Origin of the sequence: Georgenia daeguensis (genome assembly GCF_039537705.1) — a bacterium.
Taxonomy (GTDB): Bacteria; Actinomycetota; Actinomycetes; order Actinomycetales; family Actinomycetaceae; genus Georgenia; species Georgenia daeguensis.
Genome location: NZ_BAABBA010000019.1, coordinates 1 through 55,136, shown reverse-complemented (window position 1 = coordinate 55,136; position 55,136 = coordinate 1). Strand labels below are relative to the sequence as shown.

General features: G+C 72.6%; 58 protein-coding genes and 2 tRNA genes (1 of these 60 running past the window's edge). 17 read left to right on the top strand and 43 right to left on the bottom strand.

Annotation, left to right across the window (positions count from 1 at the left end):
• The 3 genes from ABD774_RS16570 to ABD774_RS16560 all read left to right on the top strand — a co-directional run.
• Positions 1 to 316 carry the 3' portion of a hypothetical protein gene (locus ABD774_RS16570; protein WP_345043533.1) on the top strand. The gene continues 167 nt to the left of window position 1, outside the view, so only the last 316 of its 483 coding nucleotides appear in the window; its start codon lies beyond the left edge, outside the window; the stop codon is at positions 314 to 316.
• Between the two features lie 66 nt (positions 317 to 382).
• Positions 383 to 1,180, top strand: coding sequence for a hypothetical protein (locus tag ABD774_RS16565; protein WP_345043531.1), 798 nt, complete (start codon positions 383 to 385; stop codon positions 1,178 to 1,180).
• A gap of 151 nt (positions 1,181 to 1,331) precedes the next feature.
• Positions 1,332 to 1,730 carry a hypothetical protein gene (locus ABD774_RS16560; protein WP_345043528.1) on the top strand — a complete coding sequence of 133 codons (399 nt, stop codon included), beginning with the start codon at positions 1,332 to 1,334 and terminating at the stop codon, positions 1,728 to 1,730.
• Between the two features lie 13 nt (positions 1,731 to 1,743).
• Here the strand turns inward: ABD774_RS16560 and ABD774_RS16555 are convergent, their stop codons facing one another.
• The 19 genes from ABD774_RS16555 to ABD774_RS16465 all read right to left on the bottom strand — a co-directional run bounded on the left by ABD774_RS16555 (position 1,744) and on the right by ABD774_RS16465 (position 19,024).
• On the bottom strand, positions 1,744 to 2,070 hold the full coding sequence (locus ABD774_RS16555; RefSeq protein ID WP_345043525.1) for a histone-like nucleoid-structuring protein Lsr2: 327 nt from the start codon (positions 2,068 to 2,070) through the stop codon (positions 1,744 to 1,746).
• A 96-nt stretch (positions 2,071 to 2,166) separates the two neighbouring features.
• Positions 2,167 to 2,430, bottom strand: a complete 264-nt coding sequence (locus ABD774_RS16550; RefSeq protein WP_345043522.1) for a hypothetical protein — start codon at positions 2,428 to 2,430, stop codon at positions 2,167 to 2,169.
• Positions 2,431 to 2,490: 60 nt separating this feature from the next.
• The gene (locus ABD774_RS16545) at positions 2,491 to 2,760 is read right to left on the bottom strand and encodes a hypothetical protein (RefSeq protein WP_345043520.1); all 270 of its coding nucleotides are present in this window, start codon (positions 2,758 to 2,760) and stop codon (positions 2,491 to 2,493) included.
• A 3-nt stretch (positions 2,761 to 2,763) separates the two neighbouring features.
• A complete protein-coding gene (locus ABD774_RS16540; protein WP_345043517.1) occupies positions 2,764 to 3,216 on the bottom strand; it encodes a hypothetical protein in 453 nt (150 codons plus the stop codon).
• A 53-nt stretch (positions 3,217 to 3,269) separates the two neighbouring features.
• Complete coding sequence (locus tag ABD774_RS16535) at positions 3,270 to 3,764, bottom strand: hypothetical protein (RefSeq protein ID WP_345043515.1); 495 nt, start codon at positions 3,762 to 3,764, stop codon at positions 3,270 to 3,272.
• A complete protein-coding gene (locus ABD774_RS16530; RefSeq protein ID WP_345043513.1) occupies positions 3,761 to 4,681 on the bottom strand; it encodes a ParA family protein in 921 nt (306 codons plus the stop codon). Before ABD774_RS16530 ends, ABD774_RS16535 begins: the two co-directional genes overlap by 4 nt.
• 254 nt (positions 4,682 to 4,935) lie before the next feature.
• Positions 4,936 to 6,351, bottom strand: a complete 1,416-nt coding sequence (locus ABD774_RS16525; protein WP_345043510.1) for a M23 family metallopeptidase — start codon at positions 6,349 to 6,351, stop codon at positions 4,936 to 4,938.
• A gap of 35 nt (positions 6,352 to 6,386) precedes the next feature.
• Entirely contained in the window at positions 6,387 to 6,920 is a 534-nt protein-coding gene (locus ABD774_RS16520; RefSeq protein WP_345043508.1) for a hypothetical protein, read from the bottom strand.
• On the bottom strand, positions 6,917 to 7,435 hold the full coding sequence (locus tag ABD774_RS16515; RefSeq protein ID WP_345043505.1) for a hypothetical protein: 519 nt from the start codon (positions 7,433 to 7,435) through the stop codon (positions 6,917 to 6,919). The genes ABD774_RS16520 and ABD774_RS16515 overlap by 4 nt, the downstream gene beginning before the upstream one ends.
• Complete coding sequence (locus tag ABD774_RS16510; RefSeq protein WP_345043503.1) at positions 7,432 to 9,114, bottom strand: type IV secretory system conjugative DNA transfer family protein; 1,683 nt, start codon at positions 9,112 to 9,114, stop codon at positions 7,432 to 7,434. Before ABD774_RS16510 ends, ABD774_RS16515 begins: the two co-directional genes overlap by 4 nt.
• Entirely contained in the window at positions 9,114 to 10,595 is a 1,482-nt protein-coding gene (locus ABD774_RS16505) for an ATP/GTP-binding protein (RefSeq protein ID WP_345043500.1), read from the bottom strand. The genes ABD774_RS16510 and ABD774_RS16505 overlap by 1 nt, the downstream gene beginning before the upstream one ends.
• Entirely contained in the window at positions 10,592 to 12,217 is a 1,626-nt protein-coding gene (locus tag ABD774_RS16500) for a hypothetical protein (protein WP_345043498.1), read from the bottom strand. The genes ABD774_RS16505 and ABD774_RS16500 overlap by 4 nt, the downstream gene beginning before the upstream one ends.
• Entirely contained in the window at positions 12,214 to 13,563 is a 1,350-nt protein-coding gene (locus ABD774_RS16495; protein ID WP_345043495.1) for a hypothetical protein, read from the bottom strand. The genes ABD774_RS16500 and ABD774_RS16495 overlap by 4 nt, the downstream gene beginning before the upstream one ends.
• A 152-nt stretch (positions 13,564 to 13,715) precedes the next feature.
• On the bottom strand, positions 13,716 to 14,402 hold the full coding sequence (locus ABD774_RS16490) for a hypothetical protein (protein WP_345043493.1): 687 nt from the start codon (positions 14,400 to 14,402) through the stop codon (positions 13,716 to 13,718).
• 15 nt (positions 14,403 to 14,417) lie between these two features.
• On the bottom strand, positions 14,418 to 14,732 hold the full coding sequence (locus ABD774_RS16485; RefSeq protein WP_248257284.1) for a pilin: 315 nt from the start codon (positions 14,730 to 14,732) through the stop codon (positions 14,418 to 14,420).
• A 9-nt stretch (positions 14,733 to 14,741) separates the two neighbouring features.
• On the bottom strand, positions 14,742 to 15,731 hold the full coding sequence (locus tag ABD774_RS16480) for a nucleotide-binding protein (RefSeq protein ID WP_345043575.1): 990 nt from the start codon (positions 15,729 to 15,731) through the stop codon (positions 14,742 to 14,744).
• A 150-nt stretch (positions 15,732 to 15,881) separates the two neighbouring features.
• Positions 15,882 to 17,816: a hypothetical protein gene (locus tag ABD774_RS16475; protein ID WP_345043490.1), complete on the bottom strand. Its 1,935-nt coding sequence runs from the start codon at positions 17,814 to 17,816 to the stop codon at positions 15,882 to 15,884.
• A 123-nt stretch (positions 17,817 to 17,939) separates the two neighbouring features.
• Positions 17,940 to 18,809, bottom strand: coding sequence for a hypothetical protein (locus ABD774_RS16470; RefSeq protein WP_345043488.1), 870 nt, complete (start codon positions 18,807 to 18,809; stop codon positions 17,940 to 17,942).
• Positions 18,806 to 19,024 (bottom strand): helix-turn-helix domain-containing protein, encoded by a 219-nt coding sequence (locus ABD774_RS16465; protein ID WP_345043572.1) that lies wholly within the window; start codon positions 19,022 to 19,024, stop codon positions 18,806 to 18,808. Before ABD774_RS16465 ends, ABD774_RS16470 begins: the two co-directional genes overlap by 4 nt.
• 80 nt (positions 19,025 to 19,104) lie before the next feature.
• Here ABD774_RS16465 and ABD774_RS21705 point away from each other — a divergent pair, with 80 nt between their 5' ends.
• Positions 19,105 to 19,443 carry a helix-turn-helix domain-containing protein gene (locus ABD774_RS21705; protein WP_425554582.1) on the top strand — a complete coding sequence of 113 codons (339 nt, stop codon included), beginning with the start codon at positions 19,105 to 19,107 and terminating at the stop codon, positions 19,441 to 19,443.
• On the opposite strand, the gene ABD774_RS16460 is transcribed toward ABD774_RS21705, so the two are convergent.
• Positions 19,405 to 19,477: transfer RNA gene (locus tag ABD774_RS16460), tRNA-Lys, on the bottom strand. The genes ABD774_RS21705 and ABD774_RS16460 overlap by 39 nt on opposite strands.
• A 153-nt stretch (positions 19,478 to 19,630) precedes the next feature.
• Between ABD774_RS16460 and ABD774_RS16455 the strand changes: the two genes are divergently transcribed.
• The 5 genes from ABD774_RS16455 to ABD774_RS16435 all read left to right on the top strand — a co-directional run bounded on the left by ABD774_RS16455 (position 19,631) and on the right by ABD774_RS16435 (position 22,299).
• Complete coding sequence (locus tag ABD774_RS16455; RefSeq protein WP_345043485.1) at positions 19,631 to 20,257, top strand: hypothetical protein; 627 nt, start codon at positions 19,631 to 19,633, stop codon at positions 20,255 to 20,257.
• 93 nt (positions 20,258 to 20,350) lie between these two features.
• Entirely contained in the window at positions 20,351 to 21,049 is a 699-nt protein-coding gene (locus tag ABD774_RS16450; RefSeq protein ID WP_345043483.1) for a GAF and ANTAR domain-containing protein, read from the top strand.
• Positions 21,050 to 21,190: 141 nt separating this feature from the next.
• Entirely contained in the window at positions 21,191 to 21,643 is a 453-nt protein-coding gene (locus ABD774_RS16445) for a DUF6098 family protein (RefSeq protein ID WP_345043481.1), read from the top strand.
• A 73-nt stretch (positions 21,644 to 21,716) separates the two neighbouring features.
• The gene (locus ABD774_RS16440) at positions 21,717 to 22,193 is read left to right on the top strand and encodes a peroxiredoxin (RefSeq protein ID WP_345043479.1); all 477 of its coding nucleotides are present in this window, start codon (positions 21,717 to 21,719) and stop codon (positions 22,191 to 22,193) included.
• 24 nt (positions 22,194 to 22,217) lie between these two features.
• Positions 22,218 to 22,299 (top strand) — tRNA-Leu (locus tag ABD774_RS16435).
• A gap of 57 nt (positions 22,300 to 22,356) precedes the next feature.
• Here the strand turns inward: ABD774_RS16435 and ABD774_RS16430 are convergent.
• Positions 22,357 to 23,253, bottom strand: a complete 897-nt coding sequence (locus ABD774_RS16430; RefSeq protein ID WP_345043476.1) for a universal stress protein — start codon at positions 23,251 to 23,253, stop codon at positions 22,357 to 22,359.
• 153 nt (positions 23,254 to 23,406) lie between these two features.
• Here ABD774_RS16430 and ABD774_RS16425 point away from each other — a divergent pair, with 153 nt between their 5' ends.
• Both ABD774_RS16425 and ABD774_RS16420 read left to right on the top strand, forming a co-directional pair.
• A complete protein-coding gene (locus ABD774_RS16425; RefSeq protein WP_345043474.1) occupies positions 23,407 to 23,943 on the top strand; it encodes an NUDIX hydrolase family protein in 537 nt (178 codons plus the stop codon).
• Positions 23,943 to 24,347: a DUF3054 domain-containing protein gene (locus ABD774_RS16420; RefSeq protein ID WP_345043471.1), complete on the top strand. Its 405-nt coding sequence runs from the start codon at positions 23,943 to 23,945 to the stop codon at positions 24,345 to 24,347. Before ABD774_RS16425 ends, ABD774_RS16420 begins: the two co-directional genes overlap by 1 nt.
• Positions 24,348 to 24,386: 39 nt before the next feature.
• Here the strand turns inward: ABD774_RS16420 and rdgB are convergent, their stop codons facing one another.
• The 7 genes from rdgB to clpS form a co-directional block, all read right to left on the bottom strand.
• Entirely contained in the window at positions 24,387 to 25,031 is a 645-nt protein-coding gene (gene rdgB / locus ABD774_RS16415) for an RdgB/HAM1 family non-canonical purine NTP pyrophosphatase (RefSeq protein ID WP_345043469.1), read from the bottom strand.
• A complete protein-coding gene (rph, locus tag ABD774_RS16410; RefSeq protein WP_345043466.1) occupies positions 25,028 to 25,801 on the bottom strand; it encodes a ribonuclease PH in 774 nt (257 codons plus the stop codon). Before rph ends, rdgB begins: the two co-directional genes overlap by 4 nt.
• Positions 25,802 to 25,883: 82 nt before the next feature.
• A complete protein-coding gene (locus ABD774_RS16405; protein WP_345043464.1) occupies positions 25,884 to 28,583 on the bottom strand; it encodes a phosphoenolpyruvate carboxylase in 2,700 nt (899 codons plus the stop codon).
• Between the two features lie 84 nt (positions 28,584 to 28,667).
• The gene (locus ABD774_RS16400; RefSeq protein WP_345043462.1) at positions 28,668 to 29,468 is read right to left on the bottom strand and encodes an MBL fold metallo-hydrolase; all 801 of its coding nucleotides are present in this window, start codon (positions 29,466 to 29,468) and stop codon (positions 28,668 to 28,670) included.
• Positions 29,465 to 30,289, bottom strand: coding sequence for a glutamate racemase (murI, locus tag ABD774_RS16395; RefSeq protein WP_345043459.1), 825 nt, complete (start codon positions 30,287 to 30,289; stop codon positions 29,465 to 29,467). Before murI ends, ABD774_RS16400 begins: the two co-directional genes overlap by 4 nt.
• A gap of 11 nt (positions 30,290 to 30,300) precedes the next feature.
• Entirely contained in the window at positions 30,301 to 30,942 is a 642-nt protein-coding gene (locus tag ABD774_RS16390; RefSeq protein ID WP_345043456.1) for a DUF2017 domain-containing protein, read from the bottom strand.
• Positions 30,943 to 31,251: an ATP-dependent Clp protease adapter ClpS gene (gene clpS / locus ABD774_RS16385; protein ID WP_425554579.1), complete on the bottom strand. Its 309-nt coding sequence runs from the start codon at positions 31,249 to 31,251 to the stop codon at positions 30,943 to 30,945. It abuts the gene before it with no gap.
• Positions 31,252 to 31,339: 88 nt separating this feature from the next.
• Between clpS and ABD774_RS16380 the strand changes: the two genes are divergently transcribed.
• Positions 31,340 to 32,716 carry a nicotinate phosphoribosyltransferase gene (locus ABD774_RS16380; RefSeq protein ID WP_345043454.1) on the top strand — a complete coding sequence of 459 codons (1,377 nt, stop codon included), beginning with the start codon at positions 31,340 to 31,342 and terminating at the stop codon, positions 32,714 to 32,716.
• Positions 32,717 to 32,863: 147 nt separating this feature from the next.
• On the opposite strand, the gene ABD774_RS16375 is transcribed toward ABD774_RS16380, so the two are convergent.
• The 5 genes from ABD774_RS16375 to ABD774_RS16355 form a co-directional block, all read right to left on the bottom strand.
• A complete protein-coding gene (locus tag ABD774_RS16375) occupies positions 32,864 to 33,019 on the bottom strand; it encodes a hypothetical protein (RefSeq protein ID WP_345043452.1) in 156 nt (51 codons plus the stop codon).
• Positions 33,020 to 33,128: 109 nt separating this feature from the next.
• On the bottom strand, positions 33,129 to 34,961 hold the full coding sequence (locus tag ABD774_RS16370; protein ID WP_345043450.1) for a DEAD/DEAH box helicase: 1,833 nt from the start codon (positions 34,959 to 34,961) through the stop codon (positions 33,129 to 33,131).
• A complete protein-coding gene (locus tag ABD774_RS16365; protein ID WP_248257217.1) occupies positions 34,958 to 35,323 on the bottom strand; it encodes a DUF3039 domain-containing protein in 366 nt (121 codons plus the stop codon). Before ABD774_RS16365 ends, ABD774_RS16370 begins: the two co-directional genes overlap by 4 nt.
• Positions 35,324 to 35,372: 49 nt before the next feature.
• Positions 35,373 to 36,158 (bottom strand): glucosamine-6-phosphate deaminase, encoded by a 786-nt coding sequence (gene nagB, locus ABD774_RS16360; protein ID WP_345043445.1) that lies wholly within the window; start codon positions 36,156 to 36,158, stop codon positions 35,373 to 35,375.
• 245 nt (positions 36,159 to 36,403) lie between these two features.
• Positions 36,404 to 36,685, bottom strand: a complete 282-nt coding sequence (locus ABD774_RS16355; protein ID WP_152194886.1) for an HU family DNA-binding protein — start codon at positions 36,683 to 36,685, stop codon at positions 36,404 to 36,406.
• Between the two features lie 243 nt (positions 36,686 to 36,928).
• Here ABD774_RS16355 and ABD774_RS16350 point away from each other — a divergent pair, with 243 nt between their 5' ends.
• A complete protein-coding gene (locus ABD774_RS16350) occupies positions 36,929 to 37,924 on the top strand; it encodes an aldo/keto reductase (RefSeq protein ID WP_345043441.1) in 996 nt (331 codons plus the stop codon).
• Positions 37,925 to 37,979: 55 nt separating this feature from the next.
• Here ABD774_RS16350 and ABD774_RS16345 read toward each other — a convergent pair whose 3' ends face one another.
• From ABD774_RS16345 to ABD774_RS16315, 7 genes are all read right to left on the bottom strand, one after another.
• Complete coding sequence (locus ABD774_RS16345) at positions 37,980 to 38,660, bottom strand: N-acetylmannosamine-6-phosphate 2-epimerase (protein WP_345043438.1); 681 nt, start codon at positions 38,658 to 38,660, stop codon at positions 37,980 to 37,982.
• A complete protein-coding gene (locus tag ABD774_RS16340) occupies positions 38,657 to 39,649 on the bottom strand; it encodes an ROK family protein (protein WP_345043436.1) in 993 nt (330 codons plus the stop codon). The genes ABD774_RS16345 and ABD774_RS16340 overlap by 4 nt, the downstream gene beginning before the upstream one ends.
• A 5-nt stretch (positions 39,650 to 39,654) precedes the next feature.
• A complete protein-coding gene (locus ABD774_RS16335) occupies positions 39,655 to 40,605 on the bottom strand; it encodes a dihydrodipicolinate synthase family protein (protein WP_345043433.1) in 951 nt (316 codons plus the stop codon).
• A gap of 56 nt (positions 40,606 to 40,661) precedes the next feature.
• Positions 40,662 to 41,501, bottom strand: a complete 840-nt coding sequence (locus tag ABD774_RS16330; RefSeq protein ID WP_345043431.1) for an ATP-binding cassette domain-containing protein — start codon at positions 41,499 to 41,501, stop codon at positions 40,662 to 40,664.
• Positions 41,498 to 43,492, bottom strand: coding sequence for a dipeptide/oligopeptide/nickel ABC transporter permease/ATP-binding protein (locus ABD774_RS16325; RefSeq protein ID WP_345043428.1), 1,995 nt, complete (start codon positions 43,490 to 43,492; stop codon positions 41,498 to 41,500). The genes ABD774_RS16330 and ABD774_RS16325 overlap by 4 nt, the downstream gene beginning before the upstream one ends.
• A gap of 1 nt (position 43,493) precedes the next feature.
• On the bottom strand, positions 43,494 to 44,450 hold the full coding sequence (locus ABD774_RS16320; protein WP_345043426.1) for an ABC transporter permease: 957 nt from the start codon (positions 44,448 to 44,450) through the stop codon (positions 43,494 to 43,496).
• A gap of 180 nt (positions 44,451 to 44,630) precedes the next feature.
• The gene (locus tag ABD774_RS16315; RefSeq protein ID WP_345043424.1) at positions 44,631 to 46,238 is read right to left on the bottom strand and encodes an ABC transporter substrate-binding protein; all 1,608 of its coding nucleotides are present in this window, start codon (positions 46,236 to 46,238) and stop codon (positions 44,631 to 44,633) included.
• 81 nt (positions 46,239 to 46,319) lie between these two features.
• On the opposite strand from ABD774_RS16315, the gene ABD774_RS16310 reads away from it, so the two are divergent.
• The 4 genes from ABD774_RS16310 to ABD774_RS16295 all read left to right on the top strand — a co-directional run bounded on the left by ABD774_RS16310 (position 46,320) and on the right by ABD774_RS16295 (position 51,238).
• On the top strand, positions 46,320 to 47,072 hold the full coding sequence (locus ABD774_RS16310; RefSeq protein WP_345043421.1) for a FadR/GntR family transcriptional regulator: 753 nt from the start codon (positions 46,320 to 46,322) through the stop codon (positions 47,070 to 47,072).
• Complete coding sequence (locus ABD774_RS16305; RefSeq protein ID WP_345043418.1) at positions 47,069 to 48,106, top strand: Gfo/Idh/MocA family protein; 1,038 nt, start codon at positions 47,069 to 47,071, stop codon at positions 48,104 to 48,106. The genes ABD774_RS16310 and ABD774_RS16305 overlap by 4 nt, the downstream gene beginning before the upstream one ends.
• Entirely contained in the window at positions 48,103 to 49,167 is a 1,065-nt protein-coding gene (locus tag ABD774_RS16300; RefSeq protein WP_345043416.1) for a Gfo/Idh/MocA family protein, read from the top strand. Before ABD774_RS16305 ends, ABD774_RS16300 begins: the two co-directional genes overlap by 4 nt.
• A gap of 130 nt (positions 49,168 to 49,297) precedes the next feature.
• On the top strand, positions 49,298 to 51,238 hold the full coding sequence (locus ABD774_RS16295; RefSeq protein WP_345043413.1) for a discoidin domain-containing protein: 1,941 nt from the start codon (positions 49,298 to 49,300) through the stop codon (positions 51,236 to 51,238).
• 123 nt (positions 51,239 to 51,361) lie between these two features.
• On the opposite strand, the gene ABD774_RS16290 is transcribed toward ABD774_RS16295, so the two are convergent.
• Genes ABD774_RS16290 through ABD774_RS16280 form a run of 3 tightly spaced genes read right to left on the bottom strand, consistent with a single transcriptional unit; the run spans position 51,362 to position 54,791 of the window.
• Positions 51,362 to 52,744, bottom strand: coding sequence for a CoA transferase (locus ABD774_RS16290; protein WP_345043411.1), 1,383 nt, complete (start codon positions 52,742 to 52,744; stop codon positions 51,362 to 51,364).
• Positions 52,745 to 52,779: 35 nt separating this feature from the next.
• The gene (locus ABD774_RS16285) at positions 52,780 to 53,769 is read right to left on the bottom strand and encodes an ABC transporter permease subunit (protein ID WP_345043408.1); all 990 of its coding nucleotides are present in this window, start codon (positions 53,767 to 53,769) and stop codon (positions 52,780 to 52,782) included.
• A complete protein-coding gene (locus ABD774_RS16280) occupies positions 53,766 to 54,791 on the bottom strand; it encodes an ABC transporter ATP-binding protein (protein WP_345043406.1) in 1,026 nt (341 codons plus the stop codon). Before ABD774_RS16280 ends, ABD774_RS16285 begins: the two co-directional genes overlap by 4 nt.
• Positions 54,792 to 55,136 lie beyond the last annotated feature (345 nt).

Here is a 55,136-nt window from a genome sequence, read left to right as displayed (position 1 = left end):
GTTGTCTGCCGCCTTTTTGATCATCCGGTTCAGTCCGCGCCGGATCGAGCTATGGCCGACCGAGCTTGCACTGTCGTCCCCGCTGCGGACTCGACGCATCCCCTACGCCAGCATCAAGTCCGTCCACGGAGACGCCGGGCGACTGGCATGGAGCACGGTGCTCCAGATGGACCTTCAGGACGGCAAGCGGATCAGGCTGCCGTTGGTGGAGACACCGATCGTTGAGACGTACGACCTCATCACGCGGAGTGCAGGCATGCAGGGTTCCTCTGAGGTCCGGCGGGGAGAGGACGACGTCGACGAGGAACGCCCGTAGCGGGGACCGGTGAAAGTTCATGACCGGGCTTCGCGGCCGCCACGAGCAACACCAAGGGGAGTGACCATGAGCGACGGGTCGGACAGGAACGACGCTGTGCTTGTTGGCCGGTTCCGGCGTGAGTTCAACGCGTTCTGGAACCGCGGGGATTGGCACGACGACGACCGGCCCAACGATGAGTGGGATCCGATCGCGGACGCCGGGATCTCCGCATTGCGGCGCGGCGACCTTGATGGCGCGGTACATGCGATCGTGCATTACGTCAGTGACGAGATGGAGCTCGAGGTCTCCTCACGAACGGAGTCTGAACTGCGCCGATTCCTCTCGGACTTCGCCCGTTCTGCCGGGTGGACGTCAACCCACACACCGGCCAACAGCCGTTCGCCCCTCTCAGAGCCCACCCCCGCGGACGTCGAGGGCGAGCGGCCCGGCCCGGCGGCGCTCTGGAACATGATCGACGACTTCTGTGAATCCGTGCGACCCAGCGCACGCGTCAACGAAACACAGCTGGCTCCGCGCCTGCGCGCAGTCCAGGTGGTGCCGAACAACCAGCACGCGATCCCGCTGTCGATCGTCGTCGGCCCGGACGAAGTGATCCTGGGACTCGGACACGACGGTTGCCGCTTCGAGCTCAGCGCTGACGATGCGCCCACCCGATCGAAAATCCGCGAGATCCTCGAAGCCGCGCGCAACGGCCGCGCGGAAGAGGAAACATGGCGCCGCAGCTCGGAGTGCCGGGTATGGCTTGCCGATGGCACAGAGGTGAGCACCCGCACGATCCACGGCCTGACCCTCAGGTCCAGGCGCGGCCCAAGCACCGTCCGGCGCTACGAGCCGTACGACCCCTCACCAATGACGTCGTGACGGGCAGGTCGTCAGTAAGCAACAAATCTGGACACCGTTGCGGCTACTCCAGCGGCCAGCGGACAGGACGTCGAGGAGAGAGTTCCAGAACTCCCCCTCGGCCAGCTGCAGGACAGTTCCACCAGACCCCGGCCAAACTGGACTCATGTCGATGAATAAACAGCAGCGGCTTCGAAACGTAGCGGAGGGGTTGCTCGCAGGATTGGTTGCGGTCGGGTTCGACGGTCCCTTCAGATGGGCACATCACCAGTGGGAGGGCGCCTTCTACAAGGCATGGCGGGATTGGCCGCCAGCATCTCGCAATCCTGAGTACTTCCCTCGTTTCAAGGTCGGCGGGTCCGCGGACGGACGGATCTCGCAGGCACGTGAGCTCCTGTGGGAGGTGAAGCGGACATCGCCGTTCCATGGTTACGACCAACAGCCGCTCAACCCGTCCCCGATGGGCCTGGACCCGCAGGAGTACCTCGCGATCCGGGCGGAGGGCGCCACACCACAGGAATGGATGGCACTAGCCAGGACGTTCCTCGCCGAAATGAACCCCGCCGACTAGTTCTACGACTAGCTCAGTTGGCGAGTTCGTAGGCCTCTCGAACGCTCGCCGGGATGCGTCCCCGGTCGGAGACGGTGTAACCGTTCTGGCGTGCCCATTCCCGGATCTTGCCGGTGTCGCCCGCCGATGCGGCGCGCTGTCGGCGCGCCGAGGGCTTCTTTCGCCCATTCACCTTGCGGGCGTGTCCGATCCACTCGGCGAAAGATTCGCGCAGTGCTTCGGCGTGCGCGTCGTTGAGATCGACCTCGTACTCGACGCCGTCGAGGCTGAAGAGCACGGTCTCCGCTGCCGGCGAGCCGTCTAGGTCGTCGATGAGTACGACGTGCTTCTTCTGTGCCACGACGGGCTCCTTTGGGGCGGAGGTGAACTATTGAGGGGTCCCCAGGTTAGGGGGTCCGGGGAGGAATTCAGAACGGGGGGCGCGCTATGTTCGGGGTTATTCGGTATCCCAGCGGCGGATGACGGCGTTCGCCCAGACCCAGACCGAATAGCCGTGCCCGTGAGGGCTTGCGTACTGAACTTGGACAGCCCGCGGCGTCCAAGCTGTCGCGACGGCGTCGACGAGGCGGTGCGGCCCGTCACCGTTCCGGACCCATGCCAGCGCGGGGACGGGAATGTCTGCCTTCTTGACGGGCCGGCCGTACTGATCAGGTGTCAGGGTGTGCGCGGCCTCGTTGTCAGGCAGCGGCTTGAGCGTCATAGGTTGACGCTATTGGCCGACGTCAGGCCATCGCAGGCGAATTGGAGGCATCCCTCCTGATTACTCCTCCTCGGCTCGTGCCGTGTACGTGCGGCCTGCGGCGCGCACGGCGTCGGCGGGACTGCCGGTCGACCAGTCGGGCGCCTGGCCGGTGGCCGGCAGCGGGGTTTCCTCGCGGGCGATCGAGTGCAGTTCGTCGACGAGTGCGTCCCACGGCTGGGTGCGGGGCTCGAAGTCGGGTGTGCGGATCGCCTCGACGTCGAGCTCGAGTCCGCGCTCGGTGAGCGCCTGACGCGCCGTTGCGGCGTACGCCTGGGCGTAGGCGGTCATGTCCTACTCGCGCAGGCGGTCGATGGCGTCGAGCAGGTTCTCGGCGCTCTCGAGCTCGGCGTCGGTGACGCTCTCGCCCTCCGTGCGCTTCGCGGCCGCGCGGAGTTCCTCCTCGGCCAGCTCGTACAGACCGAAGTCGTCGAAGGTGCCGGCGACGTCGAGGTACAGGCGTACCGGCTCGGTGCGCCAGCGCCACAGCTCGTCCTCGGGTGCGGTGCCGGCGACGAGCTGGCGCACGTGGTCGGCTTCCCAGGAGCCGGGGCGTCCGGCCAGCTGCGCCTCCACTCCGCCGACGTTGGCGGCGACGGCGGTCACCACCTGCGCGAGGAAGTCGGCGAAGTCGGTGGGGCTGTCATCTGCCCGGCCCGTTAGGGCTGCTTGGGTCAGCACTCGGATCGCTTCGCCTCGGAGTGCCTCGTACTGCTCGCGTGCTTCTCTCGCGGATCGGTCGTCCATCACGTCTCCTGTCGGCGCGCGCCTTGTTCAGGGCCCGGTCTTGTCCGGTCTCGTCAGGCCGGGTCTTGCCGGCGGGGCTCGAGGCCGAGGCTCGCGGCCAGCTCTTGTTCGGTCGTTCCCGTCAGCTCGTCGGCTCGGGAGAGCAGCAGGTCGATGGCGATGCGCAGCAGGGTGTTGTCGGTGATTCGCTCCCCCGACGTCGTGCCGTCGGGCCGGCGCCGCTCCTTGTTGAGGCGGCGGCTCAGCTCGGTCAGGGCGTTCGCCTGGTCGTCGTGGACGCGGGCCTCTCGTCGCCGGAGGCGTTGGTACTTCGGCAGCGACGGGGCACCCGGCCCACTCTCAGACTCTGTTAGTCCGGCAGTCTGCGAGGGAGCGGGTTCAACGGCTCGGGAGGCCCCGTGCTGCGGCGACAGAGCGCGGGACTCTTCCGGCTCGGCCGCGGCCGGCGCCGCCGCCAGCCGGTTGCTGCGGATGAGTCGGGCGTTCCCCGGTGCGCCCGTCCGGGGCGCGAGGCCGGTCAGGGTGCGGCGTGGCGCTTCGCTGGTCACCTGGACTCCTCCCCCGTCAGAACCTGGCTCGCTTCGCTCGCGGTGATCCGGCCGACGACTTCCTCGCCGAGGGCCTGGAAGTCCTCGGCCAGGCCCACGGCGCTGCGTGAGCGCGGGCCGTCGTGGTGGGTCTGGTCGCGTCGAAGCTCCCACCACTTGGGGGCCGACAGCACAGCCTCCTCGAGCTCGAACACGAGCAGACCACGTTCGCGGCTCTCCTGCGCTGCCGCTTCGGCGTGCCGGATGGAGGTGGTGAAGATGGGTGCGCCGGCGCCCAGGTCCTGCTCGATCGCCTCGCGCGCGGTCTCCGAGACCCGTTTCGCGGAGCGGTTCACCCCGAACAGCACGACACCGAGCAGGTCGAGGTCGGGGTTGAGGTCTACGACGGCGTCCAGGCGTCGGGCGACGTCGCGCAGGCCCTTGCGTGAGGAGGCGTCGGTCTTGACCGGGATCAGGGCCCAGCGGGCGGCCGCCAGGGCGGCCTGCTGCAGGGTCTCCTGACCAGGCAGGCAGTCGATGAAGATCAGGTCGTACTCGCCGGCCAGCGTTGTCAGCGCGCTGGCCAGGGCGAGCTTGGAGGCTGTCGGGTCCTTCTGGGCCTTCATGGTCAGGCCGGCGGCCGCCATGTCCAGGTGCGGTCCGCCGACGAGAACGTCGAGGTTCTCCCGGATCCCGGCGACCGGCTGCGGCGTGCTGGCGAAGGTGAGCGCCTGGGCCAGCGCGAGGCCGTCGTCGTTGATGTCGCTGTGGGTGTAGCCCAGCTCTTCGGCCAGGTTGCCCTGCGGGTCCATGTCGACCAGCAGGACTCGGTAGCCACTCGCGGCCAGCATCCCGCCGAGGTTGGCAGTGATGGTGGTCTTGCCGACGCCGCCCTTGCCGTTGACCACGGCGACGACACGTTCAAGTCCCGTACCCATAAGTTCTCCTTCTCTCGCGACCCTCCGCCGCTGCATCGATCACGGGCCTCATGCGGCGGGCGACGTCTGTTACTTCGTCACTCGTCGAAACGCCGGAAGTCTGTTAGTCCCTGAGTCCATGGCAGCCGGAGAGCCGGTGTCTGGCATGTCCGGAATAGCTTTTGTCCTTTCGGGTTCCACTTGGTTGGTTGCGCTACTCGGCATGAGCCCTTGCCTGAGGCCCTGCTATGGGGAGGCCGGTTGTTTTACCTCTCCTAACCGAGGTGGGCGGCTCGGGTGGACATGAAGGGCTCCGGGTCGGTGTGCTCGCCGTTGATGTAGACGGCGAAGTGCAGGTGGCAGTTGGTGGAGTTGCCGTCGTTGCCGACGACGGCGATGAGTTGGCCGGCGGTGACGTGCTGGCCGGGCCGGGCCAGCAGGCCGCTGGCGTACATGTGGTTGTAGCTGGTCTGGATGCCGTCGCCGTGGTGGAGGACGATGACGTGCCCGGTCAGTCCCAGGCGCGGGTGCGGGCCGCCGGCGTAGGTGACCCGGCCGTCGGCGGCGGCGTAGATCGGTGTTCCGCAGGCGGCGCCGAAGTCGGTGCCGGCGTGGAAGCTGGAGCCGAAGAGCAGACGTGGCCCGTACCGGGAGGTGACGGGTCCGTCGACCGGTGCCACCCACTGCCCGGTGGCGGGTCCGGCCGGTCCCGCTGTGGTGGCGGTGAGGCAGTCCAGCGGCCCGGATCCGGCGTTCGCCGACGGGGTCGGGGTGACGTTGACGTGCGGGTGGTCGAGGTGGTTGGCGGTGTCCGAGCCGCGGTCGGCCATGGGCTGCCAGCCCCTGTCCGCCTCGGCGGCGCGCCAGATCGCCTGGCGCCAGATGATGTAGTCCACGCTGAGCCGGTCGGCGTGCTCGATGAGATAGGAGACGATCGCGTCGCCGGTGGCGGTGTCGTCGTGGGTCATGAAGTCCACGGCGAGTCCGGCGGGGTGGCCGCCGGCGTCGACCGCGCTGTCCCGGTAGCCGCCGATCTCCGCGACGTCGAAGCGCGCACCGACCTCCTCGGCAAGGGCTTGCGCGTGGGGCTTGACCGGGCCGAGGTCATAGCGATGATCTGGGGCACGGTCGTCGGTCGTGTCTGTCTCGCTGAGAGCGGTGACGACCTGGACAGCGGCGTCCCAGTAGTCGGCGTAGTGCAGCGGGTCGGCGTTGCGCTGGACCCGGTTGGCGGCAAGCGTGGGTTGCAGGTCGCGCCACCCCTCGATCTTGTTCAGGGCGTCGAAGAACATGACGGCCGAGCGGGCGGGGTCCATCCGATCGGCGTAGGTGCCCCAGGCGCCGTTGTCGCGCTGCTGGAACAGGCCGCGGCTGTCCGGGCCGACGGCATCTCCCCGGTCGAGGACCCGCAGACCGGACTCGCCCATGGCCGTCATGACGCCGATGGTCTGACCCCAGGCATCCATGCCGCGCTCGGCGCCCACACGCATGATCGTGGCGGCGTTGGCGAGCTGCTCGCCGGAGTAGCCGGCGATCTCCCCGTCGGGGACGTCGCCGACGGCGAGGGCCATGCCCGGTGTGCACACGCCCGCGGGGGCGGACCGGCTCAGGCCCGAGCCGACGAAGAGCACGAGCACGAACCCACCGAGCACGGCGAGGACCGCGCAGACCACGACGGCAGCCTTGTTCACAGCGTTTCTCGTCCTCCCCCCCGGGACGGGCGTGCTCAGTCGATCGGGTCGGCGTACTCGACCAGCCAGGGATCGGTGGCCCCGGTGCGGGTGAGCGTGACCAGGTACGGGCCGGCGTCGGTTTCGACACGGACCTCGGCGAGCGACGCGGAGCTGGTGTCCAGGACCTCCCCGCCGTCGGTCACGGTGGTGGCCGGCACCGCCGCGGGGTCGACGTAGGCGAAGGTCTCCGCGCCGGTGGTGGTCATCAGCCCGGCGATCCCGGCATGCCACTGCTGAGCGGCCAGGTCGGGGCGGGCGAACGCGCGCATGAACGCCACCGCCCGGTCGGCGGCCTCCTCGGCGGCGGTCTCGTCCCACGTCGGCGGCCGCTCGGTGGGTACCTGTTCCTGCCCGGTCAGCTCCTCCATCGGCTCATCCGTCGGCCGGGAGCTTGAGGTGGCCGGTGCGGAGCTCGGCGCCGTCGGTGCGGCTGCCGGCTGCGGCTCGGCCGGGGTGCTCGCGCACCCCGCGGCGGTCAGGATCGCGGCCACCGCGGCTGTGAGGCCGGCGGTGCGGCGCGGCGTCATCGCTCCTCCTCGGGCTCGGCCGGGAGGGACTGTGCGACGAACTCGTAGAACGTCTCGTCGGCCTGCCAGGGTGGTGCGGTCCACTGGTGGTCCTGGTGGCCGTCGTCGCAGCCGGAGAAGACCTTGAGGTGCCGGAGCCGGTCGAGGGTCGGCCACAGGGATCGTTCGTGCCAGTCGACAAGGGCGGGCGAGGGCTCGGCCGCCGCCTCGTTGTAGGCGCCCTGGTGGGCGACCATCAGGGCTGTGAGCTGCTCGACGGCGACGGGGTGGCGGTACCAGCACGGCGGGAGGCGGTACTCCCGCACCTGCAGGTTGGACAGGTACCGGGCGGTGAGCCAGGCGACGAAGTCGGCGAGCTCCTCCCACAGGGCGACCTGGCGGTCCCTGCCCAGGCGGGTCCACAGCCACGGCCCACCCGCGGGCCGCTCCGAGACGGCATCGATCAGGTCCGCCAGGGCGCCCTCGACGGTCTCCAGTCGCGCCTGGAGGTCGCCGAGCTCTTCGGTGGTCGTCATGCGGTGATGCCCTCCCGGTCCAGCACCCAGGACGTCGAGGCCTTGAGCTCCTCGGCGTCGGATCGCTTCCACCACGGGGTAAGATCCACGATCCCGCCGGGCAGGTCGCGGTAGAGCAGCAGCGCACGCCCCTCGGGGATGGTGCGCAGGTCGGAGACGCTGAGCACGCGCTCCTTCTCCGTCGAGACGTTGAACGAGGGCGTCTCGCCGCGCTCGGAGTAGTGGCGGGCGGAACGGGTGACCCGGCGGTCCCCGAGGAGTCGGGACACCGACTCCAGGAAACCGTCGTTGCTCGAGCCACCCATGAGGAGCTTGACCGCCGCGGCCGCCCAGATGGTCTTGGCGCCCTCGTCGCCGTAGCGGCTGCGCAGCTGGGACTCGTCCTGGACGACCGGCCACACGCTCATCCCGCGGCCGCCGCCGTCGGCCATGAGCTGGGGCAGGTCCGGGATCGGAGCGATGTTGGCGACCTCGTCGAGCACGAAAGTGATCGGCAGGTCGAGGCGGCCGGCGGCGGTGCGCTGGGAGGCGAGTCGCCCGGCCCGGACCACGGCGGAGACCAGGGCGGTGACCAGTGGGGCGACGCCGCTGGACCCGCCCTCGGAGAGCAGGTAGAGGGTGTCGGAGGACCGGACGAACCGGTCCGGGTCGAACGCCTCGCCGTCGCCGGCCGCGGGGCAGACGAAGTCGACGACCCGGGGGTCGGCCAGCGGCTTGAGGACCAGGGAGAGGGACATGTCGGTGGAGGAGACGGTCTCCCGGGCCTCACCCCGGGCGAACTTCTCCAGATCCTTCGCCCAGCCCGGGGCCGCGCCCTCGTGCTCGCGCAGGATCGCGTAGGGAGTTTCGTTGTCGAAGTCCCGCGCCCAGGCGAGCACCTCCCGCATGGTGTGACCACCGAGGTCGGCGGCGTGCAGCAGGCAGCGCAGCACCGTGTCGGCGGCCTCGTGGAAGAAGCCGGCGTTGCGGGAGCCGTCCATCGGCCGGGCCGCGACCATCGCCTTCGCGCGGTCCATCGCGACCTTGACGTCCGCGCAGCCGGCGACGATGTTCCACCGCGCCGCCTCGGGCCACGCGGAGACGCCCTCGGGGTCGAAGACCCACACCCGGCCACGCTCGGCCCGCGGCTGGGCCGTGAGCCGGAACAGGTCGACCTTCGTCGAGGTCGCCACCACCGCACCAGGGGCGTCGACGACCTGCCCGACGGCGAGATAGGCCGTCTTTCCCTGCCGGGGCGGGGCGATCACGCAGCCGGTGTCCTCGGTACGGGGACGTACCGGCTGCCCGTGATAGCTCGCGATCGGCTCCAGCAGGGTCGCGGACGGCCCGCCGGTCACGCGGTCCTTGAGCGCCTTGCCGGTGACCATGCCCTTCTCGGCCCGGCCGCGGTGGCGCGCCGCCACGGCCCCGACCAGGGCGACGGCGGTGAGGATGACCAGGGCGAACCAGACCGCCAGGACCACCGGCAGGCTCGCGGTGGTCACGTCCTCGCCGAGGTCGAGCGGTGACAGGCGCACCAGCGCGAGGAAAGTGCGGTCGACGCCGGCCAGTCCCAGGCCGGTCGAGGTCACCCACAAGGTCAGGTGCCAGTAGGCGAGCAGCGCCGCGGCCAGCAGCGCGAGCTGGACGTTGGCCCGGGTGCTCGCCTTGATCGGCGGGCGGTTCTCTCTCGTCACCATCAGCGCCGTCCTCCCATCGCCGCGTCGGTCTCGGTCAGCCGTTCCTCGAGCTCGGAGCGCACGTGCCGGACCATCACCTCCGGGGCGGTGCCCCGCTTGAAGATGTGGAACCCGGTCTGCAACGACGGGATGACCTCGGCGGCGTCGGCGGTGAGGTTGAAGTCGCGCACGCACCGCTCGACGTCGGCGGCGCGGGACTGGCGGTAGACGTGGATCGTCTGCGCCTCCTGCAGGACCGCCATGGCCGGCGAGGTCACCGGAATGTCGGCGAGCTTGTGGATCGCCACCACCAGGGCCAGGCCGAGGGCGCGGGCGAGCTTCGTGTTCGAGCGCAGCAGACCGGCGTTCGGGCCCGCGACCAGGTGCCACCCCTCCTCGACGACGAGGTTGGTCATCTTGCCGCGGTTGCGGCGCAGCGACCCGAGCAGCCACAGGTTCGCGATCGCCATCACCGTCGGGACCGCGGGGCCGTCGTCGGGCAGCTGGGAGATGTCGAAACTGGTCAGCTTCTCCTCCAGCCGCACCCCCCTGGAGGTCGGCCCGTCGAAGATGCCGCCGTACTCCTCGAGCAGGCCCCCCATCAGGAACCGCACCCCCAGGGCGGCCTCGTGCAGCCGTTCCTTCGCGGCGGCCGAGGCGTCGCCGTAGCCGCCCTCGTGGTCCGCCTCGATGTGCCCCAAGTTGGCGAGCACGTCGGGCAGGACCGGCACCCGGCCGTCCACCTCCGCCTGGCGCATGGTCAGGCGGTACGCCGAGCGCAGCGCCTCGCGCTCCCACTCGTCCAGCGGCTCGCCGTCCTGCGCGAGCTCGGCGGCGACCTGGAGGAGACGGACCTGGTTCTTCGCCCCGGCGCCGGTGATGATCGGGTCGAGCAGGTTCAACACGACCCCGTCGCCGTCGGTGCTGAACGTCAACGGCTCGCCGCCGAAGAAGCGGACCAGCTCGGCGTACTCGCCCTCGCCGCCGCGGTCCTTCTTGTCGAAGATGACCGCACGGCGGTCCCGCAGGAGCAGCGGGCGCAGCGCGTAGGCGGACTTGCAGACCGAGGACTTGCCCGAACCGACGTCACCGACCACCACCACGTTCGGGGAGGAGACGATGCCCTTCTGGTAGGCCACGAACGGGTCGTGGTGGACCCGGGAGGAGCTGAGGCAGTCCAGGCCGACGATGAGCGCCTCGACGTCCGTGGGGGCGGCGACCACACCGGTGTTGAGCACCTCGGCCTGCCGGGTCGTGCTCGGCGCCCCCTGGGGCAGCGGGGCGTAGTAGCCGCGCCTGGCCCAGCCCGGCTTGGGGCGCAGGCGCGTACCGCGCGCGTTGTACGGGGTCAGGCCCTCCTCCCGCGGCGCTGGCGGCGAGGGCGGCGCGAGCAGCCGGCGTCGGCGCTTGGTCTCCTTCGCCGGCGGCGTGGTCGGTGCCTGGTTCCCGGCCGCGAGCTCGCGCTGGGCGCGGCGCGTGGCCGGGACGTTCGTGGTCGTCACAGAGACTCCTTCGCGCCATGGCCGGACAGGGCGCTCATCACGCGGTCTCCGGCCGAGGACAGCGGGGTCCTGATCCCCCGCACGATCGGCCACGTACACCCCGAGGCCGCAGCCTGATACGTGTCGAGCCACTCCAGCCGCTCGATGCCCAGGTCACGCTCGGCGATCGCGGCCGCGTGGCGGGCGGCGCGGCCGAGCTCCTCCCGGGTGCGGGCGCTGATCGTGAGGTAGCCGGCCCACTCCACCCCGGCGTTGTGCTGCCCCGGGCGCAGGTCGGCGGCCCGGCGCTGCGCCGCGCTGAGGCGCAGCTCGTTCTCCTCGTCCAGCAGGCGCCCGTCCTGGTTGCGAGCCACCCGGTCGGCCGCATCGCGGGTCAGATCCGAGCGGGCGGCCCCGCGGGCCTGCCGGGCCGGGATGATCCACGTCTGAAAGCTGAGCGTGAGCAACGTGCCCTCCGGGCCGCCGGCAAGCATCGGGGTCAGCCACATCGACGTGCGCGGCACCGTGGCCAAGGCGTCAGCGCTGATCCGTGCGGTGCGGTGCCACCACCGCCGCTCCTCCCCCGTGGCCGGATCATTCGCGATGACCACGTGGGCGGAGTACTCGTCCCGGCTCGCCAGCCCGAACCGGTCCGGGTCGACGTCGGCGACCTGGTCGATCGGCCGGGACGGGTCCTGCATGTGCAGCATCACCGCAGCGACCTGTGCGGCGCTGAGCGCCCGCACCTGCCCGTGGCGCGCCTGGCGCAGCCCCCGGGCGACCGCAGCGATCTCCGTGGCCATGAACGCCCGCCACCCGTCCCGGCCCTCGCCGAACCGGGCGGCCGCGGCGCAGAAGGCCGCGCCCAGCGGCCAGCGCACCGCGACGTAGTGGCGCTGGACCATGCTCGAGGCGTCGCTGCGCCGGATCAGATCGTCGTAGGACTGTGCGAGCTCGCGCGGCACCGCGGAGCCAAGGTTCTCCAGCAGCCACGCCTCGTGACGGGCCGAGTCCGGAGGGAGCACCCGGGTCAGGGACTGGACCACCCGGGCCACGGACTCCTCCGACCCCAACGAAGCCAGAAACCGGCCCCAGCGCGCGGCGGCCTCCCCCGTGGCACGGTCGGACTCCAGACCGCGGATCTGCCCGGACACCTCGAAGACCACCGACAGATAGGCGTCCTCCCCGGTCGGGGCATGCCAGGCGATCCCCGGCCGCCGCGGACGCCGCTCGAGCCAGCCCATGCCCTCGGCCCCGTCCGGCACATCCCGGTACGCCGCGGCCTGCCGGGCTGCGTCCGCGCGCACCCTGCCGTCCCGCGCGCGGGCCTGCGCGGCCAGCGCGTCCCACTCGCCCTGGTCGAAGGGGCGGAACGCCACCGTGCCGGTCCTGTTGCGCTCGAGCCAGCGCCGCCTAGTCACGAACCGCGAGACCACCGAGCCACGCGGGGTGGCCGCAGTCGCGGCCCACGTCGCCGCGACGACCACGACCCCGATGGCGAACCCAGCCTCGGCCATCGTCATCGTCAGCACCATCGCGACCAGGACAGCCGCGCCGACGCTGACCAGGCGCCAGGTCGGCACCGACCCACCCAGCCAGGACCGGCGGCGGGACTCCCCGCCCAGCACCGACGTGCGGCTCATCGCGCACCTCCGGCCGGGTCCTCGTCCATCTCCGCGGCCGCGATCTCCCCGCCGCGGGTACCGAAGTCGGCCGCCTTCGTCGTGGCCACGACCGCCACGGCCCCGGCCGCGACCGCGGCACCGGCAGCCCCGGCCGCGGCACCGGAGGAGCCGGCGGCCGCGCTCGACGAGCTGCTCGTCGCAGCCGCACCCTCGGAGCCGGCGGCCGATCCCTTCGCGGCCGCAGCCTCGGTGGTCGACCCCCCTGCCAAGGTGCCCTTCCACGCGGCGTCAGCCCCCTCGCCGCCCTGGCCGTCGCTCGCGACCTGCTGCTTGGCCTCCAACGCCTTCTGGACCGTCCCGCCCTCATCCGCGCGCCGGGACGACGTCGACGAACCTGCCGAGTCGCCGCCCCCGTCGTCGGAGCCGTCGTCCGGGCCGCCGTCGTCGCCCGAGTCGGTGCCGGCGTCGGACCGCTGTACCCGGTCCTGTGCCCGGCGAGCGGTCTCCGATCCACCCCAGCTGCCGCCCGAGGCGCCGTCGCTGGCGGCCATGCTCAACGCCGGACCGGCCTGCCCCGCCGTGGTCGGCAGCACCGGCGCGAACTTGAACAGCAGGAACGGCGTCAGGCCGGCCAGGCACAGCGCACACGCGGCCGCCAGGTGGTTCGCCAGCGTCGCCACGTCCGGGGTGTCGCTGAGCCACCGCGCCTGGCTCGCCGCCAACCGGTAGGCCAGTCCCAGCACCAAGAACAGCACCGGCTTGGCGGCGATCACCCCACCAAGGACCATCAGCAGCCGGGTCACGATCCGCCGCTGCTCCGGGCTGGCGTACCAGGCCAGGGCGATCGGGACCACGGCGCCACCGATGTAGATGGTCACCATCGTCACGATCAGCATCGCGATGACCAGCACCAGGCCGACGAGCATCAGCACCATCAGGCACAGGGCCACCAGCACGCCGCCAGTGACTCCCGAGGCGTCGCCGTCCGCGACCATCTCCGAGATGCTCGAGACGACCTCGTCGGTGGACGACTCGATCGCCCACCTGGCGATGACGTCGCTCAACGAGCCGACGAACTCGAGCACGAACCACCCGGCCGCCGGCCCGAACATCGCCCCGCCGAGGAACAGCACCGAACCACGGGTGAGCACGTCAGCCACCTGGTTCGAGGAGTACACACCCTGAGCGCTGCGGACCACCGTCACCAGAAGCAGGAACGCCCACAGGAAGACCCCGAGCGCGAAACTCACCCGGTACGCATCGAGAAACCATTCCGCGGACAGGTCCGGCTGGGTCGCGTCGAACAACGTCGGCAGCACCGACGAGCTCAGCCCGTGCGCGGCCTCCTGCGTCTTGTCGAACAAGAACCCCAACGGGTCCGATCCGAAATCCACCGCCGTCCGAACAGTTCCAGCGGCTTCATCGATTGTGCCTAGACCAGCGTCAAGTGCATCCCGGACCCACCCCTGGGCATTCTCCGCGAGGCCTCGCCCCTCGCCGTCGTGCGCCGCCATCGTCAGCACCCCCCGGAAAACGGCTGTGCTATCTCCTTGAGGTCGGATATCCGCCGATCAGCGCTGTTGTCCTTCAGCTGCCACTCCCCGCTGGACCGGTCCAGGGTGAACGTGGTAGCGGTGGCCATCACGTTCCCTGCCTGGTCCTTCATGTCGGGGATGGTGAGCAAGACGGACACCACGACCTCGTCCCCGCTTGAGGACTCGATGTAGTACCCACCGCCCTCGGTCGAGGACGGTGGGCCTTGCCGCTCGTCTGTTAGGCCGGGCTCCTCTACCCGATCAGCCATACCCGCGACCGTCTCCGTGGCGTCGGGCGCCGTGATTGCGCCCAGGACAACGGGCACTTCGTCTGCGGGCGGTAGTGACTCGTCCGAGCCCAGCCAGCGATAGACGGTTGCGGCGAACTCAGCAGCTCCGACGTCGTCGAGCTCCGCCTGCTGCAGAGCCGTCAGTACGGTGTGCGCGGTGATCGCGGACCCACCGAGACACCCGTTCGCCACCCGGCCGACTGTCGGTGTGGGGGTCGGTGCCGTAGCGGTGATCGGAGCGGGCGAGGGCGCGGCGTTCCCGTCGCGCTGGCCATGCAGCCAGGTCAGGCCACCCGCACTCAATGCGAGCACGAGAATGCCTGCGACGAGCCACCGCACCCAGCGGCGGCGGTAACGAAACTGCAGCTCGAAACTCATCGGCTGGGTCTCCGGTCAGGTGGCCACGGAGAGGATTGCCCCCACGAGGATCGCGAAAGCTGCCACCAGCACCAGGCCGATCAGCGCCTTGATCGCGCGGCCGCGACCTTGGGCGTAGTCGTGCGGGTTGTCGCCAGCGTTCGCCATCGTCACCACGCCCTGGAGCAGGAAGAAGATGGCGACGAGGATGCCGATCGCCCAGGCGGCGGCGAAGAGTTTCTGCCACCACGCGGTGAACTCGGCACCGAAGATTCCGAAATTGGGGACGATGCCATCGATGGGGTTGTCGATGGCCATGACTGTAGCGCCGGCCGAAATGACGTCGTACACCGCGACCTCCTACTGAGCCTCGTACGCGAGTTGTGCAATGACTGCCGAACCGACCTTCGTCCAGGCGCGCAGCGAGCTGTCGGAAAGCGAGGCGAGGGTGATCTCGCCGCCCTCCGCCAGGTGAGGGTCGAAGGGGACTTCGAGAACCGTCGCTCCCTCACGAGCCAGCCGATCGAGCTCTTGGCGGACCCGGTGGCTGGCGTCCGCCGGCTTCGGCCGGCCGTCGTCGTTGACGACGATGAGGGGCTTGGCGCTGAGGTGCCTGCCGTGCTCTCCCATGGCGCGTACCGCGGTCAGCACGTCCACCATGTCGAGGAACGGGACCGCCGAGACCTGGACCGGAAGGAGGAGGACGTCCGCTGTCGAGACAGCGGCACAGAATGCGTCGGAGTGGGGGTTGTTGCCCGAGTCGGCGACGGTGACGCGGTAGTACCGGTCAAGGACGGTGCGAAGCGCGAGTACGTGCTCGGCCGTCAGCACCGGCCGGTCCTGGACCGATCCGATGAGGTCCGCGTGCGACGTCTGCGGCGTCGTGTACCCGCCCAGCTCACCAGCCGATTCGATTGCGTGCAGGCGCTCGACAAGTTCGCCAAGGCCGCGCACGGGAACACCCTCGGCGCGTTTGCTCAACGCGCCGCTCGCGTCCGAGACCTCGAACGCTGCGACCGAGCCACCTCGGGCAGCGGCGAGGACGCCAGCGAGGACGACCGAGGTCACGGTCTTGCCGACGCCGCCGGACTTGTTGGCGACGAGGACGTTGACGGCCCCAGACCAGGTCGCCTGCCTGATGGTGCGTTCTGCAGCAAGGTGGGCGAGCTCCGCTACGCCTGGCCGCACTCGAACTAGGCCGCCTGTCGCGCGGACCACAGCGCCCCGCCATCCCCACGAGGCGACGGGCTTTACCCCGGAGCCGGGTGGGATCAGGTCGGCTCGTGAGGCCTCTGGCAGGACCAACGGGTGGGCAGGCCACTGAACCCCGGGGAGCTCCGGCGTGATCACGTCCAAGCCAGACCCACTGGCACTCACAGGATCCGGATCCCCCTCCTCGAACAGGCTGACGCGATGGGCGCCAGCGAACGGGCTTCCTTCAATCGATGGCATCGGAGTTCCCCTCGTTGGATCGAGCCGCTGGGTTCGGCGGCCGCTCGGTTACCTAGTGGGCAGGGCCGCGCACCGGTTCGTCTGGCCCATCGTGGGACGATGCGACGGCGCCGTGTCGGCCGCCTGTGGACAGCCACCTGAATGTCGCTGTCCCTGTGGAAGAGCGTTTCCGGGGCTCGAGGCGGCCGGCTCCCGGCAAGGGCTTCCGTGCGACCCGAGCTGTCCGCCGAGGGGACGGGCCAGTAGCCACTCCAGGTAGGCATGCCACGCCCTGCGCTGCAGCCTGTAGGCATCGACTTGGTCGCGCAGTTCGATGTGGGCGCCCAGGTACTCCGCGATGCTCGGCAGCCGGCCAGGCCGGGCGACAAGCCGGCCTGCGGCGCGCGCCAGGAGGCCGTAGGACAGCAAGATGTCCGTCGCCTCCCTGGCCGCAGTCAGCGACATCCGGCAGACCGAGGAGGCAGACACGGCAGAGTCCGCGCGTCCGTCCTCCACCGCTTCGAAGACCTCCGCGGCGACGTGACCAAGGGCGCGGAAGGCCGGTCGGAGGGCAAAGACCCGCCGTCGTCCGCGAGGAGGCACGGTCGAGCCGAACTCGTCGGGAATGACGAGCAAGTAGGTGTCGGCGTGCTCGAGGCGCCCCACTTGGTCGAGCACGATGGGCGGGTCCGGGAGGCTGCGCAACCACTTCAGGTGCGTGGCCACTGATGTGTGGGACATGCCGGCCGCGACCGCCAGCGACCGGACGCCGAATGCGACGTTCTGACCTCCGCTTTTCACCGCGGCCTCGGCGAGCGCTCTCGCGACCCACCGGGCCGAGCGGGCCTGACGCGAGGAGGTGGAGTGGACAGTGAGCTGACGGTCCGCGGCAGCGAGCCACTGCAAGATGGAATCTCGGTGTGAGCGAGTCCCCCTGGTAGGGGCGTGTGACCCTGCGGGGCTGGTGTAAGAGATACGGCCGTGGCTCTCCCGCTGCGTTGGCGGCGGCTGCTTCAGCCCGTTGGCGGCGAGGAAGCGGAGGGCCTTGTTCCACTCCGATGCGAGCCTGCGACGGGCGACCGTGCCGGTGTACTTGGCGTAGAAGGACGCCAGTCCGGCCCACCGCCCGTCCTCCACACGGGCAACGACGTCCTGAAATCGCATACCGATGCGCGCGGCGCCGACCAGGACGGCCATACGGGCCTCAGAGCGGCTCTTGTACCCCTCGGTCGTCCCCTCACGCGCGACCGCCTCGAGACGGGCGAAGAACGGGCGGGTAGTCGAGACGCCGGCCGCAGCCTCTACGGCCTCGGGCTCCGGTGCCGCCGGCTCGTTCATGCCAAGCTCATGCCGTTCCTGCTCGAGGCTGCTCCACATGCTCAGCCACAGCGATTCGGCGTTTCTCGTGCTCAGGATGAAGCTGGCTTCGTCGATGTCTCCAAGCAGGAGCTGGTAGCCGCCGTGTTTCCATCGCGCTCCAGGGGGGCGGATGCACCCATGGACGCTGTTGAACACAGAGGGGTCGAGGGACGGGGCGATCGACCGCAGCGCGCGGACGACCTCCCAGGCATCCCGGTACGGCACCGGAATCGCGAGGGGAACGTAGATGTGGTGGCCGCCAGAGGGAGACCGGTCGGTCACATACCTCGCGCCGAACGAGTCGAGCCAGGCGCTGAGCGTGCGCCGGTCCGCCTCAACCTGGTGGGCGCCGTGCCCACCGACGTCGAGGTCGAGGCACAGCGTGTGGATGCACCCGTGCTTGTCCGCGAGCCGGACAGCGGCCGGTGCGCTCGGGAGCACGGCGGTTAGCGGCCTCTCGGCCCGCTGGGGGTATGTGAACTCACCGGGGCGCCCGGTTCGGACGCCTACGCGCATTCGCGGGCGCCCGGCGATCATCGGCGCCAGGGACCAGGCGCGCTCAGCGGTCACTGCGTCCGCGTCGACGCGGAAGTCTGGACCAGCACCATGGACCGGCGGTACCGTCGTGGTCACCTTCAACCTCATCTCAGCGGTCGTGTGCGACGGGCGAGGGGGTTGTCAGTGGTCTCGAGCGCCTGCCAGCACTGTGCGGGACCACTACTCGGGACAGGAGGCTCGGCCGTTGCCGGGCCTTCGGTCTTGGGAGCCTCAGGCCGCGAACGGCAAGGGCATCTGGAAGCCGGGCGGGATCTCTGAGGGAGTTGCTGCGCAGAAGAGCCAAGTCATCTGCTGCCATGTCAGTGCCACCCTGTCGATGCCGCCCCTGGTGGCGGCCTGCAGCAGCATCGAGCTCTGAGGCCCCCCGCGGCGGGTACCCACCAGAAGATTCATCAGGGCCGAGGCGCGTTCGGGGTTGAAACCCAGCGAATGGAGCGTGCCGCCAGGTTCCGCATCCTGCCTCGCGGCACCGTGCCGGTAGGAGGCTCTCTCCCGGACAGCCAGCTCGCTTGCGCGTGCCACCGCGCGCCGCGCACGGGCGCGGCCAAGGCCGTGGTGGGCGAGAAGGTTACTGACGCCGCCGAGCAGCGGGCCCAGTTCGTCCGCCGCGACCGTGGCGGGCGCGGTGGTGGCCATTTCGTGGAGCGGACGCACGGTTGTCTCAAGCAGGCGTAACGTCGTGAAGTCACGCAGGTCCACGGCGACGGTCTCCGCAGCGCGCCGCGCCGAGTGCGGCAGCGCCATGCCGGCCAGCCTGGCGGCGGCATCGTCCTTCGCCGCCTCGCGGGACGCGATCGTGACGACCAGCCCCCAGGCGTTGTCCTGCGCCGCGCAGATGCGGTCCGTATGCGTCCGCGCAGCCTCCCATGACCGGGAGGCGAGGTCCGCGCGAGCCTCGGCGAACTCGACACCGCGCCTGCGTGCCGCGAGACCGCCGACGCGACGAGACGCCTCGGAGACAATTTCGGCACCGACGGCATGCGCCAGACTTGAGTCCCAGCCTGCTGAGACGACGTCGCGAAGCGCGTCGCGGAGCGCCTCGTCACTCGAGACATCCACCGGGCCGGCCGGACGTGTCACCCCTGCTCACCTCCCTCCCGAGAGGTACCGCCGGGTGTGAGCAGTTGCTCCACGTCGTGCTGCCGGAAGCGACGTTGCCCAGTCGGCGTTCGGAATCCCGCCACGCGACCGTCCCTCTCCCACCGGCGGACAGTGTCCACCGAGACGCCGAGCAGGGCGGCCGTCTGCCCCACCGTCAGCAAACCTGCCGGTACGTCAGCATGCCTAGGTTCCATGAAGGAGATAGGACCATAGACGCTCACATCATGTCAACATACCTACATAGCGATGCTTGCATGTCTGTACGCAGAGGTGCATGCTTGGCGTCATGGCTGCGACACAAGGTGAAGTTTCGGCGTTCGTCCCGCAATGGACGTTTGCGGACAAACTCAGGAAGGCCCGTCTCACGGTGGACATGCCTCAGGCCCGGTTCGCGGAGGAGCTGGGGGTATCCCCAGCCGCGTACTCACAGTGGGAGTCGGGCCGGAACGGCCCGCGCAACGTGGTGCACGTGGCGCGCCGCGTAGAGGCGGTGACGAAGGTGTCAGCGGCCTGGTTGCTCGGCCTGTACGAGGAAGGTCCCCGCCCCGCGGAGCGGGACAGGGACCTTCGGAAGTACACCGCCTGGGACTTGAACCCAGAACCCACTGATTAAGAGTCAGTTGCTCTGCCAATTGAGCTAGCGGTGCTCGGTGCGCGAGAAGTGACTTTACCGCACCGCGCAGGAGGCCTCAAAACCAGGAGGGCCCCCGAACGGGTGACGTCGAGCACACCGGAGCGTGCGTCCCCCGTCGGGCACACCGGAGGGTGCGCCCCCCGGTCGACCCCGGTACAACGCCATCATGAAGTTCTACGCGGACCAGCCCTCCCGCCGCGCGCGCCAGGTGGCCGGCGACGTCCTCGTGGCCGTCTGGCTCGCAATGTGCACGGTGCTGGGCATGGCCCTCCACGCGCTCCTCGAGGCAGGCGCGGCCCCGCTGCGGCGCGTCGCCGACGTCGGCGCCGCCATCGAGGACGGCATGGGCGACGCCGGGCGCGGCGCGGGCGAGCTGCCGCTGCTGGGCGAGCGGCTCCGGCAGCCCTTCGACGACGTCGCAGACTCGGGCGCGCGCCTGCAGGAGGCCGGGGCGGACGGCGCAGTCCTGGTCGAGACGCTGGCGGTGCTGGTCGCGGTCCTCGTCGCCGTCATGCTCTCCGGCGTCGTCCTCCTGCCGTGGCTGGCGCTGCGCGTGCGGTACGCGGCAGGGGCCGGCGCCGTGCGGTGCCTGCAGGCCCAGCCCGGCGGCGCCGACCTCCTCGCGCTCCGTGCCCTCGCCTCACGGCCGCCCGCCGTACTCTCCGCCGTCGGGCCGGCGCCGGCGGCGGCCTGGCGGGCCGGGGACCCGGTGACCACCGCGCGGCTGGCCGAGGTCGAGCTCGGGCACTGGGGCGTGGCGCCGCGCACCGCCGACGAGCGTCCCGGCGCGTGACCGCTGGGTCGCCCGGATGCCGCCGCCGTGCGCCCGCACTAGCCTCGGCAGATCCCGGGAACAGCGCCATCGCGGCGAGGAGGAGCGGAAACCTTGTACGACCACGACCTGTTCGTCCAGACCCTCTCCGACTTCGTGCGGGCGTTGATCCGGCCCTACGACGTCGACGCGGTGCTGGAGGCGCTCGCCGTGCGCGTCAAGGAGGTGCTGCACCTGACCGCAGCGGGCGTCTCGCTGGCCGAGGAGGGCAAGGTCCGGGCGGCCACCGTCATCCCTCCGCACCTCACCCTCCTCGAGAAGCTCCAGGAGGAGCACCAGGTGGGCCCGTCCGTCGACGCCGTTCGCGGCAGCGAGCCCGTGATCGTCTCGGGCCCGGCGGAGCTGGAGGAGCGGTGGCCGGCCCTCGCCGCCGTCGCCCGCGAGACGGGCACGTGCGCGGTGGCCGCCCTGCCCCTCGCACTGGGGGGCAACACCTACGGCGCGCTGTCCATGTACGCCGGCGAGCGTGAGTGGCCGGAGCAGGACCTCGCCGCCGCGGCGCTGCTCGGGGACATGGCCACGGCCTACCTCATCAACGCCTCGTCGCACCACCAGCAGCAGGAGCTGAACGACCAGCTCGCCCAGGCCCTGGAGTCCAGGATCGTCATCGAGCAGGCCAAGGGAGTCGTCGCCGAGTCGCGCGGCGAGACGGTCGAGAGCGCCTTCGAGCGGATCCGCTCGCACGCCAGGAGCCACAGCGTCAAGGTCCGTGACGTCTCCGAGGCGATCGTTCGCATGGGCCTGCGGCTCTAACGGACCGGTTGCCACCCTTTTCCCCGAGGGGTTACGGTTTTGTAACAACCCGCCCCAGAACAACCCGGCGGGAACTGCCGCTCCGGACCCTGGCGGCGAGAGTGCGCGCGCTCGCGCGAGCACCGACTACTGGAGCGAACAATGTCGTACGCCGATGTGATCGAGATCCCCACCAACGACGACCGGTCCGTGCGGGAACTGCCCACGCTGGAGACCGTCTCCGACATCGTGCAGGCGCAGCAGCGTGAGGGAGAGCTCTTCCTCCGCATCAGCAACGGCCCGGCGGACGTGCGCAGCGGCAGCCGCCACCAGGAGAGCGGCTACCCCTTGCCCGGGCTGGCGTGCTGGCCGCTGAGCGCGGAGCCGTGGTGGCCCGCCGGTGAGCACGTCTGGGTGGCCCGTCAGCTCGTCAGCCACTCCTACCTGATCTCCGAACGGTCGCGAGCCTGGTTGCTGACGGGCCCTGTCGTCGGCCGCGGCGCGGACGGGGAGCCGCTCGTCGCACCCGCCCGCCCGGTCGCCCTCGTCGGCCAGGGCGCTCTTCTCGAGGCCGAGAGCATCTACGCCGCCTGGCGCTGCCGCGACGTGCGGTGACCGCCGGCTGGGCCGAGCGTCGGTCGCCGTCTGAGAGGATGGCGCCGTCAGCCCACCCTGCCCAGGAAGTGACATGCCTCGTCTCGAGCCCGCCGACATCGCCCCCGACTTCACCCTGCCCACCGCCGACGGCGGCGAGGTGACGCTCTCCGCGCTGAGGGCCGACGCGACGAAGGGCGTGGTCGTCTACTTCTACCCGGCGGCCGGGACGCCGGGGTGCACCAAGGAGGCCTGCGACTTCCGCGACTCCCTCGCCTCCCTCCAGGGGGCCGGGTACGCCGTCGTCGGCATCTCTCCCGACGGCGTCGCGAAGCTGGCCCGCTTCGCCGAGGCCGAGGGACTCACCTTCCCGCTCGCCTCCGACCCCGACCACGAGGTGCTCGAGGCCTACGGCGCCTGGGGCGAGAAGAAGAACTACGGCCGGACGTACGTCGGCGTCATCCGTTCGACCGTGGTTGTCGGCAAGGACGGGACGGTCGAGCTCGCCCAGTACAACGTCAAGGCCACCGGCCACGTCGCCAGGCTCCGCACGCTGCTCGGGGTCGGCTGACGGGGCCGATAGGCTGGCCCGCGAGCGCGAGTGGCGTAACTGGCAGCCGCGCCAGGTTTAGGTCCTGGTGCCTTCGGGCGTAGGGGTTCGAGTCCCCTCTCGCGCACTCGCCTCGTCTCGGCGCCGCACCCGCACGGCTGCGCCACGGCAGGCAGGTCGCGGCTCAGGTCGTCCGGCCCGGCTCGTGCCCGACCCGGACGACCGCCACGACCGGCGCCTCGTGGAGCACGCCGCGGCTCACCGAGCCGAGACGGACGTTGGCCAGCCCTCCGCGGGTCCGGCTTCCCACCACCAGCAGGCTCGCGGTGGCTGCCGCCTCCGCCAGCGCCTCTACGGGATGGCGAGGCACCACCCGGACGTCGACCGGGACGCCGGGGTACCGCTCGGACCACTCCTCCGCGGTTCTCTGCACCTCGGTCGCCCGGTTCTCGGCGACGCTGTCGAGCAGCACGTCGATGCGGGGGTCCTGCAGCTCGGGCCGGAACTGCGGGCGCGCCCCTCCGTGGACGATGCGCACCCCGGCTCCACGCTGCTGGGCCTGTGCGAAGGCGAACCGCATCACCTCGGGCGAGACGTGGTCCGGATCCACCCCGACGACGACGGGCCCGTCCGGGGCGGGCGCCAGGTCACGCACCATCACCACGGGACTGTGCGCGTGGGCCGCCACCTTCTGCGACACGGACCCGAGGATCCGGCCTGCGATCCGCCCCAGCCCGCGCGCCCCGACGACGACGACCGAGGCGCGCTCGGAGGCGTGGACGAGGGCGGACGCCGGATCCATGCGGAGGACCTGCGACGTCACCTCGAGCCCGGGGTGCGCCGCCCGCACGTGCTCCGCCCCGGCTCGGGCGATCCGTCTCGCGGAGTCCTGCAGCTCCTGGGTCGGCATGACGTCGTAGTACGTCGTGCCCGTGAACAGCGGGACGGCGGAGAGCACATGCAGCCCGGCGCCCCGGCGCCCCGCCTCCTCCGCCGCCCAGTCCAGGACTCGCAGATCCTTCTCCGACCCGTCGACTCCGGCCACGACCGCGCCCTCGGGAAAGCTCTCCTCGTCCGACATGGCTACCTCCTCGGAGATCCCGCTCCCATGGTGCACACGCATCGTCGTCGAAGGTGTGCTTTCCATGCTCCGCCCCCGGCCCGGGACCGCCACCGGTCGGCCCCCACGGCCAGCCTTGTCGCGCCGGGCCGCCGGGCGCGATAGAAACAGAGGGTGAGCGACATTGCGAGCGGTGACCTCGGCCCCTGGCTCTCCCCCGAGGAGCTGGACCAGGTACGCCGGAAGGTGCCCATCCTCTACATCGACGCGCTGCCGGCGCGGCTGGACGGCCACGGCGAGGTCGAGTCCGTCGGCCTGCTGCTCCGGGCGACGTCGGAGGGGACGATCTCCCGGGCGCTCGTCTCGGGGCGGGTCCTGTACCACGAGACCATCCGGGAGGCGCTCGCGCGGCACCTGGACAAGGATCTCGGCCCGATGGCGCTGCCCCGGCTGCCCCAGTCCCTGGTGCCCTACGCCGTCGGCGAGTACTTCCCCACCCCGGGCGGCCCGTTCCACGACCCGCGCCAGCACGCCGTGTCGCTGGCGTACGTCGTCCCCGTGGTCGGCGACTGCCAGCCGGCCAACGACACCCTCGAGCTGACCTGGCTGACCCCGGCGGAGGCGGTCACGCCCGAGATCCTCAACGACATGATCGAGGGCCATGCGATCCTGCTCAAGCAGGCGCTGGCCCACCTGGGGAGGTTGCGCTGATGGACACCGCACCGGAACCGATCGTCCCCGGGGCGACGAACCCGCTGAAGTGGTTCGCCCTCGACCTCGCCTGCGTGGTCGTGTTCACGATCATCGGCATGGCCATGCACGGCTCGCCCGTCGGCGAGTTCCTCCTGACCGTGTGGCCGTTCGTCCTCGGCCTGGCCATCGCCTGGGCGCTGCCGGGCGTGCGCTCGTTGCCGCTGCTCCTGTGGCCCACCGGCGTCATCGTGTGGGCCGTCACCACCGTGGTCGGCCTGGCCCTGCGGGCGATCACCGGAGGCGGGGTCTCCGGGGCCTTCCCGGTCGTCACCGCCGCCGTGCTCGCGGTGCTCATCCTGGGCTGGCGCGGCGTCCTGGAGATCAAGGAACGCCGCCACGAGCGGCAGGCACGCTACCTCTGACCCAGCCCCTGGCACGCACGACAGCTGCCGGGGCGACGGCTAGCGCAGCGCGGCGGCGATGTGCGGCGCGAGCGCTCGGAACGCCTTGCCGCGGTGGCTGACGGCGTTCTTCTCCTCCGGCGTCAGCTCGGCCGCCGAGCGGCTCTCCCCCGCCGGCCGGAGGATGGGGTCGTAGCCGAAGCCGCCGTCGCCACGGGGCGCGGTCAGGAGGACGCCGGGCATCCGCCCCTCCTCGACCACCTCGAGGCCCGACGGCGTGACGAGGGCGGCCGCGCAGGCGAAGTGGGCCCCGCGGTGCTCCTCGGGGACCTCGGCCAGCTGTGCGAGCAGCAGCTCGAGGTTGGCGCGGTCGTCGCCGTGCCGGCCGGCCCAGCGTGCCGAGAAGACCCCGGGGGCGCCGCCGAGCACGTCCACGCAGAGGCCGGAGTCGTCGGCGACGGCGGGCAGGCCGGTCGCCGCGGCGAGGGCGCGGGCCTTGACGAGCGCGTTCTGCGCGAAGGTGACCCCGTCCTCGACGGGCGGCTCCGCGCCGACGTCGCCGGCCCCCACGACGTCGCCGGGCCGAAGTCCCGGCAGCAGGGGTGCCAGGATCTCGCGCAGCTCCCGGACCTTGTGCCGGTTGTGCGTCGCGAGGACGAGCCGCGGCCCGCCGTCCGCCGGGCGCGCGGGTGCGCTCCCGCTCACGGGCGGCGCTCCAGCGGCCGGGCCAGGGCCTCGACCTGGAGGTCGCGCAGGCGGGCGGTGCCGGCGACGGCGAGGTCGAGCATGGCGTCGAGCTCGGCCCGCTTGAACGGGACGCCCTCGGCCGTGCCCTGCACCTCGACGAAGTCGCCCGAGCCCGTGACGACGACGTTCATGTCCGTCTCCGCGCGCACGTCCTCGACGTAGGGCAGGTCGAGGACGGGGCGGCCGTCGATGATGCCGACGGAGACGGCCGCGACGGAGTCCGTGAGGACGGGCTTGTTGCGCGAGGGCCGGATGTGTCCGGCCTCGGTGCCCCAGGCCACGGCGTCGGCGAGGGCGACGTACGCGCCGGTGATGGCCGCGGTCCGGGTCCCGCCGTCGGCCTGGAGGACGTCGCAGTCCAGGACGATGGTGTTCTCCCCGAGCGCGGCGACGTCGATGATCGCCCGCAGCGACCGTCCGACGAGGCGCGAGATCTCGTGCGTGCGGCCCCCGACCCGGCCCTTGACCGACTCGCGCTGGCTGCGGGTGTTCGTGGCGCGCGGCAGCATCGCGTACTCGGCCGTGACCCAGCCCTCGCCGGAGCCCTGGCGCCAGCGCGGCACCCCTTCGGTGAACGAGGCCGCGCACAGCACGCGGGTGCGGCCGAACTCCACGAGCACGCTGCCCTCGGCGGCGTCGAGCCAGCCGCGGGTGATGCGCACCTCCCGCAGCTCGTCGGGGCGGCGACCGTCGGCGCGCAGGGACGTGGAGAGGTCTGGAGAAGTCATGACCTCGAGATTACCGTCCGACGACGCCGTGGCCACGCCGCGGCCCGTGGCCGGAGCCACGGGCGCGCGCAGGGACGTGCGGTCAGCCCGTGTTCTGCAGGCCGGCCGCCACCCCCTTGAGGGTGAGCAGCAGCAGGCGCTGCTGGTCGGCGACCTCGCGCTCGTCGAGCTCGCGGGAGCTGTCGCGCAGGGTGCGCAGCGCACGCAGCTGGAGCAGGGAGAGAGCGTCGACGTAGGGGTTGCGCAGCTGCACGGCACGGCCGAGCACCCGGTGCCCCTCGAGCAGGCGCCCGTGGCCGGTCACGTCCAGCACCCACCGGGTCGTGAGGTCCAGCTCGTCGACCACCTTCTCCGCGAGGTCAGGCCGGTCGCCGAGGTCGAGGTAGCGCACGGCGATCCGCCGGTCGGTCTTGGCCAGGGACATCTCGACGTTGTCGATCATCGCCGCGAACAGGGGCCACTCGGCGTACGCGCGGCGGAGGAGCTCGAGGTCACCCACGGCCTCCAGCGCGGACCCGAGCCCGAACCAGCCCGTGAGGTTGATCCGCGCCTGCGTCCACGCGAAGTTCCACGGGATGGCGCGCAGGTCCTCCAGGGACTCCACGCTGAGCCCGCGCCGGGATGGCCGCGAGCCGATGGCGAGCAGGCCGATCTCCTCCTGCGGGGTGACCTCGGCGAACCACGGGGCGAACCCGTCGGCCCTGATCAGCTCGAAGAACCGCGTCCGGGAGACCGCGTCGAGCCGGGCGGCGAGGTCGGCGTACCGCTCGGCGGCCTGGGCGTTGCGCCGCTCGGTCGAGGGGGCCGACGCCATGAGGGTGGCTGCCGCCACCTGCTCGATGTGGCGCACCGCGATGGCGGGGTTGCCGTACCTGGCGGAGATCACCTCCCCCTGCTCGGTGACCTTGAAGCGCAGGTCCACCGAGTGCGGCGGCTGGGCGAGGATCGCGCGGTTGGCGGGGCCGCCGCCGCGGCCCAGCGCACCACCGCGGCCGTGGAACTGGGTCAGGACGATGTCGTTCTCGCGGGCCCACGCGGCGATGCGGGCCTGGGCCTCGTACAGGGCGAGGGTCGCCGAGACGGGGCCCACGTCCTTGGCCGAGTCGGAGTAGCCGAGCATGACCTCCAGGCGCCGCCCGGTCTGCTCGAGCCGGCGCTGCACCGGCGCCAGGCGGATCATCTCGTCGAGGATGCCGGGCGCCGCCTGCAGGTCGTCGAACGTCTCGAACAGGGGGATGACGTCGAGCACGGGCGCGGCCTCCGCCGATCCCAGCGCCCGCTCGGCGAGGGCGTAGACGTCCGCGATGTTCTGCGCGGACTGCGTGAAGGAGATGATGTAGCGGCGGCACGCGTCGACGCCGTGGCGCTCCTGGACCGCGGCGATCGCGCGGAAGGTCTCCAGCACCTCCTCCGGCGGCACGGCCGGGGCCGGCACGGACGCCGGGTCGTCCAGCCACGCCAGGGTCTGCAGGTGGACCTTGGAGTGCTGGCGCACCTCCATCTCCGACAGGTGGAAGCCGAAGGTCTCCACCAGCCAGATCAGGTCCTGCAGGTCGCCGTACGCGGCGCGGGTAGCGCCGGCCGCCACGAGGGACTCCTGCACCACGGCCAGATCCGCCCGCAGGGCCGCGGCGTCCGGGTAGGCGAGGTCGGCGTCGCGGCGGCGGGTGGCCGCGATGCGCTCGGTGACGAACAGGAGCACCCGGCGGTGGCTTTCCCCCGGGGAGTGCGCCGCGATCTGTTCGGTGAGTTCCTGGTTGAGCAGGCGCTGGCGTCCCCAGAGGCCAATGAGGGCGTCGCTGGGCGGCGCGAACCGGTCGTCGAGCGTGAGGGCGAGGCCCACGCGGCGGGCGGTCGCCTCCAGCGCGGTGAGGATGCGCTCGGCGGACTGCGCGGCCGCCTGGCGCGTGACGGAGGCCGTCACGTTCGGGTTGCCGTCACGGTCGCCGCCGATCCAGGTGCCGAGGCGCACGAACGCGGGTGCCTTGGGCGCGCGCAGGCCGCGGTGCTCGCCCTGCATCCAGTCGTCGAGCCGGCGGTAGGACGCGACGAAGACGTCGACGAGGGAGGAGTCGAAGACCGCCAGGGAGGTGCGGACCTCGTCCAGGGGCGAGGGGTTGGAGGGGCGCAGCTGGGCGGTGCGCCACATGCTGTCGACCTCCTCGAGCAGCTCGCGCCGGTTCTCCTCCAGCGCCCCGGGGCCGAGCCGGGGGTCGTCGCGCTGGTCGAGCAGGACTCCGAGGCGCCGCACCGAGGCCGCGATCGCGTTGCGCCGCGCCTCCGTGGGGTGCGCGGTGAGGACGGGATGGAACTCGAGCCCCGACAGGCGCCGCTCGGCCTCCTCCTGGCCGACCTCCTCGGCCAGGTGCGTGAACGCGGCGGCCACGGAGTCGGAGGCGCGCTGCTCGGCGAGCGGGACCTCGCCGTCGCGGGCCCGCAGCATGCGGACGCGCTGCTGCTCCTCGGCGAGGTTGGTGAGGTGGAAGTAGCAGGTGAAGGCCCGTGCCACCTCCTCGGCGCGCTCGGCGGAGAAGGAGTCCACCAGCTCCTCGGCCCGGGTCAGCGCGTCGTTGCCCGGGTCCTCGAGCGCGGCGATGGCGAGCTCGCGCAGCGCCTCGACGTCCTCGAACAGCCCGGCGCTGCCGTACTCCCGGAGCACCTGGCCGAGCAGGCCGCCGAGCAGCCGGACGTCCTGACGCATCGCGTCCGGGATCTCGTGCTTGGCGGCGCCGCGGGAGTGCCGGTCGACGGGCAGGGGGTCACGTCGGGGAGCGTCGCTCATGCCGACCAGGCTACCGACGACGGCGCGGCGCCCGCTCCGGGGGCCCCAGGGTGAGACACCCCTGATCCGGACCCGGCGGTCGGTTCAGAGCACCCAGCGGGCGCCCGGCGCGGCGACGTCGACCGGTCCGCGGTACGACTCGTGGGCCTCGCCGCGGACCACCTCGGGGTCGGTCCAGGGCTGCAGGTGGGTCAGGACAAGGCGGCGCACGCTCGCGGAGGCGGCGAGCTGCCCCGCGCGCCGGCCGGTCAGGTGCACGCCGCGCACGGTGTCCCGACCCTCCTGGAACGCGGCTTCGCTGAGCAGCAGGTCAACGTCGGCGGCGAGGGGGACCAGCTGCTCGCAGAGGTCCGTGTCGCCCGTGTACGCCAGGGTGACCCGCTCGGGGCCGCCCGGCCGTGAGCTGGGCCCGGTGACGCGGATGCCGTAGGCGGGCACCGGGTGGTTGACGGGGAAGGACTCGATCGTGAGCGGGCCGAGCTGCACCGGTTCACCGGGCCGGTGCTCGGCGAAGGTGAACTCCCCCGCGTAGGTCTCGCTCTCGTCGTCGCCGCCGACGCCGCGCACCCGCTCCAGGGCGCCGGCCGGGGCCAGCACGGGCAGCGGGGAGAGGCCGCCGACGGGGTGCCAGCGCCGGTAGACCTGCATGCCGATCATGTCGACCATGTGGTCGGCGTGGAGGTGGGACAGCACCAGGAGGTCGACCTCCGCGGGGTCGACGTGGTTCAGCAGGGCCCCCATGGCGCCGGAGCCGAGGTCCATCAGCACGGACCAGGTGCGGGGCCGCCCGGAGTCGTCCGCGCCGTCGGCCTGGACGAGGTAGCACGAGGCGGCCGACGCGGGCCCCGACATGGACCCCGAGCAGCCGACGACGGTCAGCCTCATCGGGTGCCCGCCAGCTCGTCCGCGGCATGGACCTCGGTGACCTCGGGCCCGAGGAAGCGGCGGGCCAGCCGGGCGAACGACTCGGGCTCGCCGGTGGCCAGGAAGCGGTGCGGGGGCGGCGGCGTCGCCGGGTCGCGCAGCAGGTCGTGCGCCACGAGGGTCCGGTAGACGTCCTTGGCGGTCTCCTCGGCGGAGGAGACGAGGGTGACGCCCTCCCCCATGACATAGGAGATGACGCCGGTCAGGAGCGGGTAGTGGGTGCAGCCCAGCACGAGGGTGTCGACCCCGGCGGCCTTCACCGGCGCCAGGTACTCCTCGGCCGCCGCGAGCACCTCGGGCCCGGAGGTGACGCCCTGCTCGACGAACTCGACGAACCGGGGGGCCGCGGCCATGGTCAGCTGCAGCTGCGGGGCGGCGGCGAACGCGTCCCGGTAGGCGCCCGAGTCGATCGTCGCCCGGGTGCCGATGACGCCCACCCGGCCGGTGCGCGTGGCGGCCACCGCGCGGCGCACGGCCGGCTGGATGACCTCGACCACGGGCACCCCCGCGTCGATCGAGTAACGCTCACGCGCGTCGCGCAGGACAGCCGCGGAGGCGGAGTTGCAGGCGATGACGAGCATCTTGACGCCCGAGACCACGAGACGGTCCATGACCTCCAGGGCGAGCGCGCGCACCTGCGCGATGGGCTTGGGCCCGTACGGGGTGTTGGCCGTGTCGCCCAGGTACAGGACGGACTCCCCCGGCAGCTGGTCGATCACCGCGCGTGCCACGGTCAGACCGCCCACGCCCGAGTCGAAGATGCCGATGGGTGCGTCGTCCACGATTTTGGAGCCTAACGGCCGCGCCTTGTCCGGGACATAGCCTCCAGCAGTGACTCCTGCCACCACGTGAGGGCCGCGTACATCGTGGCCAGGGCGTCGGTGACCTCGTCGGCCTCGTCCTCCGCTGCCGGCCCCTCCCCCTGCGCCCGGTCGTACACCCTCTCCGCGTCGGCCTCGTCCGAGATCCCGAGCCGGCTCGCGAGCACGAGCCGGACGTCGGTGAGGGCCGCGAGCCACCGCCCCTCCTGGCCGGCGCGGACGACGACGGCGCCCGGCCGCACGGCCGGCGCGGCCAGCTCGCGCCAGACCACCTCGAGCCGGGAGACCTTCCCCGCCCGCAGGGAACCCTCGGTCAGCGCGCGGAGCTCGGACGAGAGGGCCGGGTCGTCGTGGCTCATCGGCGGCAGCAGGCGGGCCAGGGCCGGGTCCGACGGCGCGTCGGGCGCACGGTCGGACGCAGGCTCGAAGTCCAGGGCGGCCAGCACGGCGTCGTCCCCCGCCTCGTGGCCGCCGGGGGTGGGGCCGGTGGCGGCGTCGTCGAACCGCGTCCCGAGCAGCTCGGCGGTGTCGCGGACGAGCCGGGCGAGGATCGTGCGCTCGACGTCGTCCAGGCGGGAGGCGTAGCCGCCGGGGACGGGCAGGAAGGCGTGCACCTACTCGCCCTCCTGGTCCAGGGTCGCCCACAGCCCGAACCCGTGCATCGCCTGCACGTCCACCTCCATCTGCTCACGGTGCCCGGTGGAGACGACGGCGCGTCCGCGGGTGTGGACCTGCATCATGAGCCGGCTCGCGGTCGGCTCGTCGTAGCCGAAGTAGGACTGGAAGACGTACGTGACGTAGCTCATGAGGTTCACCGGGTCGTCCCAGACGATGGTGCGCCAGACGCGGTCGGGCACCACCTGGCTCTCCTGGGCCGTCGACTCCTGCTCGGCGGGGGCGGCGGCCAGGTGCGTGACACTCACGTCCCCAGACTACGAGGTGGCCGGGGCCGTGCCCGCCGGTCCACGGTCAGCCCCGGCGACGCCGGGCCCCGGCGGCTAACGTGACCCCATGCGGACCCTGGGCAGCACGGCACTGCTGACGGACATGTACGAGCTCACGATGATCGAGGGCGCCGTGCGCTCCGGCGCCGCCGGCCGGCGCAGCGTCTTCGAGGTCTTCACCCGGCGCCTGCCGGCCGGGCGCCGCTACGGCGTGGTGGCGGGCACCGCACGCGTCCTGGACGCGGTGCGGGCCTTCCGGTTCGGGCCCGAGGAGCTGGACTACCTCGCCGAGGCGGGCATCGTCGGCCAGGAGACGCTCGACCTCCTGCGCGACTACCGCTTCGGCGGCACCATCCGCGGCTACGCGGAGGGCGAGTGCTTCTTCCCCGGCTCGCCGATCATGACGGTCGAGGGCACCTTCGCCGACGCCGTCGTCCTCGAGACCGTCATCCTCTCCATCCTCAACCACGACAGCGCCGTCGCCGCCGCCGCGTCACGCATGACGATGGCAGCGCACGGCCGCCCCTGCCTGGAGATGGGCGCCCGCCGCACCCACGAGGGGGCCGCGGTCGCCGCGGCGAGGGCCGCCGTCGTCGGCGGGTTCGTCGGCACGTCCGTGCTGGAGGCCGGCCGGTCCTACGGGATCCGGGCCATCGGGACCGCGGCGCACTCGTTCACCCTCGTCCACGACGACGAGGAGGCCGCGTTCGCGGCGCAGGTCGCCACGATGGGGCCGGGCACGACGCTCCTGGTCGACACCTACGACGTCACGCGGGGCGTGGAGCGCGCCGTCGCGGCGGCGCGCGCGGCGGGCGGCGAGCTCGGTGCGGTGCGCCTGGACTCCGGCGACCTGGTGGCCCAGGCCTTCACCGTGCGCAAGCAGCTGGACGACCTCGGCGCGACGACGACGAAGATCACCGTGACGTCCGACCTGGACGAGTACGCCATCGCCGCCCTGAACGCGGCCCCGGTGGACTCCTACGGCGTGGGCACCAAGCTCGTGACCGGCTCGGGGCACCCGACGGCGGAGCTGGTCTACAAGCTCGTCGCCCGCGAGGGGGCGGACGGCCAGATGCACGAGGTGGCCAAGGCGTCGAAGTCCAAGGCCTCCGTGGGCGGCCTGAAGGTGGCCGGCCGCGTGCTGGACGAGGAGGGCCGCGCCGCCGAGGAGCTCGTCGTCTCGTGCGAGACGTTCGAGGACGGCCTGGCCGAGCTCCGGCGGGCGGAGGCCCGGCCGCTGCAGGTGGAGCTGGTGCGTGACGGCGAGACCGTGCCGGAGCACTGCGACGACGGCGCCCTCGCCGCAGCCGCCCAGCGGCACCTCGCCTCCCGCGCCGAGCTGCCGTACGCGGGGTGGCGCCTCAGCGAGGGCGAGCCGGCGATCCCGACCCGGCACGTGGACATCTTCCCCGCGGACGACCGCGACCCCGCCGCGATCATCTGACGGCCGGGCACGGGAGGGCGCCCGGACACGGTGAGCGCCCGCGCGCCCGGACATGGAGGGCACCCGCGCCCGGAGACACGGAGAGGCCGCCCCTGACGGGGCGGCCTCATCGTGCTGGCCGGCGGGCCCGGCCCACCGGCAGGTCGGTCAGACCCTGTTCCTGCCCCGGGACACGAACGACATGATCAGCGAGATCACCAGGACGGCGATGCCGATCCAGAGGAGCACCTTCGCTGCCTCGACGGCGACACCGAGGATGAGCATGATGACGCCGACGATGATGAGGATGAGCCAGATGTTCACGGCACGCCCTTTCTATTTGAGGGGCAGGACCGGAAGTCCTGCCTGCACGATGCGACAAGCGTCCCAGCACTCGGGACTGACCGCATCCTGAAACGGTTCTGACGCGATTTCAGCCGCGTCCGACGAACCACTCCCGCAGCATCGCGATGCGCGCCTCGATCTCGTCCGTGCGCGCCAGCGCCACCTCCGGACCCCCGCACCGGCTGCGCAGTTCCGTGTGGACGACGCCGTGCGGCTTGCCGGACCGTCGCGACCAGGCCGACACGAGGGTCGAGAGCTCCTTGCGGGCCGCCTGGCGACGACGGTGGTCGTCCACCCCCGCGTTCGTGTGCCGCGTGGCGTCCGCCTTGGCCTGGCGCTTCTGCGTCTTGATCTGCTCCGCCTGACGGGCCCGCAGCAGCGAGGTGACCTGCTCGGGCTCCAGCAGGCCGGGGATGCCGAGGAACTCCTGCTCCTCGACCGACCCGACCTCCGCGCCGGTGCCGAACTCGCCGCCGTCGAAGAGCACCTTGTCGAAGGTGGCCTGGGCCTCGAGGGCCTCGAAACCCGGGAGCAGGCCGTCGCTCGCCTGCTCGGTCTTGTTGGCCGCCGCGACGAGGGCGTCCTCCGGGTTGAAGAAGGTGCCCTTCTCCTCCGCGGTGAGCACGCGGTCCAGCGCGTGGTCGCGCTCGATCTCCAGCTCGTTCGCCAGCCCGAGCAGGTGCTGCACGGATGGCAGGAACACCGAGGCGGTCTCGCCCCGGCGGCGGGCGCGAACGAACCGGCCCACGGCCTGCGCGAAGAACAGCGGGGTGGAGGTGGCCGTGGCGTACACGCCGACCGCGAGACGGGGCACGTCGACGCCCTCGGACACCATGCGGACGGCGACCATCCAGCGCTGGTCGCCGGCGGCGAAGTCCTCGATGCGCTGGTTGGCGCCGTCGTCGTCGGAGAGCACGGTCACGGCCGGCTCGCCGGTGATGCTGTGGATGGTCCTGGCGTAGGCGCGGGCCGCCGTCTGGTCGGTCGCGATGACGAGGCCGCCGGCATCGGGGACGCTGCGCCGGACCTCGGTCAGCCGCTGGTCGGCGGCCTGCAGCACCGCCGGGATCCACTCGCCCTTGGGGTCGAGCGCCGTGCGCCAGGCCTGGGCGGTCATGTCCTTGGTGAGCGGCTCGCCGAGTGTGGCGGAGACCTCGTCGCCGGCCTTGGTGCGCCAGCGCATCTGCCCCGAGTAGCTGAGGAAGATCACCGGGCGCACCACGCCGTCACGCAGCGCGTCGCCGTAGTTGTACGAGTAGTCGGCCTTCGAGCGCCGGATCCCGTCCTTGTCCCGCGCGTACTCGACGAACGGGATGGCCGCGGTGTCGGAGCGGAACGGCGTCCCCGTCAGGGCCAGCCGCCGCCGTGCGGGCTCGAAGGCCTCCCGGACGGCGTCGCCCCAGCTCAGCGCGTCGCCGCCGTGGTGGACCTCATCGAGGATCACCAGGGTGGGCTCGGCCGAGGTGCGGGCGCGGTGCAGGGCCGCGTTCGCCGCGACCTGCGCGTACGTCAGCGCGACCCCGTCGAAGCTGGCCCCGTGCCGGCCCTGGGCGTTCTTGAAGTTCGGGTCGAGCTGCACGCCCACCCGGGCGGCGGCATCGGCCCACTGCGTCTTGAGGTGCTCTGTGGGACACACCACCGTGATGCGCCGGACGGTGCCGGAGGAGAGGAGCTCGGTCGCGATACGCAGCGCGAACGTGGTCTTTCCAGCGCCCGGCGTGGCGACGGCGAGGAAGTCCTGCGGCTGCCGCTCCAGATAGATCTGGAGCGCCTCGGCCTGCCACGCCCGCAGGCGCGACGCCGTCCCCCAGGCCGCGCGCGCCGGGTAGGCGGGCGACAGCTGCTCGGCCGCGGCCGTGGAGACGGCGGCGGGTCCGGCTGGGTGGGTCGGCGTCGACCTGCGCAGGTGCGGGGCGGTCACTCCCCGCTTCCCGAGGCGCCGCCCTTGCGGCCGAACGGCCAGCCGCGGCCCTTGCCGGAACCGGAGTCTGCGCCGTCGCTCATGCCCTCGTAGATGGCCTTGCAGGTGGGGCACACGGGGTACTTCCGCGGGTCGCGGCCGGGGGTCCAGACCTTCCCGCACAGCGCGATGACCGGCTGGCCGGAGACCGCCGACGCGGTGATCTTGTCCTTGCGGACGTAGTGCGCGTAACGCTCGTCGTCCCCGGGCGAGACCTGCTCGCGGAGCTCCTCGCGCTCAAGAACCCCGGTGCCGCCGGCGGGGGAGGACGGCGCTGCGGGCTGCTGCGGGCCGGACGGTGAGGAGGGGGTCGTCGAGCTCATGCGGACAGTCTAAGCACGCTGTCGCGGTGGGGGCGGGGCGCCCGCGCCGTCACAGGCCCTGCCACGCAGGCTTGTTGGCGAACACCTCGCGGTAGTAGTCCCCGAGCTGGAGCCGGGACGCGGCGGCGGCGTCGAGGAGCACCGTGGCGCGCGGGTGGTGCTGCATGACCGTGGCGGGCCACATGGCGCTGACCGGCCCCTCGACGAGGTGGTGGACGGCCTCAGCCTTCCCGGCGCCGGTGGCGACCAGGACGAGATGCCGCGCCGACATGATCGTGGCCAGGCCCTGGGTGAGGCAGTGGTGCGGCACCGCGTCGACGTCACCGTCGAAAAAGCGGGCGTTGTCACGGCGGGTCTGCGAGGTCAGGGTCTTGATGCGGGTGCGCGAGGCCAGGGACGAGCCGGGCTCGTTGAACGCGATGTGGCCGTCGCTGCCGATCCCGAGGATCTGGAGGTCGACGCCGCCGGCCTCAGCGATGGCTGCCTCGTACTGCTCGCACGCGGCGGGGATGTCCTCGGCGTTCCCGTCGGGGCCCTGCACGGCGCCCGGGGCGAAGTCGACGCGGCCGGCGATCTCGCGCTCGATGACGTTGCGGTAGCGCTCGGGGTGGTCCGCCGGGAGGCCGACGTACTCGTCGAGCATGAAGGCGCGGGACCGGGCGAAAGAGATACGCCCGGCCTCGTACCGGCGCACGAGCTCGTCGTAGATCGCCAGCGGGCTGGACCCGGTGGCCAGACCGAGCACGGTCTCGGGCCGCTGCCTGAGCAGCCGCTCGATCTCGTCGGCGACGAGCGAGGCGATCGCCTCTGCGTCCGGCTGGATGACGACCTGCACGGGCTACCCCATTCCTCTGAGCGGTACCGGCCTGAGCGGTACCGGACGATCTCCGGCACGGCCACCCTACCGCCCGGGCCGTGAGACATCAGACGTCTCCGGGATCCGCTCGGATCCGGGCGCGCCCGGCTCCAAGCTCCGGCCGCCCTGCGCCGGCCGCCCCGGGCCGGCCACCCGGTGCCGGACAAGCAGAAGCGGGCAGGACCGCCCTCGGTCCTGCCCGCTCCCGGCGCGTCAGCGCAGGGTCACTTGGCGACGGCCTTCTTCAGGGCCGAGCCGGCGGAGATCTTGACGCCGTAGCCGGCGGGGATCTGGATCTCCTCACCGGTGCGGGGGTTGCGGCCCGTGCGGGCGGCGCGCTCGACACGCTCGACGCTCAGCAGGCCGGTGACCTTGACGGCCTCGCCCTTGCCGAGCGAGTCCACGAGGACCTCCTGCAGCGCGGACAGCGCGGCGTCGGCCTGGGTCTTGGTCAGCGAGGAACGCTCGGCGACGGCGGCGACGAGCTCGGTGCGGTTGACGGACATGAAATCCCTCTCATCGTTCGGGTTCGGGCACCCGTTGCTGGTGCCGCTGCGCCGACACTACGCACACGTCGGCGCGGTTGTCGCATCTAACGCGCCGCTTTTCCGCGTGTCTTCGCCGTTCTCGGGGTCCGGAAGGGCACCGTGAGCGTCACTCGAGTCACATCCGTCACACCGGCCAGCCCGGGCGGGGACCGCCCGGACCACGGCAGGATGGGGCGCACGCGAACACGTCAGGAGGACGGCATGGAGGAGCGCACGCTGGGCGGGTCGGGCCGGGAGGTCTCGGTGGTCGGCCTGGGCACGTGGCAGCTGGGGACCGAGTGGGGCGAGATCGACGAGGAGCAGGCGCGCGGGGTGCTGGCCGCGGCGGTCGACTCCGGCGTGACGTTCCTGGACACCGCCGACGTCTACGGCGACGGCCGCAGCGAGCGGCTGATCGGGTCGTTCCTCCGCGAGAACCCCGGCGTCGAGCTCACGGTCGCCACCAAGATGGGCCGGCGCGCGGAGCAGGTGCCCGCGTCCTACCACCTCGCCGCGTTCCGCGAGTGGGCCGACAGGTCCCGCACCAACCTCGGCGTCGACCGGCTCGACCTGGTCCAGCTCCACTGCCCGCCCTCGGAGGTCCTGACCTCGCCGGCGGTGTTCGAGGCCCTGGAAACGCTGGTGGCCGAGGAGCGGATCGCCGCGTACGGCGTCAGCGTGGAGACGTGCGACCAGGCGCTGGCGGCCATCGACGCGCTCCACCCCGTCAGCGTCCAGATCATTCTCAACGCCTTCCGGCGCAAGCCCCTCGAGCAGGTGCTCCCCCGCGCCGCCGAGGAGGGTGTCGGGATCATCGCCCGCGTGCCGCTCGCCTCCGGGCTGCTCTCGGGCCGGTACACGGCGGGCACGACGTTCGCCGAGACGGACCACCGCACCTACAACCGCAACGGCGAGCAGTTCGACATCGGGGAGACCTTCTCGGGCGTCGACTTCGCCACCGGGGTCGCGGCCGCCCAGGAGTTCTCCCGCCTCGTGGTCGAGCTGGGCCCCGAGGGGGCCTCGCCCGCCCAGGTCGCCCTGCGCTGGGTGATCCAGCAGGAGGGCGTCACGACGGTCATCCCGGGGGCGCGCAACGCCGAGCAGGCGCGCGCCAACGCGGCGGCCGCGGACCTCGAGCCGCTGTCCGAGGAGCTGCTCGCGGCCGTCGCCGCGCTCTACGACGAGCGGGTCCGCGCCCAGGTCCACCACCGCTGGTAGGCGCGAAGCGCCCGGGACGCGCCCGCCCGCGACGGTCCGCTCAGCGGGCGCCCGCTCAGCGCGCGCCCGCGACCGCCTCCGCGAACCACCCCGTGATGGTGGTGGGGTGGGTGATCGCGGTGCCGACGCAGACGGCGAAGGCCCCGCGGCCCAGCGCCTCGGCGGCCTGCGCCGGGCTGTGCACCCGGCCCTCCACCATGACGGGCAGGCGGCAGGCCGCCACCATCTCGTCGACCAGGTCGTAGTCGGGCCCGTCGGTGCGGGGCCGCTCGCCGCTGTACCCGGCGAGGGTGGTGCCGAGGATGTCGACGCCGGCCCGCTCGGCCTCCAGCGCGTCCGCCAGGGACCCGCAGTCGGCCATCACGAGGACGTCGGACCGCTCGCGGAGCGCGGCGACCGTCTCGGCGAGGGTGCGCCCGTCCGGACGCGGCCGCCGGGTGCCGTCCAGCGCGACGATCTGCGCGCCTGCCTCGGCCACCGCCACGGCGTGGTCCAGCGTCGGGGTGATGTAGACGCCGTCGTCGCCGTCCTTCCACAGCCCGATGACGGGGACGTCGACGGCGGCCACGACCTGGCGGACGTCCTCGACGCCCTGGGCGCGCACGGCGGCGGCGCCGCCGGCGACGACGGCGGCCGCGACCTGCGCCATGGTGCGCGGGTCCCGCATCGGCTCGCCCGGGTAGGCCTGGCAGGAGACGACCAGCCGGCCGCGCATGGACTCGATCAGGGGGTTCACGGTTGTCCTTCCTCTCCCGGCACGGCGGCCGGGGACGTCGTCCGAAGCAGGTCCCACGCGCCGCGCGCCGCGCCGACCACGGCGGCCGACCCGCCGAGCGCGGCGGGCAGCACCGGCAGCCCGGCCAGCGGCGCGATGAGCTCGCCGCGCAGGGCGGAGTCCATCGCCTCCCACCACAGCGGCCCCGCGGCGGCCATGCCGCCGCCGACCACGACGGCGGCCGGGTCGAGCACCGTGACGACGGCCGCGGTGGCGCGGCCGACGGCGGCGGCCGACTCGCGCACGGCGCGGACGGCGGTCTCCTCGCCGGCGTCGGCCCGGGCGACGACGTCGCGGGTGTCCGGGCTCGCCGGGTCCCCGCCGAGGGCCAGGTAGTGCCGGTGCAGCGCAGGCCCGGCGCCGAGCGCCTCGAGGTGCCCGGGTCGCCCGCAGGTGCACCGCAGGCCCTCGGCGCCCGGGGTGGGCAGGTGCCCGATCTCCCCGGCCACGTGGTGGGCGCCGCGCAGGGGCCGCCCGCCGAGGACGACCGCGCCCCCGACGCCGGTCCCGACGGCGACCATGAGGACGCTCGGCAGCCCCGCGGCCGCGCCCAGCCAGGCCTCGCCGGCGGCGTGGGCGTCGACGTCGTTCTCGACGTGGACGCCCCCGAGCGCCAGGTCGGCGAGCCGGTCGCGCAGCCCGCCCGCGACGTCGGTACCGGTCCAGCCGGCGATCGCGTCCGTGGCGGAGACGATCGTGCCGGAGGTCACGTCGACGACGCCGGCGGTGCCCACCCCCAGGCCGAGCACCGGTCCGCCCGCGCCGGCAGCGACCTCACGGACCAGGCCCGCCACGGCGTCGAGGATCGCGGCCGGACCGGCCTGCGCGGGGGTCGCCACCGTGCGGAGAGGTCCGACGGCGCCCTCGAGGGAGACCGCGGCGGCGGCAGTCTTCGTGCCGCCCAGGTCGACGCCGATCACCACGGCGTCGTGACGCAGGGGGGTGCTCATCGGGGTCACCGGCCGGAGAGGGACGCCTCCGGCGCCGCGAGGAGCCCCGCCGCGCGGGTGATCTCCTCGATGCGCTCGGCGACCTCGCCGTCCAGGGCGCGGACCGGGAACGCCATGGTGGCGCTGTCGATGAGGCCCTGGCGCTGCATCGCGACCTTGAACGCGCCCACGCCGGCGGCGTCGCCGGAACGCCCCGCCGCCTGGAAGACGATCTCGAAGAGTCGGGCGAGGCGGTCCTGCTCCGCGCGGGCGCCGGCCCAGTCGCCGGCCTCGGCGCGGTCCCACAGGCGGGCGTACCCGGCGGCGTCGACGTTGGCCAGGCCGGGCACCACGCCGTCGGCGCCGAGCAGCAGCATGCCGTCGACGACGACCTCGTGGCCCGTGAAGAGCGTCAGCGGCGAGCCCGCTGCCGCGTTCGCGGCGACGAGGCGGCGGAAGCCGACGTCGTCGCCCGAGGAGTCCTTCACCCCGGCGAGCACGCCCTCCGTGCCCAGCCGCACGAGAAGGTCGGCGCCGAGCTTGACCTTCACCCGGACCGGGATGTCGTAGGCGAGCACCGGCACCTCGGAGGCGGCGGCGACGGCGCGGAAGTGGTCCTCGATCTCGGCGGCGTCGTTGATCGCGTAGACGGGGGCGGTGGCGACGACGGCGTCCACGCCGGCCGCGACCGAGCGGCGCGCCTGCTCGACCACGCGCGCCGAGGTCAGGTCGATGGCGCCCGCGAGCACCGGCACGCGGCCGGCGACGGTGGCGACAACCGTGCGGACCACGAGGTCGCGCTGGTCGTCGGTGAGGTAGGCGACCTCGCCGGTCGAGCCCAGGACGAACACGCCGTGCACGCCCGAGGCGAGCAGGTGCTCGGTGACGCGCTCGAGGGAGGGCACGTCGACGTCGCCCTCGGCGGTGAACGGGGTGACGACGGGCGGGACGATGCCACGCAGGCGGGCGACGGTCACGATGACTCCATTTCTCGGTGAGCCGGACGGCTCGGACACAGGTTGGGGCGCCGCGGTCAGCGGGCCGGGTGCAGCAGCGAGGGGGCGGCCCCCATGAGCGTGCGGGTGTAGGGGTCCTGGGCCTGCTCGAAGATCTGCTCCGGGGTCCCCTCCTCGACGATGCGGCCGGCGTTCATCACGACGATCCGGTCCGAGATGTAGCGCACCGTCTGGATGTCGTGCGAGATGAACACCATGGACAGGCCGAGCTGGTTCTTGAGGTCCATGAGCAGGTTGAGGATCTGCGCGCGCACGGAGACGTCGAGGGCGGAGGTGGGCTCGTCGGCCACGACGATCTCCGGCTCCAGGGCCAGGGCGCGGGCGATGGCGACGCGCTGGCGCTGGCCGCCGGAGAGCTGGCTCGGCAGGGCCTCGAGCGCGGACGGCGGCAGCCCGACCATCGCCACGAGGTCCTTCACCCGCGCCGCACGCTGGGCGGGCGTCCCCACGCGGTGGACGTCGAGCGGGTCGCGCAGGGTGTCGCGGACGAGCATGCGGGCGTTCAGCGCGGTCGCCGGGTCCTGGAAGACCACCGAGACGACCCGGCCGAACCGCTTCCGGTCCGCGGCCGTGCGCCGGGTGACGGGCTCGCCCCGGAAGAACACCTGGCCGGAGGTGGGCTCCTCGAGCCCGGTGAGCACGCGGGCGGTGGTGGACTTCCCGCACCCGGACTCCCCGACGATGCCGAGCGTCTCGCCGCGGCGGATCTCGAAGGAGACGCCGTCGACGGCGCGGACCCGCTGGGCGGAGAACATCCCGCCGAGCCGGCTCTTGTAGACCACGTGCACGTCGCGGACCGCGACGATCGGGACGTCCTCGCCCCGGGGACTGGACGGGGCAGCGTGGGTGACGGTCATCGGACACCTCCGGGGACGACGAGCTCGGGGTCGCTGGCGTGGGCGGCGTAGCGGTGGTCTCGCCCGGGGAGCTCCCGCATCACGGGTCGCTCGTCCAGTCCGACGTCGGGGCGCGAGGACCGCGGCGCGAAGCGGTCGCCGGCCGGGAACTCCCGCGGCGAGGGCACCGTCCCGGCCACCTGGTGCAGGCGGTCGGCACCGGACTCGATCGAGAGCACCGAGCCGAGGAGGCCGCGCGTGTACTCGTGCAGCGGGTTCGTGAGCAGCTCGCTCGTCGGGGCCTGCTCCACCACCTGGCCGGCGTACATGACCGTCACGCGGTGGGCCACCTTGGCCACCAGGGCCAGGTCGTGGCTGACGAACACCATCGCGAAGCCCAGCTTCTCGCGCAGGTCGTTGAGGAGGTCGATCACCTGCTTCTGCACCGTGACGTCCAGCGCGGTGGTCGGCTCGTCGGCGATCACCAGCTTCGGGTCGCGGGTCAGGGCCATCGCGATGAGGACGCGCTGGCGCTGGCCGCCGGAGAGCTCGTGCGGATAGCTCTTCAGCGTGCGGGCCGGGTCGAGGCCCACCAGCTCGAGGAGCTCCTCGGCGGTGCGCGTCCCGCCGCGCCGGGTGAGCTGCTTCATCTGCGACGAGATCAGCATCGAGGGGTTCAGCGAGGACAGCGCGTCCTGGTAGATCATCGCCAGGTCGCGCCCCCGCAGCCCGGCGCGCTGCCGCGGCGAGAGGTCGAGCAGGTTGGTGCCCCGGTAGCGGATCTGACCGCTGATCTCGGCGCTGCGGTCGAGCAGCCCCATGATCGCCAGCGACGTGATCGACTTGCCGCAGCCGGACTCCCCCACCAGCGCCATGGTCTCGCCCGGGCGGACCGAGAAGGACACGTGGTCGACGACGTGCACGTCGCCGTGGCGCTGGGGGAAGCGGATGCACAGGTCCTCGACCTCGAGCAGCGGCTCGGCGTCGTCGGTGTACTCGAGGCGGTCCGTGCGGACGGCCTCCACCGCGCGCAGCTCGGCGAGCCGCTCCTCGAGCGGCACCTCGGCGGTGGCCGCCTCGACCGCGGGCTCCCGGGCGACGGCGACCTCCTCGCCGGCGGCGGCCGCGAGGGCGGCCTCGGCGGGGGTCTCGACGATCTTCCTGCCCTTGGGGGCGACCATCGCGTCCGTCATGCCCTCGGAGAGGATGTTCAGGCACAGCACGGTGAGCATGATGGCCAGGCCGGGGAAGAACGTCGCCCACCAGTAGCCGGCCATGACCAGGTCACGCCCGGCGGCGATGACGTTGCCCCACGAGGGCTCGGGGTCCGGCACGCCGGCCTGGATGAAGGACAGCGAGGCCTCGAAGACGATCGCGTCGGCCACCAGGACGGTCGCGAAGACCATCACGGGGGCGATGCAGTTACGGGCGACGTGCTTGACGAGCACCCACGAGGTGCGCGCGCCCATGACCTTCGAGGCGGCGACGTAGTCCTCGCCGTACTGGTCCAGCACGTTCGCGCGGACCACCCGGGTGAGCTGCGGGACGTAGAGGAAGGCGATGGTGAGCACGAGGACGGGCAGCGACCGGCCGAAGACCGTGACGAATACTGCGGCCAGCGCGATGCCGGGGAAGGACATGATGACGTCCAGGACCCGCATGAGGGTCTCGGAGACCCACTTCCTGGCGGTCGCCGCGACGGAGCCGAGGACGGCGGCGACGGCGAGGGCGATCGCCGTCGCCCCGAGCCCGATGACCAGGGAGTAGCGGGCGCCGTAGGCGACGCGCGAGAAGATGTCGCGGCCCTGGCGGTCGGTGCCGAACCAGTGCTCGCCGCTGGGCGGCTGCACCGGCGCGCCGGAGGCGAGCGGGCCGTGGGCGGTGACCAGCGGCGCGAAGACCGCCACGAGCGCCACGAGGGCGACGAAGGCCAGCGCCACCTTCGAGCCGGCCGGGAGCGCCCGCAGGCGCAGGCCCGGGGTGGAGAGACGTTCGGTGAGCTTGCGTCGCATGTCAGACCGTCCTGATGCGGGGGTTGACCAGCACGTACAGCAGGTCGACCACGATGTTGATGACGACGAAGGCCATGGCCACCGTGAGCGTCACGCCCTGGACGAGGTTGGGCTCGTTGTTGGTCACGCCGTTGAGGATGAGGGTGCCCATGCCCGGGAGGGCGAAGATGATCTCGATGACGACGGCGCCGCCCATGAGGTAGCCGACGCGCAGGCCGAGCACGGTGATCGGGGTGATCAGCGCGTTGCGCAGCACGTTGCGTCCCACGACGACCGACCGCGGGATGCCGGCACCGAGCGCGGTGCGCACGTAGTCCTTGTCGAGCTCCTCGACGACGGCGGTGCGGATCACGCGGGTGAGCTGGCCGACGACCGGCACGCCGAGCGCGAAGGCCGGCAGCGCCATGCGGGCGAGGTAGGCGCCCGGGTCCTCGGAGAACGCGGGCAGGGGGCCGGACGCCGGCAGCAGCCCGAGGCCGAGCGTGAAGGCCTGGATGAGGAGCACGGCCAGCCAGAACGACGGCGTGGCGAGGGAGCCGACGGAGAGGATGCGGATCGCCTTGTCCGGCCACCGGTCGCGGTAGAGCGCCGCCAGGATGCCGAGGACGAGGGCTCCGACGACGGCGATGACCAGGCCGAGGAAGGTCAGCTGGAGGGTGATCGGGAACGCCCGCGCCACCTCGTCCACCACCGGGGTCTGGCGTGCGCTGAACGTGCCGAGGTCGAGCTGGACGAGCCCGACGAGGAAGTTCCAGTAGCGCAGCAGCAGGGGGTCGTCGAGGCCGTTCGCCGCCCGGTAGGCCTCGCGGGCCTCGACGGAGGCGCCCTCGCCGAGGGCGTTGATCGCGGGGTCGATCCTCGAGAAGGACATCACCACGAAGACCAGGAGGCTGATCCCCAGGATCATGACGGGCAGCTGGAGCAGGCGTCGGCCGGTCAGCCGCAGGAGTGCGCTCACGCTCGGACTCCTTCGTTCGGGACGGCACGGGCCGCCGTCTGGGGCGACGGCCTGCGGGCCGCCGTCGGGGCATGCGGCGCGGGGCCGCGGGGTGGGGCGTGCGGCGCGGGCCGCGGGCGGGTCGCGGCACGGGGCCGCGGGGCGGTGGCGAGGCTCCCGAGGGAGCCTCGCCACCACGGGTCACTCGGTGACGCCGACGTCCAGGAAGGACAGGCCGGTCAGCGGCACGGGCGCGAAGCCGGACAGCGAGCCGGAGTCCCACGCGGTCGGCAGCTGGCGGTGCAGCAGCGGGTAGAGCGGGACCTCCTCCGAGATCAGGTCGAAGGCCTGGTTCCAGAGCTCCTGCTGCTCCTCGCCCTCGGCCTGGACCGCCTGGTCGAGCAGGCCGCTCAGCTCGGCGAACTCCTCGGTGTCGTTCCAGCGGTAGCGGCTCTCGGACCACACGTTGTCCCCGTACCACCAGCGCATGAGGATGTCGGGGTCGTTGCCGAAGACGGAGGGGTCACCGGGGGCGACCATCACGTCCAGCTCGCCCGCGTCCACCTTGGTGTACTGGCCGCCGGACTGGCCGATGTCGAGGGTGGTGTCGACGCCGATGGCGTCGAGGTCCTCCTTGATCAGCGGGGCGACGTCGGAGACCCAGCCGGTGTCCGTGGTGAGGAGGTTGATGGAGAGGTTCTCCACGCCGGCCTCCGCCAGCAGCGCCTTGGCCTTCTCCGGGTCGTAGGTGTAGACGGTGGAGGCCTCGTTGTAGTTCGGGTGGTCCTCGGGGAGGAAGCCCGTCGCCGGCGCGGCGTTGCCGAGCAGGCCGGTCTCGATGATCTTGTCCATGTCCAGCGCGTAGAAGAACGCCTGGCGCACGCGCGGGTCGTCGAAGGGCTCCTTGTCCGTGTTGAACATCATGAACAGGAGGCCGAAGGACTGCACCGACTCGACGTCCACCTGGCCCTCGAGGGCCGGCAGGTCGATGTAGGGCACGTCCTCGATCGCGTGCACGGTGCCCGAGCTCAGCGCGGTGACGCGGGCGGCCGGGTCGGACAGCAGGTTCCAGTTCATCCCGGCGGCCTGCGCGGGGCGGGTGCCGGTGTAGTCGTCGAACCGCTCGAACGTGATCTTGTCATCCGGGGTGGCCGAGGTGATCTTGTACGGGCCGGTGCCCACGGGCAGGGCGTTGAAGGCCTCGTAGTCGCTCTCGACGTCGTCCTGCGGGACGACCTTGACCACGGAGAGGCGCTCGGGGACCAGCGAGAAGGGGTACTTGAGGTTGACGCCGACGGTGTCCTCGTCGACCGCCTCGACGGACTCGACGAAGTCGATGAAGCCGGCGTAGAGCGACTCGTTCGCCGGGTCGAGGACGCGCTCGAAGCTGAAGACGACGTCCTCGACGGTCACCGGGTCGCCGTCGTGGAAGACGGCTCCCTCCCGCAGGTCGACCTCCCAGCGGGTCTCGTCGACCTGGGTGGGCAGCTCGGCCCCGAGCGCCGGGTAGACCTCGCGGGTGACGGGGTCCAGCTCGGTCAGCCCCTCCATGGTGTGCCAGTTGGCGGCGACGGTGACCGCGCCGGTGGTGACCATGGGGTCGAACCCGCCGCTGAGCGAGTAGGAGATGCCGGCCTCGATGACGGCGTCGGGGTTGACCTCGCCCGCGGCGGCGGAGCCGCCCGCAGCGGGCTCCCCGGACCCGGAGCCACCGGCGCAGGCCGCGAGCGCGAGCGCCGCGGTCGTGCCGACGGCGGCGACCTTCCACCCGCGGCGCGTGCCGGCGAGCCCTGTCTCTGAACGGTGCATTGCGTACCCTCCATTGGGACTGACGTCTGATGTCTGACGTATTACGATGACACTAGAACGTCGAAGCCGAAGGGGTCAAACATGACGACGAACGCACCTGCCGGGACCGGAGGACAGCCTACGTTCACCACGCGAACACCCGTGGTGTCGCGCCGGGCCAGCACCGCCGACCAGATCAAGGACTACATCCTGACCCAGGGCCTGCGCCCCGGGGACCACCTGCCGACCGAGTCGGAGCTGTGCGAGCGTCTGGGCGTCTCGCGCTCCAGCGTGCGGGAGGCGATCCAGACCCTGTCCACCCTCGACATCGTCGAGGTGCGCCACGGGCGTGGGACCTTCGTCGGGCAGATGTCCCTCGACGCCCTCGTCGAGGCCCTGGTCTTCCGGGGCGTGCTCAGCCCGGGCGACGACCTGCAGGCCCTGCGTGAGGTGCTCGAGATCCGCCAGGCGCTCGACCTGTCGATGGCGGAGCGGATCGTGACCGCGATGCGCGGCACCGAGAACCCCAACCTGCACGAGCTGGTCGACCAGATGGTGGCCAGCGCGGCCGCCGGGGAGACCTTCGCGCGCCAGGACCGCCTGTTCCACGCCGAGCTGCTCGACCACATCGACAACTCCCTCGTGGGCCAGCTCGTCACCGCGTTCTGGGACGTGCACACCGCGGTCCTGCCGCGCCTGGGCCTCTCCCTGCCCGCCGACCTCGACCAGACGGCCCGCGCGCACCGCGACATGCTCGTGGCGGCCGAGGCCGGCGACGTCGAGGCCTTCCGCGCCGCCGTCGTCGACCACTACGCCCCGCTGCAGCGCACGCTCGACGAGGTCCGGCCCCGATGACGCTGGCGGTCACCGTCGTCGGCACGGGCGCCTTCGCCCGGGAGCACCTCCTGGCGATGGCGGGCATCCCCGAGATCGAGGTGCGGTGGGTGGCCGGCCGGGAGCTCGACCGCGCCGAGGAGCTGGCGCGGCTCGCTCCCGGCGCGCGCGCCACCACGGACGTCGCCGCCGCGGTCGCCGACCCCGCGGTCGAGGCCGTCGACGTCGTCAACGCGACCCCGGGGCACGCGCCGTGGACGATCGCCGCCGGCGAGGCCGGCAAGCACGTCCACGTGGACAAGCCGGCCGCGCTGTCGCTGCCCGACCTCGACGCCATGGTCGCGGCCACGGAGGGGCGGGACCTGACCCTCATGGTCGGGCAGACCGTGCGCTTCCAGCCCGCCGTCCGGGCCCTCGCCGAGGCCGTGCGCGCCGGCCGGGTCGGCGACCCGCGCCTGGCCCACATCACCTGGTACACCGGCCACGCCTGGCCCGGCGGCTGGCGCAGCTGGCAGCTGGACCCGGCCCTCTCGGGCGGGCACCCGGTGCACAACGGCACCCACATCATGGACGCCGCGACCTGGCTGCTCGGCTCCGCCCCGGAGGAGGTCTTCACCCGGGGCTTCCGCACCTTCTCCCCCGAGATGGAATCCCCGGACAGCTTCCACATCCAGGTGCGCACGGCCGACGGCTCACTGGCCACGCTCGAGCTGTGCTACGCGCTGCGCCAGCGCGGGGACATGCTGCGCCGCGTCGTGCTCGTGGGCACCGAGGGCACGCTGCGCCATTCCACCGAGGACGAGCCCGGCCTCGCCTCCGACGCCGCGCGCCCGGGTCCCCTCTCGCTCGAGGGCGCCCTGCGCACGCAGCTGGCGCACTGGGTCGACGTGGTCCGCGGACGCGCCGAGCAGGTGGTCCGGACAACCGAGGTGCAGGCGGCCCTCGCCGGGGCCCTCGCCGCCCAGCGCTCGCTCGTCACCGGCCGGCGCGTCCACGTGGACGAGATCGCCGGCCACGACCGCTCCGGCGTCGCCGGGAAGGGAACCCTCGCATGATGCACCGCACGCCTCCCGGCGCCTCCACCCCCCTGCGCGTCGCGCTCGCCTCCGGCGTGCGCCACGCCGCCGACTACCTGCGGATCCTCGGCGCGGACCCCCGCGTCGAGCTCGTCGCCGTGTCCGAGGAGCCGGACACCCCCGAATGGGTGCGCGCCGACTCCCGGCGCGCCGCCGACCGGGCCGGTGTCCGCTACACCGAGGACGTCGCGTCGGTGCTCGGCCCCGACGTCGCCGACCTCGTTCTCGTGTGCTCCGAGCCCACCCGGCACGCCAGACTCGCCGTCGCGGCGCTGGAGGCCGGCGCCGACGTGCTCGTGGACAAGCCCGTGGCGACCTCGCTCGCCGACGCCGACGCCGTGGTCGCCGCCGCGGCACGGGCCGGCCGCGTCTGCGCCGTGGTCAACCGCACCCACTCCCCCGCGCTGCGCCGGGCGCGCGGCTGGATCGACGCCGGTCACCTCGGGCTGCCCCGGCACCTGGACCTGGAGTTCTTCGCCTCGGGCGCCCACTTCGCCACCTCGGTGGAGCGCCCGGAGCTGGTGGTCGACACAGCCCTGTCCGGCGGCGGGGAGATCATGAACTTCCTCGGCTACTGCGCCGACGCCACCCACTACCTCACCGGTCTGCGCACGCTCGAGGTGCACGCGCTGGCCGGCTCGCTGTTCTCGCCCGCGCACCGCTCCGCCGGCGTGGAGGACTCCGCCGTCGTCACCCTGGCGCTGGAGCGCGGCGTGACCGCGACGATCACGCTCGGGCGGGTGCCGCACGCACCCGGCGGCACGCCGACCACCTCCTCCGTGCGCGTCCTCGGCTCGCACGGCCACGCCGTGGCGGACGACGACGTCCCGGCGGTGTCGCACTTCGGGGCGTCCGGCCGCACGACGCTGGCGGCCGACGCCGGGCAGGTGGCCCTGGAGGCCTACCTCGGGCACGTCGTGGAAGCGCTGCTGGCCGGCGCTTCGCCGGACTACACGGCGTCCCACGCCCGGGAGGCGATGGCCGTGATCGACGCCGCCTACCGGTCGCTCGAGGCGGGCGACGTCGCGGCGGTGCGCTGAGCACGGTCGGGCACCTGCTGCCACGGCCACTACCTGCCACCCGGCGCGACTTCCACATCAGACATCAGACGTCATACGCTCGGTTCTGGTGAGACGGACCTCCCGCCTCGCCAGGAACGAAAGGACATCGATGTCACTCCTCCGTTCGAGGCGGCGCTCCGCCGCCTCGCTGACCCTCGCCGTCGCACTCGCGTGCGCCGCGCCCCTGGCCGCGCAGGCGGACACCGCGCCCGCCCCGGACTTCGACGCGACGCCCCCGCAGGCGGGCGAGCCGTTCTACACCGAGCAGGACCTCGCCGTCGGCGGCGAGGGCGGTTTCCCGAACTACCGGATCCCGGCGCTGGCCGTGACGAACGACGGCGACATCCTCGCCTCCTACGACGGCCGGCCGACCGCATGGGACGCCCCCGGCCCCAACTCCATCCTCCAGCGCCGCTCCACCGACGGCGGCGTGACGTGGGAGGAGCAGACGTTCGTCCACGAGGGCAAGGTCGAGGCCCCGATCGAGGGCTACTCGGACCCGAGCTACATCGTCGACCGGCACACCGGCGACATCTTCAACTTCCACGTCAAGTCCTTCGACCGCGGCTTCGGCAACTCCCAGCCCGGCGTGGACCCCGAGGCCCGCAACGTCCTGCACGCCGAGGTCAGCGTCTCCCACGACGACGGCGAGACCTGGGAGCACGAGGTCATCACCGCTGACGTCACCGCCGACCTCGGGTGGCGCTCGCGCTTCGCCGCCTCCGGCCAGGGCATCCAGCTCAAGTACGGCGAGCACGCCGGCCGGCTGATCCAGCAGTTCACGATCATCAACGCCGCCGGCACGTTCCAGGCCGTCTCGGTCTACTCCGACGACCACGGCCAGACCTGGCAGGTCGGCGAGCCGGTCGGCGTCGGCATGGACGAGAACAAGACCGTCGAGCTCTCGGACGGCCGCGTCATGCTCAACTCGCGCGACTCCCACCGCTCCGGCTACCGCACGGTGGCGATCTCGGAGGACGGCGGCGTCACCTACGGCGAGGTCACGATCGACCGTGAGCTGCCGGACCCGACCAACAACGCCTCCATCGTCCGGGCCTACCCCGACGCCCCCGAGGGCTCCGCCCGCGCCAAGGTGCTGCTGTTCTCCAACTCCGGCTCCCAGACCTCGCGCACCAACGGCACCATCCGCATGAGTTTCGACGACGGCGAGACCTGGCCCGTCGCGAAGGTCTTCCAGCCCGGAGAGATGGCCTACTCCACGCTGGCCACCCTGCCCGACGGTAACGTCGGCCTGCTCTACGAGCCCGGCCACAACGGCATCCGGTTCGCGCAGTTCAACCTCGCCTGGCTGCAGGGCCTGGCCGCGCCGCTCACCGTCGCGGACGTCGTCGCGGACCGCGGCGAGACCTTCCAGGTCGACGTGCAGATCGAGAACCAGAGCGGGCGCGCGCTCCCCGAGGCGGAGCTGTCCCTCGACCTCCCCGAGGGGTGGGTGCTGGAGGGCACGGAAGTCCCGCACCTCCTCCCGGGAGCCAGCGCGACCGCGACCGCTACGGTCAGCGTCCCGGCCGACGCGGTCGGCGGCCGTCACACCGTGACGGCGACGCTCAGCTCGGACGGGACGTCGACGTCGAGGACCTTCGACGTCGAGGTCAGCCTGCTCGACCAGGGCGCCTTCTCGATCGCCGAGGTCTCCAGCGAGAACCCGAGCTCCGGCGAGGGCGCGGCCCAGGCGATCGACGGCAGCACGAGCACGCACTGGCACTCCGCGTGGTCGGTGTCCCCGGCCCCGGGCTACCCGCACCACCTGACCGTCGACCTCGGCGCCGAGCACGAGATCTGGGCGCTGCACTACACGCCGCGCCAGAGCGGCACCAACGGCCGGATCGGCGGCTACGAGGTCTGGACCAGCACGGACGCCAGCACCTGGGTGCCGGCGACGACCGGGACGTTCGCGCCCGGGAGCGCCACCCAGCGGGTCGCGTTCGACGCGACCACGGCCCGGTACGTGCGGCTCGTCGCGACGAGCTCGATCGGCGGGGACCGGTGGGCCTCGGTGGCCGAGCTGAACGTCGAGGGCGTGCGCTGACTCCACCACCCTGAGGCCCGGTCGGGCAGCCCCGGCCGGGCCCGGCCGCCCCGGCCCGAGAAGAGGCCCCGGCCGCCACAGGCGGCCGGGGCCTCGTCGTCCCACGGCGTGCGGTCGGAGCCGTCAGCGCCAGGCGAGGTCGTCCCCGCCGTACGGGCGCGGCGGCGCGGGGTAGGCCAGCCGCGCCCCGTCGACCGTCAGGGGCGGCGGCACGTGGACGAGGGGGCCGTACTCCGACTCCGTCGTCGCTGTCCGCACCGCCGTCTCTCCGGCCTCCGCGTCCGGCACCGGCATGCCCTGGAGCTCGTGGGAGATCCGGGCCAGGCTCAGGCGCACGGCGCGGCCGCCGTGGTCCGCGCGCTCGACGAGCCCGTCCATCACCGCCGCGGCGAGGAGGTAGCCGGCGGTGTGGTCCAACGCCTGGACGGGCAGCGCGCCGGGACGCAGGCCGCCGGGGCCCGAGGTGGCGTAGCGGTGCGCGACGCCCGTCGCGACCTGCACGATGGAGTCGAACCCGCGCTCGTGCCCCCACGGCCCACGCTCGCCCCAGGCGGAGAGCTCGGCCACGACGAGGTGCGGGTGCCGCCGAAGGACCTCCGGCGCGCCCAGGCCGAGCCCGGCGAGCGCGCCGGGGCGGTAGCCCGAGACGAGGACGTCCGCGTCGGCGAGGAGCTCCTCCACCCGTGCCCGCACGGCCGGCTCGGCGAGGTCGGCCTCCGCGGACCGCTTGGCGAACCCGGTGTCGAGGTGCTGGTCGAGGAGCTCCGGGCGGCCCGGCGGGTCGACCCGCAGGACGTCGGCGCCGAGCGCGCCGAGCGTGCGGGTGGCGGTCGGCCCGGCGATGACCCGGGTCAGGTCGAGCACGCGCAGGCCCGACATCGGCCCGTCGGCCGTCGGTGGCAGCGCACGGCCCGCTCCCCCGCCAGGCCGCGCCTCCACGAGCGGGGCGGCGGCCACGACGGCGCCGTGCTCGTGGGCGAGCCACTCCTCCGGCGTGCGCAGGGCGGCGGCCACGCCGCCACCGGCGCGCACGTGGGTCTCGAGCGTGCGTGCCGCCTCGCGCCGGACGGCGGCCCCCACCATGACGGAGGCGGCGTCGTCGGGCAGGCCGGGGTCGACCCCGAGCGACTGGAGGAGCGCCTGGCGGTGGTGCGGGTAGTTGGCGTGGAAACGCACCCAGCCGTCGGCCGCCGCGAAGAAGCGGGACAACGGGGCGAAGCCGACGATCTCGCGCCCGTCCACGCGCAGGTGCCGGAACGACGCGAAGGACGCGGCGACGTCGGAGCTGTCCACCGTGATCCCCGGTTCGCGGCCGCGGAGGCGACCAAGGCGCGCCGCCGCCCGGGCGCACGCCGCCACCGAGCCGACCGCCAGCCCCTCGACGTCGAGGGGCCCGGCCCACCATCGGCGCGGGCCGACCACGCGCGGCTCGTCGTCGTCCGCACGTGCGGCATCTCCCCCGGGGCCGCCCGCCAGGACGGGCCAGGGGACCCATCGGTCACCCATGCTCCACATTCCCACGGCGGGCGGTGCCACGGGGGTCAAACCACGTCGCGACGGCGGAAGACGAGTGCGCCGGCCAGGACGAGGAGCGCCGCGAGCACGAGGAGGTAGGCCGCCGAGTGCCCGAACGCCAACGACTTCTCGGTGTACTCGCAGAGGGTGCCCGTGCTGTCCGTGGTGCAGGTGTTCACGAAGTAGGTGGTGCCGCGGCTGATCCACCCGTCGACGTTCCTGCTCACCAGCCAGGGCTGGAACCGCTCGAGGTAGCCCGCGAGCATGAGCTCGACGACCACCACCCACCCGACGGCGACCCCGAGCACCGCGGCCGTGTGCCGCAGGAGGAACCCCAGCGCCGCGGCGACGGCGGCGACCACGGCGCAGAGGGCGAGGATGCGCCCCGCGGTGGCCGCGGCGCCGGACCAGTCCTGCGCCGTCATCCCACCCGCCAGGCCGAAGCTGCCGGCGATCGCCCACGCCCCGGCCACCACGACGCCGAGGAGGACGGCGGTCACCGGCAGGACGCCGACGGCGGCGGCGAGGAGCTTCGACCCGTAGACCCGGAGGCGGCGCGGCTCGAAGGTCAGCCAGTTGCTCAGCGAGCCCGTGCTGGCCTCGGCCGCGGTGAACGTCGCACCGACGAGGAAGGCGAGGAAGAGCAGCTGGAAGGCCCCGCCCGAGAGGACGCCGGGCAGGGAGTCCTTCAGCGGCGGGGCGCTGCGGAGGAACCACTCCTCCTTGGGCTCCATGTCCTGGCAGCCGTAGTCGACGTCCTGGCCGGTGGTCTCCCGCTCGAGCTCCTCGTCGGCGAGGCACTGCGCCAGGTACTCCTCGCCGTTCTCCTCCCAGTCCGCCCGTGCGCGCTCGTACTCCGTCTGCGCCTGCGCGCGTTCCGCGCCGGACATCGGCTGGGACGACTGCCAGAACCCGAACAGCAGCATGCCGGTGACGACGACGGCTCCGGCCGTCGCGAGGACGACGAGGCGCCGGGAGATCAGCCGGCGCAGCTCCACCCGGAACAGACGCGTCATCGGGGCTCACCGCCCTCGACCGTCGCGGGGACCGGCTCGCCGAGCGGGGGCGCCGCCGGGGGGCTGCGGTCCGCGCCGGCGTGCCTGCCGCCCGGCGGCGTCTGACCGGGGCCCTCGCCGGTCGTCAGGTCGAGGAAGACCTGCTCGAGGTCGGCCCGCAGCGGCGTGAGCTCGCGGACGTAGATGCCCGCTCGGGCGAGCAGCTCGGTGATGCGGGCGGGGTCCTCGACGCCGCGCACCCGCAGGGCGGGACCGTCGGGCCGGAACCGCAGGCCGGCCGCGGTCAGCACCGCCGCGGCGGCCGCGGGGTCCGGGACGCCCACGCGCACCGCGGTGATGCCCCGTTCCCCGATGACGTCGTTCACCCGCCCCTCGGCGAGCAGCCGACCCCGGCCGATGATCGAGACGGTGTCGGCCACCTGCTCGACCTCGGCGAGGATGTGGCTGGAGACCAGCACGGTGCGGCCCTCCTCCCCCAGCCTCCGCATGGTCTCCCGGATCTCGCGGATGCCCGCGGGGTCGAGCCCGTTGGTGGGCTCGTCGAAGATCAGCAGGTCCGGCGACTTCAGCAGCGTGGCGGCGATGGCCAGCCGCTGCTTCATGCCCAGGGAGTACCCCTTGTACCGGTCGCGGCCGCGGTCGGCGAGGCCGGTGGACTCCAGCACCTCCCCGACGCGGGCGCGCGGCGCCCCGATCGCGCCCGCCAGCAGCTCGAGGTTCCGGCGCCCCGAGAAGGTGGGGAAGAACTTCGGCGACTCCACGATCGCGCCCACCCGCCCGATCACGTCGGGCAGCCGCGCGGGGATCTCCTGGCCGAAGATGCGCATCGACCCGGACTCGGCACGCACCAGGCCGAGCAGCATGCGGATCGTCGTGGTCTTGCCGGACCCGTTGGGCCCGAGGAACCCGTGCACGCCGCCCTGCGGGACGCGCAGGTCCAGCCCCTCCACGCCCACCCGCGCCCCGCCCCGGCCGCGGTAGGTCCGGCGCAGCGCCGTCGTCTCGATCGCCAGCTCGCTCATCGCGCTCCCGTGCTCGGAGGGCTGCCGGCACGTCGCGACTCGCCGACCCGTCCCGGACGGGACGTCCTGACCTGGCCGGATGCTACCGACGAACCGGACGGGCGACGCCGGACACGCCGGTCGCCGACGTGCCGACGCCGGTCGGAAACCGCTTCACGGCACTTCAGCCAGGTCAGGACCTCTGTCCCGGTTCGTCCCGTTCTGCCCGGCCTACGTTGGTCCCGTAAGGAAGAAGGGCCGGTCCGATACCGGCCCGGAACACCGCGCGGGAAGCCAACAGGTGGCTGCCCGCAGATACGGGGAAACCACCATGAGCAGCAGCATCGCCAAGATCGCCGGCATCGT

Coding starts and splice junctions, on each gene's coding strand:
- ABD774_RS16310 (WP_345043421.1), top strand. CDS start 46,320: ATGACGACGAACGCACCTGCCGGGACCGGAGGACAGCCTACGTTCACC.
- ABD774_RS16440 (WP_345043479.1), top strand. CDS start 21,717: ATGCCTCGTCTCGAGCCCGCCGACATCGCCCCCGACTTCACCCTGCCC.
- ABD774_RS16285 (WP_345043408.1), bottom strand. CDS start 53,769: ATGACGCGTCTGTTCCGGGTGGAGCTGCGCCGGCTGATCTCCCGGCGC.
- ABD774_RS16560 (WP_345043528.1), top strand. CDS start 1,332: ATGAATAAACAGCAGCGGCTTCGAAACGTAGCGGAGGGGTTGCTCGCA.
- ABD774_RS16420 (WP_345043471.1), top strand. CDS start 23,943: ATGGACACCGCACCGGAACCGATCGTCCCCGGGGCGACGAACCCGCTG.
- ABD774_RS16520 (WP_345043508.1), bottom strand. CDS start 6,920: ATGACGCCGCGCCGCACCGCCGGCCTCACAGCCGCGGTGGCCGCGATC.
- ABD774_RS16500 (WP_345043498.1), bottom strand. CDS start 12,217: ATGAGCCGCACGTCGGTGCTGGGCGGGGAGTCCCGCCGCCGGTCCTGG.
- ABD774_RS21705 (WP_425554582.1), top strand. CDS start 19,105: ATGCTTGGCGTCATGGCTGCGACACAAGGTGAAGTTTCGGCGTTCGTC.
- ABD774_RS16295 (WP_345043413.1), top strand. CDS start 49,298: ATGTCACTCCTCCGTTCGAGGCGGCGCTCCGCCGCCTCGCTGACCCTC.
- ABD774_RS16290 (WP_345043411.1), bottom strand. CDS start 52,744: ATGGGTGACCGATGGGTCCCCTGGCCCGTCCTGGCGGGCGGCCCCGGG.
- ABD774_RS16445 (WP_345043481.1), top strand. CDS start 21,191: ATGTCGTACGCCGATGTGATCGAGATCCCCACCAACGACGACCGGTCC.
- ABD774_RS16325 (WP_345043428.1), bottom strand. CDS start 43,492: ATGCGACGCAAGCTCACCGAACGTCTCTCCACCCCGGGCCTGCGCCTG.
- ABD774_RS16305 (WP_345043418.1), top strand. CDS start 47,069: ATGACGCTGGCGGTCACCGTCGTCGGCACGGGCGCCTTCGCCCGGGAG.
- rph (WP_345043466.1), bottom strand. CDS start 25,801: ATGACTTCTCCAGACCTCTCCACGTCCCTGCGCGCCGACGGTCGCCGC.
- ABD774_RS16540 (WP_345043517.1), bottom strand. CDS start 3,216: ATGGACGACCGATCCGCGAGAGAAGCACGCGAGCAGTACGAGGCACTC.
- ABD774_RS16475 (WP_345043490.1), bottom strand. CDS start 17,816: ATGAGGTTGAAGGTGACCACGACGGTACCGCCGGTCCATGGTGCTGGT.
- ABD774_RS16530 (WP_345043513.1), bottom strand. CDS start 4,681: ATGGGTACGGGACTTGAACGTGTCGTCGCCGTGGTCAACGGCAAGGGC.
- ABD774_RS16545 (WP_345043520.1), bottom strand. CDS start 2,760: ATGACCGCCTACGCCCAGGCGTACGCCGCAACGGCGCGTCAGGCGCTC.
- ABD774_RS16340 (WP_345043436.1), bottom strand. CDS start 39,649: ATGAGCACCCCCCTGCGTCACGACGCCGTGGTGATCGGCGTCGACCTG.
- ABD774_RS16330 (WP_345043431.1), bottom strand. CDS start 41,501: ATGACCGTCACCCACGCTGCCCCGTCCAGTCCCCGGGGCGAGGACGTC.
- ABD774_RS16365 (WP_248257217.1), bottom strand. CDS start 35,323: ATGAGCTCGACGACCCCCTCCTCACCGTCCGGCCCGCAGCAGCCCGCA.
- ABD774_RS16515 (WP_345043505.1), bottom strand. CDS start 7,435: ATGACGACCACCGAAGAGCTCGGCGACCTCCAGGCGCGACTGGAGACC.
- ABD774_RS16455 (WP_345043485.1), top strand. CDS start 19,631: ATGAAGTTCTACGCGGACCAGCCCTCCCGCCGCGCGCGCCAGGTGGCC.
- ABD774_RS16315 (WP_345043424.1), bottom strand. CDS start 46,238: ATGCACCGTTCAGAGACAGGGCTCGCCGGCACGCGCCGCGGGTGGAAG.
- ABD774_RS16565 (WP_345043531.1), top strand. CDS start 383: ATGAGCGACGGGTCGGACAGGAACGACGCTGTGCTTGTTGGCCGGTTC.
- ABD774_RS16550 (WP_345043522.1), bottom strand. CDS start 2,430: ATGACGCTCAAGCCGCTGCCTGACAACGAGGCCGCGCACACCCTGACA.
- ABD774_RS16430 (WP_345043476.1), bottom strand. CDS start 23,253: ATGTCGGACGAGGAGAGCTTTCCCGAGGGCGCGGTCGTGGCCGGAGTC.
- ABD774_RS16400 (WP_345043462.1), bottom strand. CDS start 29,468: ATGAGGCTGACCGTCGTCGGCTGCTCGGGGTCCATGTCGGGGCCCGCG.
- ABD774_RS16300 (WP_345043416.1), top strand. CDS start 48,103: ATGATGCACCGCACGCCTCCCGGCGCCTCCACCCCCCTGCGCGTCGCG.
- ABD774_RS16510 (WP_345043503.1), bottom strand. CDS start 9,114: ATGGTGACGAGAGAGAACCGCCCGCCGATCAAGGCGAGCACCCGGGCC.
- ABD774_RS16380 (WP_345043454.1), top strand. CDS start 31,340: ATGCGGACCCTGGGCAGCACGGCACTGCTGACGGACATGTACGAGCTC.
- ABD774_RS16350 (WP_345043441.1), top strand. CDS start 36,929: ATGGAGGAGCGCACGCTGGGCGGGTCGGGCCGGGAGGTCTCGGTGGTC.
- ABD774_RS16405 (WP_345043464.1), bottom strand. CDS start 28,583: ATGAGCGACGCTCCCCGACGTGACCCCCTGCCCGTCGACCGGCACTCC.
- ABD774_RS16280 (WP_345043406.1), bottom strand. CDS start 54,791: ATGAGCGAGCTGGCGATCGAGACGACGGCGCTGCGCCGGACCTACCGC.
- ABD774_RS16355 (WP_152194886.1), bottom strand. CDS start 36,685: ATGTCCGTCAACCGCACCGAGCTCGTCGCCGCCGTCGCCGAGCGTTCC.
- ABD774_RS16490 (WP_345043493.1), bottom strand. CDS start 14,402: ATGAGTTTCGAGCTGCAGTTTCGTTACCGCCGCCGCTGGGTGCGGTGG.
- ABD774_RS16465 (WP_345043572.1), bottom strand. CDS start 19,024: ATGGAACCTAGGCATGCTGACGTACCGGCAGGTTTGCTGACGGTGGGG.